This is a genomic window from Archangium sp., assembly GCF_057119385.1.
Genome location: NZ_DBNGVP010000120.1, coordinates 1 through 56,079 on the forward strand (window position 1 = coordinate 1; position 56,079 = coordinate 56,079).

The 56,079-nt window shown below is 68.9% G+C and carries 50 protein-coding genes and 1 pseudogene (1 of these 51 only partly in view); 24 read left to right on the forward strand and 27 right to left on the reverse strand.

Features of this window, described 5'->3' with window-relative positions; genetic code table 11:
• Together AC16DP_RS29325 and AC16DP_RS29330 are read left to right on the forward strand one after the other, a co-directional pair.
• Positions 1-1,970 (forward strand): serine/threonine protein kinase (locus AC16DP_RS29325; protein ID WP_483956895.1); only part of this gene is annotated, 1,970 nt, incomplete at its 5' end.
• A gap of 62 nt (positions 1,971-2,032) precedes the next feature.
• Positions 2,033-2,977, forward strand: coding sequence for a DUF2381 family protein (locus AC16DP_RS29330; RefSeq protein ID WP_483956896.1), 945 nt, complete (start codon positions 2,033-2,035; stop codon positions 2,975-2,977).
• A gap of 272 nt (positions 2,978-3,249) precedes the next feature.
• On the opposite strand, the gene AC16DP_RS29335 is transcribed toward AC16DP_RS29330, so the two are convergent.
• The 5 genes from AC16DP_RS29335 to AC16DP_RS29355 form a co-directional block, all read right to left on the reverse strand.
• Positions 3,250-3,699, reverse strand: coding sequence for a hypothetical protein (locus tag AC16DP_RS29335; RefSeq protein ID WP_329730577.1), 450 nt, complete (start codon positions 3,697-3,699; stop codon positions 3,250-3,252).
• Positions 3,696-4,331, reverse strand: coding sequence for a hypothetical protein (locus tag AC16DP_RS29340; RefSeq protein WP_414640749.1), 636 nt, complete (start codon positions 4,329-4,331; stop codon positions 3,696-3,698). Before AC16DP_RS29340 ends, AC16DP_RS29335 begins: the two co-directional genes overlap by 4 nt.
• 882 nt (positions 4,332-5,213) lie before the next feature.
• Positions 5,214-5,795: a DJ-1/PfpI family protein gene (locus tag AC16DP_RS29345; protein ID WP_329730576.1), complete on the reverse strand. Its 582-nt coding sequence runs from the start codon at positions 5,793-5,795 to the stop codon at positions 5,214-5,216.
• A gap of 60 nt (positions 5,796-5,855) precedes the next feature.
• A complete protein-coding gene (locus AC16DP_RS29350) occupies positions 5,856-7,553 on the reverse strand; it encodes an isovaleryl-CoA dehydrogenase (protein ID WP_329730575.1) in 1,698 nt (565 codons plus the stop codon).
• Positions 7,554-7,589: 36 nt separating this feature from the next.
• Complete coding sequence (locus AC16DP_RS29355) at positions 7,590-8,246, reverse strand: LysM peptidoglycan-binding domain-containing protein (RefSeq protein WP_329730574.1); 657 nt, start codon at positions 8,244-8,246, stop codon at positions 7,590-7,592.
• A 120-nt stretch (positions 8,247-8,366) separates the two neighbouring features.
• On the opposite strand from AC16DP_RS29355, the gene AC16DP_RS29360 reads away from it, so the two are divergent.
• From AC16DP_RS29360 to AC16DP_RS29375, 4 genes are all read left to right on the forward strand, one after another.
• Entirely contained in the window at positions 8,367-9,968 is a 1,602-nt protein-coding gene (locus tag AC16DP_RS29360; RefSeq protein WP_329730573.1) for a hypothetical protein, read from the forward strand.
• The gene (locus AC16DP_RS29365) at positions 9,965-11,965 is read left to right on the forward strand and encodes a phospholipase D-like domain-containing protein (RefSeq protein ID WP_329730572.1); all 2,001 of its coding nucleotides are present in this window, start codon (positions 9,965-9,967) and stop codon (positions 11,963-11,965) included. Before AC16DP_RS29360 ends, AC16DP_RS29365 begins: the two co-directional genes overlap by 4 nt.
• Positions 11,962-15,552, forward strand: a complete 3,591-nt coding sequence (locus AC16DP_RS29370; RefSeq protein WP_329730571.1) for a DEAD/DEAH box helicase family protein — start codon at positions 11,962-11,964, stop codon at positions 15,550-15,552. Before AC16DP_RS29365 ends, AC16DP_RS29370 begins: the two co-directional genes overlap by 4 nt.
• A gap of 64 nt (positions 15,553-15,616) precedes the next feature.
• Positions 15,617-15,940: a hypothetical protein gene (locus AC16DP_RS29375; protein ID WP_329730570.1), complete on the forward strand. Its 324-nt coding sequence runs from the start codon at positions 15,617-15,619 to the stop codon at positions 15,938-15,940.
• Positions 15,941-16,209: 269 nt separating this feature from the next.
• Here the strand turns inward: AC16DP_RS29375 and AC16DP_RS29380 are convergent, their stop codons facing one another.
• The 6 genes from AC16DP_RS29380 to AC16DP_RS29405 all read right to left on the reverse strand — a co-directional run bounded on the left by AC16DP_RS29380 (position 16,210) and on the right by AC16DP_RS29405 (position 24,541).
• On the reverse strand, positions 16,210-17,316 hold the full coding sequence (locus AC16DP_RS29380; protein ID WP_329730569.1) for a ferritin-like domain-containing protein: 1,107 nt from the start codon (positions 17,314-17,316) through the stop codon (positions 16,210-16,212).
• Between the two features lie 36 nt (positions 17,317-17,352).
• Positions 17,353-19,332: a hypothetical protein gene (locus AC16DP_RS29385; RefSeq protein WP_329730568.1), complete on the reverse strand. Its 1,980-nt coding sequence runs from the start codon at positions 19,330-19,332 to the stop codon at positions 17,353-17,355.
• Positions 19,333-19,505: 173 nt separating this feature from the next.
• A complete protein-coding gene (locus AC16DP_RS29390; protein ID WP_329730567.1) occupies positions 19,506-20,429 on the reverse strand; it encodes a hypothetical protein in 924 nt (307 codons plus the stop codon).
• Positions 20,429-21,406: an esterase/lipase family protein gene (locus tag AC16DP_RS29395; protein WP_329730566.1), complete on the reverse strand. Its 978-nt coding sequence runs from the start codon at positions 21,404-21,406 to the stop codon at positions 20,429-20,431. Before AC16DP_RS29395 ends, AC16DP_RS29390 begins: the two co-directional genes overlap by 1 nt.
• A gap of 112 nt (positions 21,407-21,518) precedes the next feature.
• Entirely contained in the window at positions 21,519-22,853 is a 1,335-nt protein-coding gene (locus tag AC16DP_RS29400; protein WP_329730565.1) for a DUF1552 domain-containing protein, read from the reverse strand.
• Positions 22,850-24,541: a DUF1592 domain-containing protein gene (locus tag AC16DP_RS29405; protein WP_329730564.1), complete on the reverse strand. Its 1,692-nt coding sequence runs from the start codon at positions 24,539-24,541 to the stop codon at positions 22,850-22,852. Before AC16DP_RS29405 ends, AC16DP_RS29400 begins: the two co-directional genes overlap by 4 nt.
• A gap of 217 nt (positions 24,542-24,758) precedes the next feature.
• On the opposite strand from AC16DP_RS29405, the gene AC16DP_RS29410 reads away from it, so the two are divergent.
• Together AC16DP_RS29410 and AC16DP_RS29415 are read left to right on the forward strand one after the other, a co-directional pair.
• Complete coding sequence (locus tag AC16DP_RS29410) at positions 24,759-25,571, forward strand: hypothetical protein (protein ID WP_329730563.1); 813 nt, start codon at positions 24,759-24,761, stop codon at positions 25,569-25,571.
• An 80-nt stretch (positions 25,572-25,651) separates the two neighbouring features.
• Positions 25,652-26,479 carry a type VI immunity family protein gene (locus AC16DP_RS29415; protein WP_329730562.1) on the forward strand — a complete coding sequence of 276 codons (828 nt, stop codon included), beginning with the start codon at positions 25,652-25,654 and terminating at the stop codon, positions 26,477-26,479.
• A 14-nt stretch (positions 26,480-26,493) separates the two neighbouring features.
• On the opposite strand, the gene AC16DP_RS29420 is transcribed toward AC16DP_RS29415, so the two are convergent.
• Positions 26,494-27,849, reverse strand: a complete 1,356-nt coding sequence (locus AC16DP_RS29420; protein ID WP_329730561.1) for a hypothetical protein — start codon at positions 27,847-27,849, stop codon at positions 26,494-26,496.
• Positions 27,850-28,104: 255 nt separating this feature from the next.
• On the opposite strand from AC16DP_RS29420, the gene AC16DP_RS29425 reads away from it, so the two are divergent.
• The 5 genes and pseudogenes from AC16DP_RS29425 to AC16DP_RS29445 form a co-directional block, all read left to right on the forward strand.
• Positions 28,105-28,932, forward strand: a complete 828-nt coding sequence (locus AC16DP_RS29425) for a CheR family methyltransferase (protein ID WP_329730560.1) — start codon at positions 28,105-28,107, stop codon at positions 28,930-28,932.
• A gap of 100 nt (positions 28,933-29,032) precedes the next feature.
• Positions 29,033-29,926, forward strand: coding sequence for a hypothetical protein (locus tag AC16DP_RS29430; RefSeq protein ID WP_329730559.1), 894 nt, complete (start codon positions 29,033-29,035; stop codon positions 29,924-29,926).
• Positions 29,926-30,309 carry a hypothetical protein gene (locus tag AC16DP_RS29435; protein ID WP_329730558.1) on the forward strand — a complete coding sequence of 128 codons (384 nt, stop codon included), beginning with the start codon at positions 29,926-29,928 and terminating at the stop codon, positions 30,307-30,309. The genes AC16DP_RS29430 and AC16DP_RS29435 overlap by 1 nt, the downstream gene beginning before the upstream one ends.
• A 15-nt stretch (positions 30,310-30,324) precedes the next feature.
• Positions 30,325-30,891, forward strand: a complete 567-nt coding sequence (locus tag AC16DP_RS29440; RefSeq protein WP_329730557.1) for a hypothetical protein — start codon at positions 30,325-30,327, stop codon at positions 30,889-30,891.
• 292 nt (positions 30,892-31,183) lie between these two features.
• A pseudogene (locus AC16DP_RS29445) lies at positions 31,184-31,723 on the forward strand (S1 family peptidase); the annotation flags it as partial.
• 492 nt (positions 31,724-32,215) lie between these two features.
• Here AC16DP_RS29445 and AC16DP_RS29450 read toward each other — a convergent pair.
• From AC16DP_RS29450 to AC16DP_RS29465, 4 genes are all read right to left on the reverse strand, one after another.
• Positions 32,216-32,719, reverse strand: coding sequence for a hypothetical protein (locus AC16DP_RS29450; RefSeq protein ID WP_329730582.1), 504 nt, complete (start codon positions 32,717-32,719; stop codon positions 32,216-32,218).
• A gap of 99 nt (positions 32,720-32,818) precedes the next feature.
• Positions 32,819-33,097 (reverse strand): hypothetical protein, encoded by a 279-nt coding sequence (locus tag AC16DP_RS29455; RefSeq protein ID WP_329730556.1) that lies wholly within the window; start codon positions 33,095-33,097, stop codon positions 32,819-32,821.
• An 88-nt stretch (positions 33,098-33,185) separates the two neighbouring features.
• Positions 33,186-33,854, reverse strand: a complete 669-nt coding sequence (locus AC16DP_RS29460; RefSeq protein ID WP_329730555.1) for an RDD family protein — start codon at positions 33,852-33,854, stop codon at positions 33,186-33,188.
• A gap of 221 nt (positions 33,855-34,075) precedes the next feature.
• Complete coding sequence (locus AC16DP_RS29465) at positions 34,076-34,594, reverse strand: hypothetical protein (RefSeq protein ID WP_329730554.1); 519 nt, start codon at positions 34,592-34,594, stop codon at positions 34,076-34,078.
• A 199-nt stretch (positions 34,595-34,793) separates the two neighbouring features.
• On the opposite strand from AC16DP_RS29465, the gene AC16DP_RS29470 reads away from it, so the two are divergent.
• Positions 34,794-35,249: a DUF2267 domain-containing protein gene (locus AC16DP_RS29470; RefSeq protein WP_329730553.1), complete on the forward strand. Its 456-nt coding sequence runs from the start codon at positions 34,794-34,796 to the stop codon at positions 35,247-35,249.
• A gap of 78 nt (positions 35,250-35,327) precedes the next feature.
• On the opposite strand, the gene AC16DP_RS29475 is transcribed toward AC16DP_RS29470, so the two are convergent.
• Positions 35,328-36,827: an HAD-IG family 5'-nucleotidase gene (locus AC16DP_RS29475; protein ID WP_329730552.1), complete on the reverse strand. Its 1,500-nt coding sequence runs from the start codon at positions 36,825-36,827 to the stop codon at positions 35,328-35,330.
• 113 nt (positions 36,828-36,940) lie between these two features.
• Here AC16DP_RS29475 and AC16DP_RS29480 point away from each other — a divergent pair, with 113 nt between their 5' ends.
• Positions 36,941-37,624, forward strand: coding sequence for an START domain-containing protein (locus AC16DP_RS29480; protein ID WP_329730551.1), 684 nt, complete (start codon positions 36,941-36,943; stop codon positions 37,622-37,624).
• Positions 37,625-37,658: 34 nt separating this feature from the next.
• Here AC16DP_RS29480 and AC16DP_RS29485 read toward each other — a convergent pair whose 3' ends face one another.
• Positions 37,659-38,471 (reverse strand): YwiC-like family protein, encoded by an 813-nt coding sequence (locus tag AC16DP_RS29485; RefSeq protein ID WP_329730550.1) that lies wholly within the window; start codon positions 38,469-38,471, stop codon positions 37,659-37,661.
• 250 nt (positions 38,472-38,721) lie between these two features.
• Here AC16DP_RS29485 and AC16DP_RS29490 point away from each other — a divergent pair, with 250 nt between their 5' ends.
• The 3 genes from AC16DP_RS29490 to AC16DP_RS29500 all read left to right on the forward strand — a co-directional run bounded on the left by AC16DP_RS29490 (position 38,722) and on the right by AC16DP_RS29500 (position 41,963).
• The gene (locus AC16DP_RS29490; RefSeq protein ID WP_329730549.1) at positions 38,722-39,063 is read left to right on the forward strand and encodes a TraR/DksA family transcriptional regulator; all 342 of its coding nucleotides are present in this window, start codon (positions 38,722-38,724) and stop codon (positions 39,061-39,063) included.
• A gap of 216 nt (positions 39,064-39,279) precedes the next feature.
• Positions 39,280-40,113, forward strand: coding sequence for a DUF2381 family protein (locus AC16DP_RS29495; RefSeq protein ID WP_329730548.1), 834 nt, complete (start codon positions 39,280-39,282; stop codon positions 40,111-40,113).
• Positions 40,110-41,963 carry a serine/threonine protein kinase gene (locus AC16DP_RS29500; protein WP_329730547.1) on the forward strand — a complete coding sequence of 618 codons (1,854 nt, stop codon included), beginning with the start codon at positions 40,110-40,112 and terminating at the stop codon, positions 41,961-41,963. Before AC16DP_RS29495 ends, AC16DP_RS29500 begins: the two co-directional genes overlap by 4 nt.
• Before the next feature lie 3 nt (positions 41,964-41,966).
• On the opposite strand, the gene AC16DP_RS29505 is transcribed toward AC16DP_RS29500, so the two are convergent.
• Both AC16DP_RS29505 and AC16DP_RS29510 read right to left on the reverse strand, forming a co-directional pair.
• Complete coding sequence (locus tag AC16DP_RS29505; RefSeq protein ID WP_329730546.1) at positions 41,967-42,767, reverse strand: type VI immunity family protein; 801 nt, start codon at positions 42,765-42,767, stop codon at positions 41,967-41,969.
• Between the two features lie 62 nt (positions 42,768-42,829).
• Positions 42,830-43,621, reverse strand: coding sequence for a hypothetical protein (locus AC16DP_RS29510; protein WP_329730545.1), 792 nt, complete (start codon positions 43,619-43,621; stop codon positions 42,830-42,832).
• Between the two features lie 198 nt (positions 43,622-43,819).
• On the opposite strand from AC16DP_RS29510, the gene sitA5 reads away from it, so the two are divergent.
• The 4 genes from sitA5 to AC16DP_RS29530 all read left to right on the forward strand — a co-directional run bounded on the left by sitA5 (position 43,820) and on the right by AC16DP_RS29530 (position 48,333).
• Complete coding sequence (sitA5, locus tag AC16DP_RS29515) at positions 43,820-45,187, forward strand: SitA5 family polymorphic toxin (protein WP_483956897.1); 1,368 nt, start codon at positions 43,820-43,822, stop codon at positions 45,185-45,187.
• A gap of 35 nt (positions 45,188-45,222) precedes the next feature.
• A complete protein-coding gene (locus AC16DP_RS29520; RefSeq protein ID WP_329730543.1) occupies positions 45,223-45,681 on the forward strand; it encodes a SitI3 family protein in 459 nt (152 codons plus the stop codon).
• 170 nt (positions 45,682-45,851) lie between these two features.
• Positions 45,852-46,841, forward strand: a complete 990-nt coding sequence (gene map / locus AC16DP_RS29525; protein WP_414640748.1) for a type I methionyl aminopeptidase — start codon at positions 45,852-45,854, stop codon at positions 46,839-46,841.
• Positions 46,842-46,923: 82 nt separating this feature from the next.
• Positions 46,924-48,333, forward strand: coding sequence for a hypothetical protein (locus AC16DP_RS29530; protein ID WP_329730542.1), 1,410 nt, complete (start codon positions 46,924-46,926; stop codon positions 48,331-48,333).
• A gap of 5 nt (positions 48,334-48,338) precedes the next feature.
• On the opposite strand, the gene AC16DP_RS29535 is transcribed toward AC16DP_RS29530, so the two are convergent.
• From AC16DP_RS29535 to AC16DP_RS29550, 4 genes are all read right to left on the reverse strand, one after another.
• Positions 48,339-49,451, reverse strand: a complete 1,113-nt coding sequence (locus tag AC16DP_RS29535) for an MBL fold metallo-hydrolase (protein WP_329730541.1) — start codon at positions 49,449-49,451, stop codon at positions 48,339-48,341.
• Positions 49,452-49,543: 92 nt separating this feature from the next.
• Entirely contained in the window at positions 49,544-50,002 is a 459-nt protein-coding gene (locus AC16DP_RS29540; protein ID WP_329730540.1) for an Imm26 family immunity protein, read from the reverse strand.
• Positions 50,003-50,067: 65 nt separating this feature from the next.
• Positions 50,068-50,709, reverse strand: a complete 642-nt coding sequence (locus AC16DP_RS29545) for an energy transducer TonB (RefSeq protein WP_329730539.1) — start codon at positions 50,707-50,709, stop codon at positions 50,068-50,070.
• A 265-nt stretch (positions 50,710-50,974) separates the two neighbouring features.
• Positions 50,975-52,687 (reverse strand): metallophosphoesterase, encoded by a 1,713-nt coding sequence (locus AC16DP_RS29550; protein WP_329730580.1) that lies wholly within the window; start codon positions 52,685-52,687, stop codon positions 50,975-50,977.
• 286 nt (positions 52,688-52,973) lie between these two features.
• Here AC16DP_RS29550 and AC16DP_RS29555 point away from each other — a divergent pair, with 286 nt between their 5' ends.
• Positions 52,974-53,408, forward strand: coding sequence for an acyl-CoA thioesterase (locus AC16DP_RS29555; protein WP_329730538.1), 435 nt, complete (start codon positions 52,974-52,976; stop codon positions 53,406-53,408).
• Positions 53,409-53,412: 4 nt separating this feature from the next.
• Here the strand turns inward: AC16DP_RS29555 and AC16DP_RS29560 are convergent, their stop codons facing one another.
• The 3 genes from AC16DP_RS29560 to AC16DP_RS29570 form a co-directional block, all read right to left on the reverse strand.
• The gene (locus tag AC16DP_RS29560) at positions 53,413-53,652 is read right to left on the reverse strand and encodes a hypothetical protein (RefSeq protein WP_329730537.1); all 240 of its coding nucleotides are present in this window, start codon (positions 53,650-53,652) and stop codon (positions 53,413-53,415) included.
• Positions 53,653-54,344: 692 nt separating this feature from the next.
• Positions 54,345-54,611, reverse strand: a complete 267-nt coding sequence (locus AC16DP_RS29565) for a hypothetical protein (RefSeq protein WP_329730536.1) — start codon at positions 54,609-54,611, stop codon at positions 54,345-54,347.
• 37 nt (positions 54,612-54,648) lie between these two features.
• Positions 54,649-55,704: a hypothetical protein gene (locus AC16DP_RS29570; protein WP_329730535.1), complete on the reverse strand. Its 1,056-nt coding sequence runs from the start codon at positions 55,702-55,704 to the stop codon at positions 54,649-54,651.
• Between the two features lie 108 nt (positions 55,705-55,812).
• Here AC16DP_RS29570 and AC16DP_RS29575 point away from each other — a divergent pair, with 108 nt between their 5' ends.
• Positions 55,813-56,079, forward strand: partial view of an Mpo1-like protein gene (locus AC16DP_RS29575; protein ID WP_329730534.1) — the 5' portion only. It continues 141 nt past the right edge of the window; 267 of the gene's 408 nt are visible here — the first part of the coding sequence; it begins with the start codon at positions 55,813-55,815; the stop codon falls past the right edge of the window.

Genomic DNA, 56,079 nt, shown 5'->3' on the forward strand with positions numbered 1-56,079 from the left:
TTCTCTTGGTTTTCACGCTGGACGGCAGGGGCAAGCGTGAGATCGGCATTCTCATTCACCTGGAGAATCCCGGTGTCGTCCGCTACGTGGGCTCGGACTTCTGGCCCGACCCGGCTAACGGCCATCCCTATATCGTGATGGAATTCGTGCCGGGCGACACGCTCTTTGCGTTTGCCTACGGCCAGAATCCATCGGCGCGGAAAGCGACGCGCATCGTTTTGGAAGTGGCGGTGACGCTCGGGGAGGTACACGCGGCGGGCGTGTTTCACCGGGACGTGAAGCCGGAGAACATCCTCATTCGGGAAGGGAGCGAGAAGCCGATCTTGATTGATTTCGGGATTGGTTCTCTTGCTGGTGCCCCGACTGTCACCGGCTCGCAGCTCCCGCCCGGGACAGAGGAATTCCGCTCCCCTGAGCAGATCCGGTTCCATCGCGCCAATCCAGACGGCACGGATCAATACGAGTACGGGCCCGCCGACGAGATGTGGGCGTTGGGCGTGGCCTATTACTGGCTGCTGACGGATGAGCTGCCTTTTGGCGAGCGCACGGATGAAGGTGGGCTGGATGGACTGCGCGAGCGCATCTTGACGCACAGGCCGGATGCGCCTCACGTCGTCAATCCGCGCGTGCCGCTGGCAGCCTCGCTGCTGTGCATGAGGATGCTTGCTGAGCGACCGGAGGAGCGTTTCCCGGTGGTTGCGACGCTGTGCGCGGCTTTGAATGAGTCCCTGTCCACCGCGGAGAGCGACGCCACCTGGGATGTGCCGCTCGGGGACCCGGACGATCCGCAGCTCACCACCACGGCCGAGGACCCGGAACGGCAAGAGGCGAGCGAGCAGCGGCGTGCGTTTCTAAGGCTGAGGAAGCAACGCCCCCGGCGCGGGCGTCCCCTGCCGAGAAGGGACCGGGTATTCCTCCTGCCCGAGCAGATGGCAGCCCCACGGGTCCCGCCAGCAGCCGCACACCCGGACGAGTTTCCCAAGGTGGACGCTCCGGGCGTGGCCGCGCCCGCTGGGGGGCACGAGCCGCCCGTTCCGAGCGCCCCGGTGCCGCCAGCTCGCGAACTCGAGCCCGCCACCGCCACTCACCAACCCCGTCGCACCGCGTGGCGCCTGGGGCTCGCTGGGGCCGCGCTGCTGGTGGCCGTCGTTGCCCTGTCCGTGGGCGCGAACCTGGGGGGGCCTGGCTCTACAGGTCGCACCAGCGAGGCAGGGCTGGAGGTGCCGCTACCGTCCACGTCCCCCGCCACCAGCGCAACCGATGCAGGCGTGCGCGGTCGTGAAGTGGCGCCCGATGCAAAGGCGCTGGAATCTTTCCCCGGAGGAGACGCGACACCCGTTGGGGCCCAACTTCCCGCGTCTACCGCTAACGCCATGCTTCGCACGTCCGCTCAGACGCCCAAGAACGAAACGCCGAAACCGCAGACGCAAGGTGCGGGGTTCCGCTTCCCGGTGAAGCCCGCAGCCGTGGCGGTCTGTGCGCTGCTCGATGGGGGATGCACCGCGCCCGCTTCCCAGGTGCGCCCCGAGCCCCCCTCGATTACGTGCCCCCAGGGATGGCAGCAGACCCACGAGCGATATCGCGTTAGCTGGGGCGGCTGGGGCACGGTGAACGGGTACACGGGGGAGCCCGGAGAGGCGGCCAGGGTGAAGGATGGCCCCGCTACCCTCCAAGTAGGTATCGTCGGGAGCGTTGGGAGTTTGCCTCACGGCACCCTGCTTCTGGGAAGGTTGCAGCTTGGGGACGACCGCCTTTACGGCGCCTTCACCGAGGCAAAGATTCCAGGCGTGGGGACGCTCCCCGTGTGTTTGGCTGTTGGCCTGGACGAAAAAATGCCCTTCAAGGACGAGCACGGCAAACGGTTCTTTTGCCCCCCTGGCTTGGGCACTTGCCTTACTCCTGGAAGCAAGCCCGGCACTGCCAAGACACCCTCGCGCATTCCTCTCGCTCGGCCCACCGGGCAGCCCTGATTATTGCCGTGCCCTTTGGAGGTTGAGTTTCCGTGCTGCCTTCGTCTCCTGGTGCCCTCCTGGTGATTGCCCTCCTCTCTGGTGCCGCGCAAGCCGCAGAACCGCCACCCGTCCCCCGCTGCGCCGCGACAGCTCGCTTTGACTTGGCCACAGGCGCCCCGGAGGGAGCGCCGGACGTGTGCGCGAGCGCGGACGAGACGACGACCTTCGTTTTTGACTCCCGCGTCGCTGTGGGGGCGGTGGAGTTTCAGCGAGGGGAACGCCTCGCGCATTGGGCACTCGGGCAAGACGGGCTGAGTCTCTACGCCACTCCCAGGGCGGACTATCTGCCAGGGGAGCGGGTAAAGGCGACAGTGCGCTTCGCGGATGGCGCGGCACCAGCAAGCACGAGCTTTTGGCTCGTGGGCCATGCGGCAAAGGGGACACGCCGGGTGGAGGTGTTCCGGCAGCCGCGCCCGCCCGAGGTGCTCAAGAAAGAGCGTGACGAAGCACAGGCCGAAGCGCGCCAGTGCCAGGAGGACAAGGCGCGGCTGCTGGCCGCACGAGAGGGGCCGGGCGGGCTCATGGGGGCCGCATGGCTGGAGGTGGCTGGGAGCCTCGCGTCTCTGCCCCTTGACGGGGAGTTGAAGCAACATCCGGCCAACGCGCTCGGGTGGGATAGAGCCTGGAGCTACAGCTACACCCGCACGGGTGAGGCCCGACCGGCAAGCGTGGCAGTGCGGCTGCGCCTGTCCAACCCCGGCGCCGAGCCCTGGACGCTGGCGGGGGCGGTGCTGGTGGACTCGGCGGGGGAAGAAGTGGCGCTTGCCGCGTGGCAAGAAGCCCCCATCGCGGCGGGCGGCGCCGGTGCGGTCGTGGTGGGCACTGCGCGAGAGGCCGCGCAGCTCGGATGCCCCTGTACCCTCAAGCTATGGGAGCCCAGCGGACCGCGCACCGTCACCCTTGGGGACGTCACATTCCCGGCCGTCGATAAGGCTCGGCGCGACGATGGTGCCGCCACCCCATGATGCACTCGGGCATTGCATGGCCGTCAGGCGTTCGCGACAGGCAACGTTGCTCTACGGGACGCGCACCAACAGCACGAGGTCGGTGCGCACCACTCCCCCGCAGCGAGTGCCTTACCCGTTTCTCCTCGCGCGTGTCCATCAACCAACACCCATCTGTCACCAGGGAGATTCTGGCTTGTCATCCTCCTTTCAGGTCAGCCGCCTGTCCCTCTGTTGAATAAGGAGGGATCGCATTGACCGCTGTGAGGCGAAACCGGAAGTGGACACATCCCCTATGCGGTGAGAGTACAGACAAAACCTAGCAACTCGGCCCCCTCACAGCATCTACGGGCACACTCCCCATCACCGCTCTCCACTGCTGTTTCACCCAAGCCAGCCAGTCGGTCAGCCAAGCGGCCTGCCTCATCCACCGCGAGGCCACCATCCACCGAGAGCAAGTGAACCAGAGATTCCCGATTCGCGTTGGGTCTCAGGCCAGTGAAATAGAGCTTCGGTCCCTTCACAGTTGCATAGAGTCCGATACCTGCACCGAGTTCTCGCACCCGTTTCGCGACCATTTCATTGGAGACCTCGACCATCTCCACTGGCCGATCAACAATAGAATCCACGATCCGCTTGGAAGCACCAAGCGATAGCTTGAGTTCACGACGAAGAAGATGAACGAGATCCACCGAGCGCGGATCGTCCTTCCAGCCAGAGAATACGAGTTGAATGGGGCTCATTTCACACGGACTCGAATTGGGCGAGGCGTGTGACCGGGGCGCGCTCCGGTCGTTCGCGTCGCACCTAGAATGATGACTTCGCTTGCACCACGTGATCGCCCGAACTCACGGATAATCTCACCCATTTCCTTCAAACCGCTTGTTCCGGCTCCCTGACCCTGAATGTGGGCCTGATCAAGCGTGATCGTCCCCTCATCGATTCCGACGTTGCCCATGATTCGAATTTCACCATTCTCGCCTTCTGCAACAATCTCAATCACCCCCTCCTCTTCCGTGACCTCAGTAATCCTCGGTCCAATCTTCGCATCTTGCTGAGCCTTGGTGTTCTCATTGAACAGCGACGTGAACGATAACGATTCCGTTTCAGGCACGGGTCGCGTTTCAGGCACGGGCCTTACCTGGGGACGACCCCTCTTCTCCGCGTAGGTATCCAACGCCTCTTTGATGGCGAAGCCCACCACCACCACGCCCGCGACGATCACCGCCCCCACGATGATCTCCGGTGCCGCCAGCACGCAGACCCCGAGCCCCATTGCAGCGGCACCGGCGGAGGCCACCGCGCATCGCCCCGTGGTGTCGTGGAACTCGATCCGGTCATGGTCGAGCGCATGAAAGCACCGCTCCGCCAGCACGGGCCAGGGCTCGGAGGCTTCGCGGACGGCGCAATGCCCCCCGTCCGTCCAGGGCAGCGTCGCCGCGCGCTGGAGGTTGGCGAGCCTCGGATCCCGGGCCGCTGGCTCTCTTGGGGTGGGCGGTGTCGTTGTACAGGCTGAGAGAAAGAGCAGAAGTGCGAAGCACGCTCGGAGACGCATAGTAGGGTCTTCCATTCGGTCTAGGACCCAGCAGGTCCTGGCGGGGCCGCTCGGAGTATGGAAGCGCGCCCCGACATTCACGAGCGCACGCGAGGGGAGCGGCAGGGGGCCAGGGTGCAGCAGCCGCAGTTCGGGCCATGGTGAGCACCAACGCAGCGCGCAGTTCGAGCACGGTGCAGGGCCCCACAGCGCGAGCTTGCACGCCCCAGCCTCCCCCGGGCCGGTGGGACGGTGAGGCGCGAACATGGGACGCGCTAGAGGGCACCAGAGGGGCGGCTGCTGCGGCTCGGGTCTGGAGGAAGGGATGAGCAGGGCAACCTCTGCTCGGTCCTCTGGATGGCCTCCAGGGCGCTAGCCGTGCCAGTGTGCGCGCGCTCGCGGACAGTGCCGGAACAGGGAACGCTTGCCCGTGGTTGGAGCGGGAGCGAACTGCCCGTTCAGGACGGCCAGGGGAGCGGCGAGCCACACAGCCCGGGATGTCTAGCGGCGGGAGGTGGGCAGCCCCCGCCATGTTGCACGTATGTCGCAGGAGCGTGCGGAATGGACCGGAACGGGGCGGGACAGGAGGGGACGCGGCGGGATATCGACTCCCAAGCATTCCGGGCGGTTGCGAGGTAAGGGCGCGATTCTGCTGGGAGTTTCGCAACGCCCGGCGCGGGTTCGATTCCCACCGCCTCCACGTCCCCAGGAGGGCGAAGTGGCTCAGTGCTGGATGCGCGTGCCCAGCACCTGGAGGAAGCCGGCGATCCACTTGGGGTGCGCGGGCCAGGCGGGCGCGGTGACGAGGTTGCCGTCCACCACCGCGTCATCCACCGGCACCTGCACGTAGGTGCCCCTGGCCAGCGTCACCTCGGGGCCGCAGGCGGGGTAGGCCGTGCAGCGCTTGCCCTCGAGCACGCCCGCCGCCGCGAGCACCTGCAACCCGTGGCAGACGGCGGCGATGGGCTTCTTCGCCTCGGCGAAGTGGCGGACCACCTGGAGCACCTTCGGGTTGAGCCGCAGGTACTCCGGCGCCCGGCCGCCCGGAATCACCAGGCCGTCGTACTGCGAGGCCTCCACCTCCGCGAACGTGGCGTTGACGGCGAAGTTGTGGCCCGGCTTCTCGCTGTACGTCTGGGCGCCGTCGAAGTCGTGCACGGCGGTGCGCACCGTGTCTCCCGCCTTCTTGTCCGGACAGACGGCGTGGACCGTGTGCCCCACCGCCTGCAGGGCCTGGAACGGCACCATCACCTCGTAGTCCTCGACGTAGTCGCCCACCAGCATCAGCAGCTTCTTGCCCGCCATATGGTTTCCTCCGGGTTGAAGACCCGGGAGGAAATAGTACTGCGGGCCCGGGCTCGCGGACTACTCGCCGGCGAAGGCGCGCTGGATGAGGGCGTGGAACGGAGCGTGGCCCGGCAGCGTGCCGAACGTCTGTCCATGGGCACCGGCCAGCCGCGACTCGCAGAAGGTGTCCGAGACCTGCGTATTGCCGGCGCGGATGAGCAGGGAGGACTGCAGCGCCAGGGCGAGGCGCTCGACGATGAAGCGCGAGCGCGACTCGAGCGTGCCCAGGTCATCGAACTGCTTCGCCAGGCTCGCGGCCTCGGCGTCGAGCGCCGGATGCCCACCCCGGGCGGCGAGGATCTCCTCGAACAGGGCGTCGCGGCTGGCCGGCTCGCGGGTGACGGCGCGCAGCATGTCGAGGCACTGGATGTTGCCGCTGCCTTCCCAGATGGAGTTGAGCGGGGCCTGCCGGTACAGCCGCGCGAGGTTCGACTCCTCCACGTAGCCCGAGCCGCCGAGGCACTCCTGGGCCTCGTTGATGAAGGCGGGCGCGCGCTTGCACACCCAGTACTTGCCGATGGCCGTGGCGATGCGCCCGAAGGCCGCTTCCCTGGCGTCGCGGTGGCTCGCATCCACGGACCGGGCCACGCGCGCGGTGAGCACGGTGTGCGCCTCGGACTCGAGCGCCAGGTCCGCGAGCACGTTCATCATCAGTGGCTGCTCGATGAGCCGCTTGCTGAAGGCCTTGCGGTACCGGGCATGGTGGATGGCCTGCACGAGCGCCTGCCGCATCTGCCCGCTTGAGCCGATCATGCAGTCCTGGCGCGTGAGGGCCACCATCTCGAGGATGGTGGAGACGCCGCGGCCCTCCTCGCCCACCATCCAGGCGGTGGCGCCGTGGAACTCGACCTCGGAGCTGGCGTTGCTCCAGTCACCGAGCTTGTCCTTGAGGCGCTGGACGCGGATGGCATTGCGCTCGCCGTCCGGCGTGAAGCGAGGCAGCAGGAAGCACGACAACCCGCCCTCGGCCTGGGCGAGCACGAGGAACGCGTCGCTCATGGGCGCGGAGAAGAACCACTTGTGGCCCACGAGCGCATAGGGCTGTCCGGGCCCGCGGCTTCCGAGCGGATGGGCCCGCGTGGTGTTGGTGCGCACGTCCGAGCCGCCCTGCTTCTCGGTCATGCCCATGCCGAGCGTGACGCCCCGCTTCTGTGCCGCGGGGATGAAGCGCGGGTCATAGCTGGGCGAGCTCACGCGGGGCAGCCATTCGCGGGCGAGCTCGGGCTGGCGGCGCAGCGTGGGCACGCTGGCGTAGGTCATCGTCAGGGGGCAGCTCGTGCCCTGATCGGCCTGGTTGTGCAGGTAGAACAGCGCCATGCGGGCCACGTGGGCACCGGGCTTGTCCTCGTGGCGCCAGGCGAAGTTGGGCACGCCATGGGCCACGGCCTGCTCCATGAGGCGGTGGTAGGCGGGGTGGAACTCCACCTCGTCCAGGCGGTTGCCGTACCGGTCGAACGGGCGGAACCTCGGCTTGTTCTCGTTGGCGGTGAAGCCGAGCTGCATCAGCTCGCCTCCCACGAGGGGGCCGTACTTCGCGATGTCCGCCTCCGCCCAGCCGCCCCCCTCCCGGGTCACGGCTTCACGCAACACCGTGTCGGTGGCCCAGGCGTCGTACGTGAGCGGCGGGGCCTGATTCGTGACCTGGTGCGTGAGGAAGCCATCGGCGATGGAGCGGGGGTCGTTCCCCCTCGAAACGACAACGCCCCCGGGGGACAATCCCGGAGGCGGCGGTGCTCCACGGTGGGGCGGGAGTCACATCGTCGGCATGAAGATCTTCAGCCCGCTGCGGCCACCGGCGCCGAGCGTGTTGCGCTCGATGAAGTCACTCACCGAGGAGCGGCCGTCACCGGTGGTGATGGCCGTGTGGCCGTAGATGCTGCCCAGGCGCGACGAGGTCTTCTCCCAGGTGAGCACAAGGCCGGGAATCTTCAGCGCCTGCTCGAGCGACATGTTGACCTGCTTGAACTTGTCGCGGGGCAGGTTGTTGTCGATCTGGTTGCCGTTGCCCCAGACCTTGAAGCCGAAGGCGTTCTGGATGGCCTTGCTCACGCCGGTGGCGCACAGGCCCTGGCTGTTGTACCCGCCGATGCTCATCGCCGCCGCGCGGCCCGCGCTCGCGAGCTTGCGCATCGCGGGCGTCACCTGGCCCGGGCTCGCGGTGCCGTGGCTTCCCTGGACCTGTCCGCCGCCGCTCGTACCGCCGGTGTGGCCGCCGCCGCGCGGCCCGTGACCCCGGGTGGGCTGGAAGCTGTCGTTCCGGGCGTGGCCGGGGATGCGCAGCGTCTTTCCCGCGTAGATGAGGTTCGGGTTGGAGATGTTGTTGACGCGTGCCAACTCCGAGACGCTGGTCTTGAAACGGGAGGCGAGAGCCGAGAGGGTGTCGCCCTGGCGGATGCGGTAGTTGGACATGCGGATCTCCTGGACTGATTGTCGCGAGGTCCGTCCAGGAGTTGCGTCCGGATCTTCCACCCGGAAATCCTCAATGAATTCAGCGAGATGGGGCGTGACACGGGGATGGGTCGGGGGCGGATGCGACGTACCAGGCGCCCTTCTGCGCCGACGCGGCTCGGCACGTACACGCCGAGCCGCAACGGGCTGAACACCTTCGCCGTGACGTACACCCTGCCGGAGGGCCGAGTGCAGGCCGTGCGCGCCAACTTCCGCTTCGTGGACTCCAGCAACACCAACAGCGCCCCGTTCATCTGCAGCAGCGGCAACTACGACGACCACGCTGCTCGTACGGGGTTCCCCTTGCTTGTCAGCACCGAGGCATTCAGGGCGAAATTCTCCCAATACTGCCCAGGGGGGCGCTTCTTCATGTTTCTCACCCAGCTCGACCCACGAGCCGAGATCAAGGGCTCGCGGGATCCGCTCGGCCTGCAGGCCATCTGGTCTCACTTCGGCCGCGAAGTGGTCGGTAACCTCACAACGGTGACGCAGTCGCTGCGTGACTTCAGGACGCTGTTGTTCGGCTTCCACTTCGTCGAGCAGGCCATCGCGATGGGCAAGCGCCGGGAAGAAGAGCGCTGCGCGATGTTCCTCCAGTTCGAGCAGCTCGCGGCCTACAGCCTCTACGCCTCAGGTGTCATCGAGGATGGGGGTGCACCCATGCGCGGCATCAACCGCGTACGCGCGCGGCTCGATGCGAGCGATCGGGTCCATATCTCCGCGGAGCGCGAGCACCAGATCCTCGGTAACCAGAAGATCTACGGACTCTGGGGTCTCTACAGCTCCGCCGCGCGTGAATCCGGTTGGACTGAACCGGCCGAGCAACGACTCAACGACACCACGGCCCAACTCGCGGAGCGCATCTGGTGGCACGTGCTGAAGTCCCAGGCCCGCCGGATGGCAGAGGAGGTCCTCCACTTCCTGGGCAGGAACGCGCCCTTCGAGCCTCGGGGCCGCCATGCTCCGCTGGCTCGCGCGCTCTCTCGCGTTCTGACCCAACCCCTGGAGGGGGAGTTCCAGCGGTTCTTCGAGGACACGCTGGTGTGCAACCGTTTCGGACCCTCCTCCGAAAGAGGGCTCCAGGAGCAACTCTGGTCCCTCATCGAGCAGGCGAACGGCCGGAGTAGCCGCGCCTGGATACGAGGCTTCGATTTCACGGAGTTGCGAAAGCTCCTTGAGCTTTCCACCCAGGACTCCGCACTTCACATGTCACTCCACCACATCGAACGGGTGGAGCTCGTGCTCGCCGCCGTGGGCAGCCTCTTCCAGTACCTGCTCGCGAAGAATGGCCAACGCACGGACAACGTCGCGAAGGACGTCCGTCAGCGGTGGGGTTCCCGGCTCGCGCACCTCCTTCCGAGCAATCTGCGTGAGATCGAGGGTTTTCTGGCGGAGGCGGTGGGGCAGGAGTCCGCTGGCCGCGTCGTGGCCATGCAAGCGACGCTCGCCTCGGGTGAATACAAGGAGTTCTTCGTCGTCGCGGCCGAGCACAACGCCCAGGTGATGAAGGATCGCGGTGGCGCGCCCTGGCTCTCCGTGGAAGGAAACCGGCTCCGGGTTCGTATCAAGTCGGAGGTCTCCTGGCTGCCCGAACCCGATGAGCTGCCCGAACTCTGGGTGAACTCCTACTTCCTCAACAGTCTCAAGCGGGTGGGCGCCCAGGTCACCGGGAGGGCGGCATGAGCGCTCCCACTTCTGTTCTCAGCGATGTCTTCGGTGAGCACGTCCGCAAACGGCGGGTCGTCACGGGCGTCTTCACGACTTTCGCCTTCGACCCGAAGTTCTTCGAGGAGGAGGTCGTTCCGATCCTCTTCGATCGGACGCTTCCCACCGGTTCGGAGGCCCGCCTCGTGATGCTCGAGGATTCGGTCCGCGATACCCGCCTCGCCGTGTACTACGACCGCCAGGCGCTCCAACACCAGGGCTCTGCGAAGCTCGACATCCGCCGCATTCCCAGTTCACGCACGACGGGCTGCTTCCATCCGAAGCTCGTGCTGCTGTTGCTCGAAGAGGAGGGAGCCCGCTCGCTCCTTGTCGCCACCCTCTCCGCGAATCTCACCCGCTCGGGCTGGTGGCAGAACGTCGAGGCCGGGCATGTGGAGGTCATCGAGCAGGGGTCGCCTTGCTCCTTCCGTGCCGATCTCTTCCTGGCCCTACGACTCATCCGCGAGGCCGCGCCCGCCACCGAGCGGCATGCCGAGCTGGATGAAATCCACAAGTTCCTCCGCTACCAGGTCCCGGACGAGGAGCGCCGCACCCGGCGGATGGGTCCTCGCCTGTTCGTGGGGCAGAAGTCCCTGCCCGAGTTCCTTTGCGAGGCACTGCCCGTTTCTCCCGAGGGCTACAACCTGGAGATTCTCTCGCCCTACTTCGATGAGCAGGGAGCTCCGGCCCTGCGCGCCCTCGTCAAGGAGTTGAAGCCCCGGCAGGCGCGTGTCTTCCTGCCGCGCAAGGAAGACGGTACGGTCCGCTGCAGGAAGTCCTTCTTCGGTGCGGCGTCCGAGTTGAGCAATATGAGTTGGAGCACCCTTCCGTCCGACCTCCTGAGGCGAAGGGGCGAGGACGGAGAGCCCGCCTCTCGCTTCGTGCATGCCAAGGTGTACCGTCTCTGGAGCCAGAGCGAGGCCCGCCAGTTCATTCTCGTGGGCTCGGCAAACCTCACGCAGCAGGCCCACAGCCACTCGAACGCGGGCAATCTCGAAGCTTCCTTCCTCATTGAGGAGAAGGTGGAAGGCCGTCTCCAGTGGTGGCTGGAGTTGCCCGAGGGGCCCGCCCCGAAGCGTTTCCTCGACGATGTCGCCGAGGATGAGGCCGAGGAGGATGAGTCGCTTCAAGAGCTCGTGCTTCCCCTGGCGCTGGAGTTCTCATGGCTCACGCGGCTCGCCCGCGTCTGCTGGGAAGGTTCCGGGCCGTCACCCGACATCCTGCTCTCCCTCAACGGGGTGCCCTTTCACCCGCTCTCCGCGCTGCCTGCTCGCACCTGGGTGGAACTGCCCGCGGACATCGGGGCCCGGTTGCGCGAGCACCTGCTCTCCAGTTCCTTCGTCCATGCCTCGAAGGACGGGCGCACCTGCATCCTGCTCGTCCAGGAGGAGGGGATGGAGAACAAGCCATCGCTCCTGCACAACCTCTCGGTGGAGGACATCCTGCGCTACTGGTCGTTCTTCACGGATGAGCAGAAGTCCACCTTCCTGGAGGAAAAACTGCGGGCCACGAATGCCGCGCGTGAGCCGGCGAAGCAGGGCCGTGGGCCCGAGGCACCGAGCCTCTTCGACCGCTTCGCGGGCATCTTCCACGCCTTCCACCAGTTCGAAGCCCGCATGACGGATGCCCTCTCTCACGGGCGTGAGCATGAAGCAGTGACCCGGCTCTTCGGCGCGCGCCACGACTCGCTCGGTACCCTCGTGGAGCGTCTCCGGGAGGACAAGGCCTTCGACTCCATCCACCGCTACGTCATCTTCCTCACCGCACGACAGATGTTGCAAACCCTGGCTTCAAGCTTCCCGGACTTCTTCACCACGAATCGGGAGCGGCACCGGCAGCTGGAAGCCCTGCTCACGCCACTCGCGCAGCTTCGTGACACCCTCCAGCTCGGGGGGACGCCAGAGGAGAACGCCGCGTTCCTCGAATGGTTCGAGCGCGCCTTCCTCGCCCGGGCCCGTGAGGAGGTGGTGGCATGAAACCCATTCAGCCCCTCTCCCTGGAGAGCGCCCGGAAGCTCATCGACTTCAAGAGCCAGAATGTCTCGACCTCCGCTTCCATCGCGGAGACCCAGCTGGAGGGGGCCGTTGCCCTTCACAACATCCTCGCCCGGGAAGGTGTCGCCTACCTCGCCGACGAAGTGGGCATGGGCAAGACGTACGTGGCTCTGGGCGTGGTGGGCCTGCTGCGCCTCTTCCACCCGGAGCTGCGCATCCTCGTGGTGGCACCCACCACCAACATCCAACAGAAGTGGCAAAAGGAGCTGAAGAACTTCACCCGGAGCAATTGGCTCCATCGGGATCAGCGCATCCGGAGCGTGGAGGATCTCCCCTGCCGGCCCTACGCGAGCTGCGAGAGCCTGCTTGATTGGGGTCAGAAAGCCGCGGCGCGCCCGGAACAGGACTTCTTCGTTCGTCTCACCAGCTTCAGCCTTCCCCTCGGTGAGCAGGGACAGTCCTGGGAGGATCGCCGGGAGCGGCTCCGGAAGATCGCGCCCCACTTCCAGCCCGAGCTCTTCGATTTGCGCGGAGGCGGCGACAAGCAGCGCTTCAAGCGCGCCTTCGCCCAGACGCTGAACGGGTTGCTCCCGCATTACGACCTGGTCATCGTGGACGAGGCACACAACCTCAAGCACGGCAAGGATTCCCATTCCTCACGCAACCTCCTGCTGTCGCTGGCTCTTGGCAGCTACCCCCAGGAGCAGCTGGAAGGCGCCTCGCCGTATTACGGGCGCCGGTTCGATCGCGTGCTGTTCCTCTCCGCCACTCCCTTCGAGAGCGACTACCGCGAGCTATGGAGGCAGCTCGACCTGTTTGGTTTCGGGGATCGCGCTCGCGCCTTGATGGAGGAGGGGCTCTCGGATTCCGAGCGGGAGACCGTCGCGGCGCGCTTCCTCATCCGCCGTCTGACCGGTCTGCGCATCGCGGACAGCCAGCACACCAAGAACATGTACCGTCGCGAGTGGCGTAAAGGAGGATGCGAGAGCCCGGACCAGCCGCTCGACATCCCCACGGCGAAGCAGCGCCTCGTCGTCGCACTGGTGCAGAAGAAGGTGGCCGAGGTACTCAATCAATCGCGTTTCGGCGCGTCCTTCCAGATGGGCATGCTCTCCTCCTTCGAGAGCTTCTGGAAGACGGCGAAGCGCAAGGTGACTCCCGACGCCGAGGACACCAGCGCCTTCGATGGGAGCGAGCAGGCGCAGAACGCCACCGAGCGGGAGGGCATCGACACGCCCTCCGTCGACAAGCTCGCCGAGTCCTACCGGCGGCGCTTCGGGGAAGCGCTGCCACACCCGAAGATGGACGCCGTCGTCCGCAGCCTCGCCCACTGCTTCCCGTCAGGGGACAAGGCGCTCGTTTTCGTGCGCCGTGTGGCGAGTGTTCCGGAGATGCGCGGCAAACTTTGTCGCGACTACGATCGATGGCTCCTGGGAGAACTGCGCCGGAAGCTCGTGCCGGTGCTGCACGACGAGCTTGAGCAGGCCTTCCGGGGTTATGAGCAGGAGCGCACGCAAGCCCGGCAGTCCGACCGTATCGAGATGGATGGCCTGCCCACGGATACGCACCAGGAGGACGTTGCGGCAGACGATGTGGGTGGGAACGACACCTTCTTTTCGTGGTTCTTCCGAGGCGAAGGGCCGCGCAACCATCTCTCTGGCGCTTCGTTCCGGAAGAACCGGCTGATGAACGCGGGCGCCTCGTACTCCATTCTCTTCGAGGACAACTCGGTCATGGAGTTGCTCGGTACACGCGGCCCGGTCGTCGAAGCGCTCGCCCAGTCCTTGTGGCAGCCGGTGGAATGGGTTCGCACGGAATCACGTGCCCTGGCCTACGCCGCCTATCGTCGAGCGACTGGCCGGCAGACGAAGGGGTACCCGAGGCTCAAGGTGTTTCATGCCTATCAGGAGGCCGCGCTCCAACTTCTCGTGCGCTCTCCTCATGCCTCGACGCCTCGTGAGCTCTCCGCACGCGCGGATCTCATCCGGCGTGAAATGTTCAAGGGCTCGGATCTCGTGGCCGCGGCTCAAGTGCCCTCGGACTTCCCACCTCCGGATGAGCAGCTCGATACGCGCACCTTCTTCACCGAGCTACGCACGCGCTCGGTGCTCCGCGAGGAGCTATGGCCTACCTCCCGCGCGAACGGCTTCCCCGAGCAGTATCGGGAACAGGAGCAGCGGCGCCAGCTCCTTTCCTGCGTGGTTCGGCTGGGCCATGCGTCCATCGACCTGTGGGTGCTCGCCGTCAACAGGCTGGGGACGATGCGCCTGGGCCGTCAGGGCCGCGAGACGGGAGAGCGCGTGGACACCTATATTGAGGAGCTGTTGAACCTCCTCGAGGCGCAGCGGCTCCAGCCAGGGCTGAATGCCTGGCGCGAGCTGCACGAGGTGGCGCGTAATCATGAGCTCATCCTGTCCACGAATTTCCCGGAGGCACGGCAGGCGAGCATCCCGGAGCTGGCGCGTGTCTTCTCGCGAGCCCTGAGTGCACAGACCCCTGTCGGGGGCATGCATGGCGGAGTGAACAAGACACTCGTCACGCAGTTCCGCATGCCAGGTTATCCCCTCGTCCTCATCACCACCGAGGTGCTGCAAGAGGGAGAGGACCTCCACACCTTCTGCTCGCGAATCATCCACTACGGTATCAGTTGGACGCCGTCCGCCATGGAGCAGCGGACGGGTCGCATCGATCGCATCAATTCCCAGGTACACCGGCGGCTCGATGGTCGGCAGGCTCCCGCGGAACCCGGAGAGTTGTTGCAGGTGCAGTACCCCTATTTGGCGGAGACCGTGGAGGTCCTCCAGGTCGAACGTGTCTTCGAGCGCCTCAATCGTTTCCTCCGGATGACCCATCGCATCGCGGTGACACGTGATCTGGATTCCCAGCTTCACACCCGCGATGAGTTCGTCCGCACGCGTCGGGACATCGAGCCCATCACCGAGCGCTTGGTGACGGCGTTCCCCGTCAAGCCGGAGCTGCTCCAAGGGACGCGCGTCGTCCCGGAGGAACTGTTGGAGCACGGGGCGCGGCTGCTCACGCATCTCGACGCGCTCTGCACCGCACTGGAGCGGGAGAACCGCGTCCTCTGGCATTCGCGTGAACCGGGCCGGGCGGACCGTCATCTCACGACCTACGTGGCGGATGGCACGATGCTTCGCGCTGATGACCCGCGCTCCCAGGATGGGACGCGCGTCCGGCAACAGCCGGTGGTTCTGTCCCTACGACCCGCCTCGGTGGCGGGCTTCACCATGCTCCGGGCCGTGAGCCCCGTGGGTTGCGTCGAGCTCGATGGCGCCAGACGTCTCGAACTCGCGCGCAGCCAGGGGCGGTTCCCAGGTGTACGGCTGTGCGAGGTCTCAACGGGCGACGTGGATACCTACACACTGACGGCGGAGGCTGACCTGCTCTTCGACCCCACGTGGACGGAGGCCGAGGAACTGTTCGCCCTCATGTGCAACGTCAGCCTCGCGGCGGACGCAGCGGAGCGGATGCTGCTCGAGGAACAGGACGCGCCTTATTCGCAGTTCCAGGATGATCTTGGCCGGGAGGTCCGCCGTGCCTCGAATTAAGAAGCTCCTCCAGGCAAGCCGTTCCGACCCCGGTGCTGGCCCCACGCTCGAGTGGAGCGCCCACATGGTCACGGTGGTCTTCCCGAGTGGCCGCAAGCAGGTGGTGCGCTATCAACTCGACGAGACGCACGCGCACTTCACCTCCACTGTGCTCGGAACGGTCCTCGCACGGAACTTCGGCGTAGAGGAACTCGCGAAACGGGCCCTCCAACGCAACAGACGGGTGGAACTCGCCGGATTCAGGCTTGGGACGGATGACCGCCTCGAAGCATGGTGCAGTCTGCCGCTGGCAACACTCAGCCCGACCGAGGCACGTTTTGCTATCCGGACGCTCGCCTATGAAGCGCACATGCTCGCGGAGGAACTCCAACGGGAAGTCTCGGGCTGACGAGACATGTCGATTTTTCTCGAACGTTTCGACCGGGATTATGTCGGTTTCGTCGTAAGGACAGAGGCATTACTTCGTCCTCTGCCGGCCCGAACAGCTCGGGACGGGATGAACCGACAGCCGTGAACACTGTGGATGGTGGAAGTCTCACATGCGCCAGAACCGCCAGCCAGGCACCGGGCAGTTCGCCTCGCACCGCACGCCAGGGCTGGTGCTTTCGCTCTGCTCGGACGCATCGCCCCTCCTTGCCCGGGAGGGGCGGCCGGGGCTCAGAGGTTGACCGGGGCGTACTCGAAGGTGGGGGCGGCGAACAGGTCCGTGTCGGGAATGGGCGTCGAGACCAGGCTGGCCGCCACCAGCTTCAATTCGTACATGAGGCCGATCGCGGGCCGGAGCCGGGTGTCGGATTTGCTCTGGGGGTCGGCCTCGCTGTTGAAGGCCTTGTGCAGGGCCCGCAGCAGGCTGGTGTAGCCGTAATTGAACTGCTCGGCGAGGTAGCGCGCCCTGCTGCCCGCCGGGTAGTCCACCGTCTTGGCATTGGCATACAGGTTCCAGATACCGGCGGGGTTGAGCTCCACCGGAGCACCGGAATAGGACCAGCCGGTGGGCTCGGACGGGTCGGCCACCAGCATGCGCCCGTAGACGATCTGCGCCAGACGGTAGAAGTGGGCCAGCCCCTTGTCGGGCTCCCTGGGGGACTGGGTCGTGCCCTCGCCCTGCTCCACGATGAGGTTCAACCCCCTCCGGGCGTCTTCCAGGTTCCGGATGGGGAAGAGCTGGTCGGCGGGGAACCAGGTGTTGTCCACCACCTGCCGCCCCGGCTTGCCCGTGAGGAGCTTCTGCCCCTCGGCCTCGAGCTCCTCCATCTTCTGGATGATGGCCGCGTAGAACTCGCCGATGGTGGCGAACTCCGGCTGCGGCTGCTCCTCCCGCCGCAGGGCGTCGAACATGGCCAGCTTCGGCTGCTTCACGGGGAAGTTGAGCTTCGTCTCCGGCTCCTCGATGACCATGAAGGTGTTGAAGACGAGGCCTCGTGTCAGCTTCTCCAGTCCCACCGTCAGCCCCTCGTGGATGCCCATGGGCAGGGGGCCCGGGAACACCGGGATGAAGCCCGGTTTGTCGATCTGCGGAGAACCCCCGATGGCGTTGAGCACATTGGCGGCGATCACCATGTGCAACATCTCCTGGATGACCACGGTCAGGAGAATCTGGGAGGCCGCGGCGTTGTAGCCCGGTTTGATGGAGTAGAGCGCCGTCAGGTACGCGGGAATCGTGGCGTGCTCCAGCTCGATGGCCGCCTGGAGTTGAGCGCGCAGCCCCTGGACGTCACGCGTCTCTTGAATCTGGTCGACTACTTCGCGCCGGATCTTGAGCATGGGTCTTCCTCTTTCGGACGTGTCGTCAGTGGTGGGTCACTTCTTGCGCTCGGTGCTGCCCAGGGCGCGGTTGAAGCCCTTGGCGAAATGCGTCTTGCTGCTGGAGGTGTCCACGGTGTCGGCGGTGGTGGCGGCCCGAGTCTCCGGAGCCGCCGGGGAGGGCGCCGCCGCGGTGCGCGCCGGAGGCACTACGCCCAGGGGGTGCTCCTCCTGCTGCGACAGCTGCTTCAGCCACTGGATGATCATCCGCTGCTTCGGCTTGGACAGATCCCTCGTCACCGGCATGTAGTTGGGGTTGTGGATGTCCAGGGAGAAGGCGAGCTCGAGCAGGTTGGCGTGCCGCTTCACGGACTCCAGGTCGGACAGCTTCACCAACCGGTTGCTCATGATGGGATAGAGGTTGCCGTATTGGACGAAGATGGGCTGGATGTGCTTCTCCCAGGTGGGCCGGGCCGGTGCCTTGAAGGCATCCCGCACGTGCAGCACGATGTAGTCGTAGGGCGAGCGCGCCGTGTTGCCCTGGCCGGGGAGCCGGTAGTCGATGAGGTAGATCTGCCCGTCGATGTACTTGCGCGGGTTCTTGGGGTCGCTCGTGGTGATGCGGATCTCGACCTTGCCGTCCTTCTTCGAGGTCTGGGGCGGCTCGGGCAGTTGCACCGCCTCCATCGGTACGCCGATGTCCGGGATGGGCGCCTTGGGGGCATTGGGATCACCAGGCGAGCCGCCGCCCTGATTGGGAATCCTGCCCAGCTGCGCCAGTTGGATTGTGGCCTTGTGCGGGGCGCCGTACCGGGTGGCGTAGATGGTCACCCGGGTCTCGCCCGCGCCGTCGATGCGGTGCACCGCCGGCTCCGCGCACGTGAACAGCCCGTCGGCGCTCTCGCGGATGGCGACCACGCCGTGACCCAGGTCGAGCCCCGTGTTGCCCGGGTTGGGGGTGGCATTGACCACCAGCGCCAGCGGTAGCTCCCTGGCCCGTTCCAGCTGCTCGGGCGTGAGCGTGGCGGCGAAGACACCTCCGCTGGTGTGCAGCCAGCGCGGGTCCCGGTAGGGAATCTCGGCCACCACGTCGAACGTCTTGGGAGTGACCGGGGTGTTCTCCTGGATGGCCGCGTCGCGCAGGATGCCCACGCTCAAGCGGCCCATGTCACTGGAGGTGCCGGTGCCGTCGGTGATGGGCAGCGCGTTGGACAGATCCAGGAAGAGCGTGCGGGAGGCGGCGTCCACCTGCCCGCTGAAGTAGGTGATGCCCGTCCAGGAGATGGGCAGGTTGCTGCCGTCGGGCGCGGTGACATTGCTCGCGGGCGTGAAGCGCCGGCCCAGCACGAAGGACGAGGGCTCTCCTGGCAGGTACGGCCCGAGGGTGCCCACGACGGTTCCGAGCGTGAAGCGCGGGTGGCTCGCCTTGCCCTGGTAGCCGAAGGTCGCCATGCGGATGGAGAGCCGCTTTCCCGTCGTCGCCGCCTGGAGCTGGCGCAGGAAGGGGCTGGAGCGCAGCCCGTCCTTGTCCCACGTCACCTCTTCCAACACGGATTGGAACGAGGACGAGGCGGCCATGTCATTGGCCTGGCCCTGGGTGCGCATGAACCACAGGTCCCGGAAGGCATGGGGCTGGTAGCGGCCGCCGAAGAAGGCGGGCACCTTGCCATCCGTCAGCCGCACCTCCAGTCCCCACGGCGCGGAGGCCAGCTGCCACTGCGGATCGATGTCGACGAGCTTTCCGCTCGTCCGCTCGGTCGAGCCGCCGATCAACATCCCGATGACGGGGTCGCGCTTCGGGTCATCCGTGAAGGAGCCGTCCTCATACCAGACGCCCGTCACCCGGCAGTCCAACAGCCGGAAGGCCCCCGAGCCGGTGGGATTCCACCAGCCGTTCAGGCCGGATTTCGACTGGAACTCCTGGAAGGACGGCTCGAAGGTCGCGTTGTCGAAATGGCGGACGTCGTTGTTGACGGTCGAGACGTCCGCCTGGAAGGTCCCGGAAAACACCAGCCGGACCCTGTGTAGGAAGCTCATGTCTGCTCCTCGGTGAACCCTTGGACGCGCACTGCTTCCCGGGCCGGGTCGCGGTGCGCTGGAAATGTCTTTCAGCTCCACGAACGCGACAGCCCGAGAACATGGCTCGGACAAGGCGTGAAGCTAGAAAGAGGCATTCCGTGCTGTCAAGGATTCACCGGCGAGCGGCTTGCTCACTTCACCAGCGGCACGCCCAGGTCCTGGAGCACCTTGAAGTCGAACACCAGCATCCCGCCCCAGGAGAAGGCGCCGCCGTTGGCGAGATCGAACTGGGCGAAGGGCATCACCGAGAGGATGTCGAGGAAGCCCACGCGGGGCCCCACGCCGAGCTGGAGCGGACGGTTCCCGGCGCCCTCCACGCGCTTGGACCAGAAGAGGTGCGCTCCGGCGCCGAACTTGAAATGCCGGGCCCACGAGCGCGCGTAGGGCGCCCAGTCCATCGGCCGGAAGTCGAGCGCCGCGTAGGGGCCCAGGTGCTCGGCCGCGAAGAGGTTCACCGAATCGCCATACACTCCGGCGGACCAGTACCAGGCGGGCACCTTCAACGCCGTGCCCTTCTCGTCGAAGCGCCACTCGCCGAGCGAGCCCCCGAGGTGCAGCCCGAGCCCCGTCGAGCCGACCCAGCTCCCCTGGTACCGGTACCCCAGGGCCAGCGGGCGGATGAAGAACTGCAACCGGCGGCCGAGCGGGTTGGGATCCTTCCACTCCGAGTGGGCTGTCTTCTCGGGGCACGGGGCCTGCTCGCCGCGCTCGTCCCGGGGATTGGGCAGACGGCAGGTGTCGCACTCGTCCCCCACGCCATCGTCATCCGCGTCCGCGTGCTCGCCGTTCTTCGCCGGGACGAGCGGGCAGAGGTCGCACGCGTCTCCCGCTCCATCCCCGTCGCTGTCCTCCTGGCCGGGGTTCACCTCGAGTGGGCAGTTGTCCGCGCACGCCTCCATCTGCCCGGGATGGCACGCGGGTGCCTCCGTCTGGCCTGGAGGCAGGTCCGGGACACCATCCCCGTCACTGTCGGCGGCGGCCGGTGGAGTCTGCGCGGCGGCCGGAGCCAGCGCGAGCAGGAGGATGGCGGTCAGGGTGAGCGGAGCGGAGCGCATCAGAGGCAGAGTCCGAAGACGTTGGCGTCACCGCACAGCAGCGAGTGCTCGGCGGCGGGAATGCGGCGGATGGTGGCCTCGTCCTGCACCCACGAGGGCAGCCGGTCGCGGGTGAACTGGTCCGGGACGAGCGTGTCGCCCTCCACGGTGATGGCCTCCGCCGTGCTGGGGAAGTGGGGGAGCCGGAACACCGTCTTCAGGTTGTTGCCCTGGACGATGCGGATGAAGTCGAGCTTGCGCAGGGGCTCGAAGTAGCCGGTCGAGGTGGCCCGGTACAGCGCTCGCGCCCGCTCGAGCATTCCCCTGTCGATGTGTTGGGAGAGGTCCTCGGGCGCACCGGGCGCGGGCAGCAGCCCGGCGTTCATCCACGTGGCGTCGAGGAGCAGCTCGGGCCGGTTGGAGTTGTCCCGCGTGACGCTCCAGCGCGGCAGCATCTGGTAGATGGCGGGCCAGGTGCGCACCACCTCCTTCGGGATGGAGCTCTTGAAGAAGGTCCCCTCCAGCAGGGCCACCAGGGCATTCACCGTTCCGAAGAAGGGGACGCCCACGAAACACACGCCCTGGACGAGCCGTGCCATCTCCTCGGCGCCGAGGCGCAGGGCCGCCGCCAGGACGACGAGCCCTCCCTGCGAGTGCGCCACCAGCCGCCAACGGTCACCGCGTGGGGCCTCGGCCTGGAGGAGCTCGGCGAGGCGCTTGCCGCTGTAGCGGATGTCGAGCCGCCAGTCGTAATCGAAGAAGTCCCACTTGGGGAACGCGTGCGCGAAGGGCTCGTAGGCGAGCGTCATGTGCCCGCGGGCGACGAGCGTGTTGCCGAGCGGCTCGAGGGCGTCGGGATCCACCCCGTGCTTGCACCGGAGGAGCTGCGCGGCACCGGCCTGGGTGAGCAGCTCGAAGATGGTGGCGGCCCGTGCTCCCGCGGAGCTCTCGTAGAGCACTCCCCCCGTGCCTGGGATGACCATCTGGCGGCGTGGCATCTGGCTTCCCCCCTGCTGCTCGGGGAAGCCAACACCCAACCCGCGCGGGGGGCCAGTGCCATGCGCCCGCAACGGCCATCACCTGACAGAGCGCGGCCGGGATGTTCAGCGCTCACTCCTTCAATCGGGCGAGGGGGCCCGTGCCGTCATCTCCGAAGCGGCTCACCTCCACGCCCACCGAGTGCAGCAGGGAGATGAACAGGTTGGCGATGGGCTCTCCGCCGTAGCGCACGTGCCGTCCGGGCGTCACCGCGCCCCCGCCGCGCCCCGCGAGCACCACCGGCATGTCCGTGTGCCCGTGCGAGTTGCCGTCCGCCACCTCGCTGCCGAAGTACACCAGGGAGTTGTCCAGCAGCGTCGCATTTCCCTCCTGGACCGACTTCATCCGCTGCAGCAGGTAGCTGAACTGCTCCATCTCCCAGCGGTCGATCTTCGCGAGCGCCGCGTGGTTCTCCGGCTGGTGCTGGTGGTGCGAGTACGTGTGGTGGCCGCTCGTCAGCCCGAGGAAGTCATACACCCGGTCGCTGCGCGCATTGCCGAGCATGAAGGTCGCCACCCGCGTCAGGTCGCACTGGAAGGCGAGCACCATCAGGTCGCACATCACCTTCGTCTTCTCGCGCACGTCCTCCGTCCGCTCGGGCCTGGGGCCCTTCGAGCACGTGGGGCCCTGCTGGTCGAGCGCCGCCACGCGCAGCTCCAGCTCGCGCACGCTGGTGAAGTACTCGTCCAGCTTGCGCCGGTCCCTCGTCCCCAGCCGCTGCTGGAGTGCCCGCGCGTCCTCGTTCACGAAGTCCAGGATGCTCTGCTCGTAGGCCTTGCGCTTCTCGATTTGCGCCCGCGTCGCGTCCGGGTCGAAGCCCGAGAAGAGCCGGTCGAACACGGCCCGCGGGTTCGTCTCCTTGGCGCGGGGGCTGGTGGGCCCCGCCCAGGAGATGTTGCGCGCGTAGGCGCAGCTGAAGTGGGCGTCGCAGGCGCCCGTTCCGTCGCCTCCGTCGTTGCCCAGCTCCAGCGAGGGCAGGCGCGTGTACGGCCGCAGGGCCCTGGCGGCGAGCTGATCCATGGAGACGCCCGCGCGGATGCCGTCCTGGCTGTCCGTCTTGACCACCTTCACGCAGGAGAGGAAGGCGCCCGTGCCCGCCGCGTGGTGGCCGAACTCGTCCGGCCGTCCCGGCTCGTGTGACAGGCCGGAGAGCACCAGCACGTCGTTCTTCACCGGCGCCAGCGGTTGCAGCGTGGGGGACAGCGTCCAGTTGCGCCCGCTCCCGCCCGGCGTGAAGTTCGGCATGAAGAGGCCGCAGGGCACGTAGAAGACGGCCAGCCGGCGCGGGGTGGCTCCGGGTTGCGCCGCCCGGGCCACGGGAGGCTCCATCTGCTCCAGCACGGGCAGGGCCATCAGCGCCCCCAGGCCCCGCAGGAGCGTCCGCCGTGACAGCTTGGGGTTCTTCATCGTGAGCCCTCCTCGTTCGTGCCCTCCGCCTCCCCGCGGCGGTGGGTGAAGGCCTCGCTCTGGATGAGGGAGAGGATGAGATCCGACAGCTTGCTCCCGTGCGCTCCGGCCTTGCTCGCGACGTCCTCCAGCGTGCAGGCGTCCGCGCTCGTGGGCCCGCGCCCCAGCCCGTAGGCGAGCAGGTGCCGGGCGATGCAGTGCTCCAGCTCCGGGTCCGACTCGAGGAGGGCGCGCAGCTCCACCCCATCCTTGAAGTGGAGGCCTCCGGGCAGCTCGCCGCTCGGGTCCACGGGGGCGCCGCTCACTTCTTCCTTCTGCCGCCACGCGCCCACCGGGTTGAAGTTCTCCAGCCCGTAGCCGATGGGGTCCATCATGCTGTGGCAGCCCGAGCACGACGGGTCGCTGCTGTGCTGGGCCATGCGCTGCTTGATGCCCATGCGCGGGTCCACCGGCGGCGGCAGGCCCTCCACGTTGGGCGGAGGAGGCGGTGGGGCCTTGCACAGGAGTTGCTCGAGCACCCAGAGGCCGCGCTTCACCGGAGAGGTGCGGTCCGGGTGCGAGGTGACGGCGAGGATGGAGCCCTGTCCCAGCAGGCCCGCGCGCTCCGGGTGCTCGGAGAGGCTCACCCGCGTCATCTGGCGGGTGCCCGGAGGGGGCAGGCTGTAGTGCCGGGCGAGCCGGTCGTCCACGTAGGTGAAGTCCGCGTCCAGCAGGTTTCGCACCGGGTGCTCACCGAGGAGGAACTCGCGGAAGACGAGCCGCGTCTCCTGGCGCATGGCCTCGCGCAGCGAGTCGTCGAAGGGGTAGAGGAGCGGGTCCGGGTGGAACGAGTCGAGCGCGCGCGTGTACAGCCATTGCCCGGCGAAGTTGTCCACCAGGGCCTCGGCCTTCGGGTCCGCGAGCATGCGGTGCACCTGGCGCTCCAGCTCGCCGGGGTCGTGCAGCGTCCCCGCGTCCGCCGCGGCCAGGAGGGCCTCGTCCGGCAGGGTGCTCCACAGGAAGTAGGAGAGGCGGCTGGCGAGCTCGTGGTCGTTGAGCGGGTGTGGCGCCGGGGAGGCCGGGTCCGGGTCCAGCTCGACGCGGTAGAGGAAGTGCGGAGAGAGGAGCACCGCGCGCAGGGCCAGCTTCATGCCCGCGTCGAAGCCATCGCCCCGCGCACGGGCGAGCGGGAGGAAGGCGAGGAGCCGGTCCACCTCGGCCGGGGTGACGGGCCGGCGCCAGGCGCGGCGGGCGAAGCGCTCCAGGATGAGGCGCGCGCAGGGCCGCGGGTCCGCCGGGTCGGGCGAGCAGGTACGCATCCGGGGCCAGGCGGCCTCCACGAGCTTCTCCGCCGCGGCCGAGTACTTCTCCATCAGCAGCGGCCCCAGGCTGAGCACGTCCGCGTTGTTGTCGAAGCCGTAGCCGTGGTCGTCGGCGGGGAAGTCACGCGCCGGGCGGGTGGTGTCTCCCAGCAGGTCGCGGACGGTGTTGTCGTACTCGGCGCGGTTGAGCCGGTGCAGCGTGACGCGGCCGGGATCCCTCGGGCCCTGGCAGGCCGGATTGCCGGACTCGGGGGGCTCCGTCTGGGGTTGCGTGGGGGGTAATACCTTCGCTTTCGGCAGCTCGTTGCTCGGGCAGCCGGCGAGCAGGAGCACACAGGCCGAGCCCGCCAGCACCTTCCGCCAGCCGTGTGGAGACTGCTTGGACACGTCGGACCTCCTCAATCGGGAAGGTCCTGAGCAATTTCCTCACCAGCCCCTCCATTCGTGCTGGAGGGATGGGGGGGTGTCGGAAACTCATCGGGGCCGTGGGTAGGACATGGGACGACGAGGGAAGCGGCGTGTCCCACGTGGCCGCCGCGCGCGTCACCGTGGGGCGCGTGCGTTCACGGCTCGCGGCATGATGGGCTCCTCGAAAGGAGAGGACATGCCGCACCGTTTCGTACGCCGTTGGGGAGGGCTGCTCGTGGGCTGCTGGCTGCTTGGGGCCTGTGCGAGCACGCACGGCCGTGGAGCCCCGAGTCAGTATGCGCTCGATTCACTGCGGGCCAGTTGCCTGAAGAACCCGCTCTACTGCGCCACCGTGAGTGGACGGGAGGTGGCCACCGGGCCGGTGCAGACGGTGGGGGCGGCCGTGGCGTCCGCCGCTGCGGTGGGCCACGCGCTGACTCCCGAGATGAAGACCTCCCTCAAGGAGGAGATGGAGAAGTGCGCGGACAAGGCGCGCACGGAGGTGTTGTCGCGCCTCAAGGGGACCTTCGCGGGGTTGGTTCCCAAGGCGGCCGAGTGCAGGGCCATGACGGTGGATGCACAGGGCCGGAGTGTGACGTGGGCCATCCGATTGGGACTGGAGATGCACGAGGTGGCCCTGGCATGCGCACAGGCGAAGCTGGGTGAGCTGCGCCTGAAGTTCAGCCTCAAGCCGCGCTACCGGTTCAACCAGGAGACGAAGGAGAAGTCCCTCATCACCCCCGAGGAGAAAGCGGAGTTGCTGCGGCAGGGGGGTGAGCAATTGAAGGGGACGCTGGAGCCGGATGTAGTCATCCACACGGGGGACCCGCTCCTGGTGCTGGTTGTCTACGACTTCAAGTTCCGCTGTGTGGGCTTCGAGAAGGAGCCCGAGTGGAGGAGATACCCCGAGGGACACCGTTACGCAGGTCAACTCCAGGGCGATATATACCGGGACGCATTTGGACCCGAGGTCCACCTGATTGGTCCTCGGAAAGGAATGTTCTGGTGAGCGAGCGTTACCCGACAATCCGCCTCCGCACGAAATCCAGAGGCTATTGGATACACGAGGGCTTGCGGCTGGACTTCTACATGCGTCGGCCGCACACGCAGATGGCTCGGGCGGTGATGCGCTCGATGGACACCTATCTGAACGCTGTGGGCGCGGAGCATTTCGCCTTCTACGTGGACGATGAGGGCGATTGCCAGGAGCTCGATGCGGAGGGCTGGGCGTTCATCCGGCGCCATCTGCTGGAAGATCCCTGGCCTCGCGTCATCCTGATGGAAGGCTGTACGGTGGGGCCGGAGCAGTACCGCTTCGAGTACCAGGGCAGGCGGATTGACGATCCCAAGTGGCGAGGCTCGGACAAGTACGCGTGCGCGGCCTCGTTCTGGCTGCCCACGGAGTACCTGGAGGAGCACGGCCCAGAGTGCGTGCGCGCGCTGGCGCTGGACCTGGCGGCCCCCTTGCCCTTCTGTTCCGGCAACGGAGGCCTGGCCTTCCTGGGCCCGAATGACGCCGTGGGTGTGACAGAGGAGATTCGCGAGCGGTGCTTCCGCTACCCGGGCATGGACATCCCCGCTGTGGAGTCCTTCTCGTACAACATCGGCACGCGGGTGCGCGGCCCCTCGTGGCTGACCTTCCTGGGCCAGCCGGTGTTGGGCGAGCTGGGCGGCGTGGAGGCCCTGCGTGCGCGGCTGCACTCGCCGGGAACCACGGTGCAGGACCTGGACGGAGGACGGGCGGTGGTGACGCTCGGAGAATGGCCGGATTCGGGTGACACCGAGCAGGGCCGCACGTTGCCCGCCTACCGTGAGCTGGCGCGCGTGCTGGAGCCCTGGCACTACGAAGGGCCCGAGTACGACAAGGACTTCACTCCAGAAGAGCGGCGCCGCTGGGAGCGCCGGTTCCTCGACTGACCTCCGCTCCGCCCTCAGCGCGCCAACTGGACGAGGAAGGTGCTGGCGCCCGGCGCGGGGCTCAGCGGGCCGGTGCCGAAGTCCACCGGCGCCCGGAAGGTGCCCACGAGGGCGCTCTCTCCCTGGCGCGACACGGACAGGTCCACCGGCAGCGCCTGGGCGGACGGGTACGTGTGGCTCCACTGCAGCTGCCCCGTGGGGCGATGGAGCCGCAGCGCGTAGACGTTGGTCGCGCCCGGATAGCCCTCCAGCGTGCCCAGGCCCAGGCCGAAGTCCTCGCCTCCCGTGTAGCGGCCGGCCACCACCACGCCCGAGCCCTGATCCATCTCCACCAGGCCCCACGTGCTGCCCAGCAGCGAGCCCCAGCGCGCGGCTCCCTCCCGGTCATACGCGAGCGCGAAGCCCCGGCTCGTGGGCGCGTCGAGCTCCCGGCCCCCGAAGACGAGCTTCCCCGTGAAATAGCCAGACACCACCACCAGGCCCCCGTGGGCCGCCACGCTCATGGCCACGCCCGTGACGCCCTCGAGCGGCCGCGTCCAGGACGGCGTGCCCTCGGCGGACACCCGCGACAGGGAGGGCACCAGGAGCGGGGAGGGCGGGACGAAGCGGCCGCCGGCCAGGTACAGGTCTCCCGCGTCATCCTGCGCGAGGTCCATGGACACGCCGCGCGCGGAGTCGACGTACACCCAGCGCAGCGTGCCCTGGGCGTCGTACTGGACGAGGTAGGGATTGCTGGCGCCGGTGACGGGGCCGTGGCCGAAGTCCACCCGGCCCGTCAGGGTGCCCCCAGTGGTGATGTGGCCCCGCGTGTTGACGGCCAGCTCCGTGGCGGGGGTGGGCAGGGGGCGGGACCACATCGGTGCTCCGTTCCCATCCATCCGCGCCAGGAAGGCCCCGGGTGGCAGCACGCGTCCGCCGAGCTCCAGCCCTCCGCTCTGCACGCCCGTGAGGAGCACCGTGTCATAGGGCTCGACGGCGAGGGCCAGTCCCCGCACGAATGGGGTGCCCGTGCCCGCGGGCGCGGTGAGCAGCCGCGTCCACAACAGCTTGCCCTGCAGCGAGTATTTGGAGAGCACCAGGGCGGAGGCGCCCGCGGACAGGCCCCCTCCGGAGTCCACGGGGGTGCGGTGGTTGCCCAGGGTGAGGACGTTGCCCCGCGAGTCGTGGACGGCGGCCACGGGCGCGTCCGTCTCCGCCGCGCTGTGCACCGTGTGCACCCACTGCGTCTCGCCTCCGACGGCCCGGCGCGGGTGCTCCTGGCCCTCGGGGTCCTCCGTCCTCCACCCCTCGCCGGCTCCGCAGCCCGCGAGCACGGCCATCGTCAGCAAGAGGATGGATCGCGGGTCGGCTCGCTTCAGGGTTCCGGCCATGACTGCCTCCTGCCGGTCTTCGCCGGCGCTCTCGGGCCAAGGTGGGGGTTGCCCGCCCAGGTCTCAACGGTGAGGACGGCCGAGCGTTCGAGCCTCTTGTCCAAGAGGACATCTCGCCCGTCTGGCCTTCAACAACCCTGGCCGCCACACCGCTTCCAGTTTTCGAGAAGCCGCGCGCCGTGCCGTCGCGCCATGTATGGGTTGCGGAGCGCCGGTGATGAAATGGCGGGAGCCGCGGGGCGCGGGAGGTGCCGTGTGACGGATGCCGAGTGTCTGGAATTGCTCCGGTGGGCCGCGTTGCACTTGCAACTGCGCTACGAGGGCTTCCGCCGCGTGCGCGGGCAGGTGTGCAAGCGCGTGGGCCGGCGGATGAAGGCGCTGGGGGTGCCGGGGCTCGCCGCCTACCTCGCGCGGCTGGAGGCGGACCCGGCCGAGCGGGCCGTGCTGGATGCGCTGTGCCGCGTCACCATCTCGCGCTTCTACCGGGACCCGGGCGTCTTCGAGGCGCTGCGGGAACCGTTGCTGCCCCGGATATTGGAGGCCGCACGGTCCCGGGGCGAGTCCGTCTTCCGGGTGTGGAGCGCGGGGTGTGCCTCGGGGGAGGAGCCGTACACGGTGGCCGTCCTCTTCCGGCTGGGGTTGCGGCCGCGCTTCCCGGACTTCCGCCTGGAGCTGGTGGCCACGGACGCGGACGCCTCGCTGCTGGAGCGGGCCCGCCGGGGTTGCTACCGGCGCGCCACGCTGCGCGAGCTGCCCTCCGGGTGGGTGGAGCAGGCCTTCACCTCCGAGGGCGGGGAGCTGTGTCTGCGGCCCGAGTACCGCGAGGGGCTGGAGTTCCGTTGCCAGGACCTGCGCCAGGGCATGCCCGAGGGCCCCTTCCACCTGGTGCTGTGCCGCAACGTGGCCTTCACCTACTTCGCCCGGCCCGTGCAGCGCGAGGTGCTGGCGCGGCTGGTGGAGCGGCTGGTGCCCGGCGGGGTGCTCGCGATTGGCGCCCACGAGTCCCTTCCCGAGGAGGCCCAGGGCCTCGTGCGCGCCGCGGGGGCGCTGCCCCTCTTCCACCCCACCGGCCCGCGCCCTTGACGCGTCCCGACTTGATGGAAGTGAACAAATCCGTTAATCGCGAGAGTCTCTCATTTTCTGCGGATCCGGTAAGCCCCGGTGCGGGAAGGATGCGAGCCTCATGCGTAAAGTGTTGGGAGCAGTCGCGGCGGTGATGCTGTTGGGCTGTGGTGGCGGCACGCGCCCGGAGGAGCCGGCGCAGGCGGCGGACGGCCTGGAGCTGAAGCAGGAGTCGGGTGGGGTGACCGGCCGCTTCACGCAGGCGGGCACCGAGGCCCTCTTCTCCGCGAAGCAGGTGGAGGAGGGCGTGTACCGGATTGAAGTGCGGCAGAACGGCATGACGCTGACGGGCCTGGTGGACACGGTGAATGGCGTGTCGGACCTGGACGGCTTTGGCGCGGAGACGGGCCAGGACACGCAGATGCTGGACGGGGACCGCGAGGTGCTGTCGGGCCTGTACGCGGCGCTCAACGCGCAGCTGCCCACGGGTGACGCGGCGGCGCCCGAGGCCATGTCCCTGCGGCGCGCGGTGAGCCTCTGGTCCCAGCACCCCACCACGGTGGAGCTGCAGCGCACGGTGATGGGCGAGCAGGGCCGTGGCTACACCATGCTGTGCAGCTACGCGAAGTGCAACGGCACCTGGACGGGCAGCTGCGGCGGTTACTACAACTGGTACTCGTACGCGAAGCACGACTGCCAGCACGGCGGCTTCGACTACACGGGCAACCAGCAGATCGCCCAGCTCGGTGACCACTTCTCGTGCAGCGGCGACGAGTACTACATGAGCGGTGGCTCGTGGGTGTGCGGCGAGCCGGACCACTGGAGCCGCCCGAAGGTGATTGGCATCTGCTTCGGCCGCTGCGGTGGTGGCTGCGGTGGCGACACCCAGTACACGCTGGACGCGACCAACCACGACGGCTGCGTGCGCAACGGCCACGCGCTGGCGAGCGCCTACTGCGACGACCAGTTCGCCTCGGCCAGCGACGACGAGCTGTTCGCGCCGAACTGCTACTGATGATGCGCCAGGTGAACGAGAGGGCGGTGCTGGGCGCCGTGTTGCTGGGCCTGGTGGCCGCTCTCGGTTGTCACTCGGAGTCCCGGAAGACCGAGGCCGCGCGGGCCACGGTGCAGCGCTTCTTCGAGGCGCTGCCCTCGAGGGACTGCGCGGTGCTCGGCCCCCTGCTGAGCGGCAAGGCGGGCGAGGACTGCCGCCAGACGGTGGACGAGATGAACGAGCACGGCCTCTCGCTGGTGGAGGTGCTGGACGCCCGGGTGGACGGACGGGACTCGAACGCGGTGGTGGTGCGGGCGCGGGTGGCGCGGGACGGCCAGGTCCGCGAGCAACCGATGCTGCTGCGCGTGGAGAAGCACCCGGAGGGCTGGAAGCTGAGCCTGTGAGAGAATGGACGAGCGATGAACAACCGGTCCCGTTTCCTTCTACCTCTCGGCGCGGCCCTGCTGTTGGGGGCCGCGGTGGTGGTGCACTTCCTGTTGAGCGGGCCGGTGGCCTCGGCCCCGGCCGGGACGTCGCCTGCTCCGACGGGGTCTCCCGCCGCCGGGTCCACGGCCGTGTCCACGCCTGGGGCGGTGCGGACGCAGCGGGCCGGGCCGGCGAAGTCCGAGCCGGACGTGGTGGCGTCGGAGGGGCGGAGCGCGACGGTGGTGCCGCTGGGTCCTGGGGATGTTGTGCCGGAGCCGGAGGTGGAGAACGCGCCGCCGCAGCGGAACGACCCGATCGAGCCGGAGAAGCCGCAGACGGCGGAGTGGAAGCACGGGAAGCTGGTGCGCATCTCGGAGCTGATGGCGCGGAACGTGGAGCGGCTGGAGGAGGAGAGGGCGGCGGCGGAGGCGAACGGGGACAAGGAGGAGGCGAAGCGTCTGGCGGTGCAGCTGTCGCGTCATCGGGCGAGGCTGGAGATGCTGAACAAGCAGACGGCGGCGCTGGCGGGGCAGGCGAGCCAGGAGCGCGCGGCGCAGTAAGCCGAGCATGAAGCCGTGAGCCGCGAGTGATGCGGAGCGCGGCGAGTGAAGCCGTGAGCACCGCTCCGGACACATCCCCTCTCCCTTCGGGAGAGGGACGGGGTGAGGGTATCGGATGAACCCGGGTTGCGAGCACCCTCTCCCTCTGGGAGAGGGCTGGGGTGAGGGTCTGCGCAGGACCCGAGTGGTTCTGTGCCTCGCGCTGTGGATGCTCGGAGCCTGTGTCCCGACGCCGCCCCCGCCCACGACCCGAGCGGACGCAGTGGTCTCGGGGACCGAGGCCCCGGATGACATGGCGGTGGTGGCACTGTTGGCGAGGCGTGCGCGCTGTACGGGAGAACCACTCACACTGCTGTGCACGGGAGCGCTGATCGCGCCAGACGTGGTGCTGACGGCGGCGCACTGCCTGGAGATCTTCGGGACGGACGGAGCCTACGAGGTCTTCCTCGGGGCGAAGCTGCTGCCCGAGCCCGAGCCGGGAGGCCGCTTCGTCCGGGTCGGGCAGGCGGTACGCCACCCGGGCTACGAGCGAACGAGCCACGCCAACGACGCGGCGCTGCTGCGCCTGGCGAAGCCCGTGGACGAATCCCCGCTCCTCCTGCCCGAGCCCGGGACGTCTCCGTTGGAGCCGGGCCAGTCCGCGCGGGTGGTGGGCTTTGGAGACACGAAGAACGCGAGTGCCCCCGCGGGCCAGCGCCGCCAGGGAACACTGCTCCTGACGAAGGTCGAGGCGGGCGGCTTCCGAGCGGGGCCCGCGCCGTCCATGAGCTGCGTGGGAGACAGCGGAGGGCCGGTGCTGGTGCGAGACGCGGAGGGGCGCGAGCGCCTCGTGGGCGTCACCGCGAGTGGAGACGTGGCCTGCCGCGAGGAGGCCTTCAACGTCCGGGTGGACGCGCTGCTCGAGGACTTCATCCAACCCTTTCTCGCGAGGCACCCGGAGCCGTGGGGACCGGAACTACCCCTCGAGTCCCTCTGTGCCGCCACCTGTACGAGCTCCGAGGAGTGCCCTGCGGGGCTCGCGTGCGAGACGGTGGCGGAGGGAGGAGCGGCGCGCTGCCTGCAGCCTGCGTTGCAGGAGGGCAACTACGGCGCCGTCTGTGCCGGGGATGCGCAATGCGGAGCGGGCAGCATCTGCGCGCGCCTGGAGCCGGAGGGCGAGGATGCGTGCCGCTGCTTCACGCCGTGTGCTCCGGCACCGCTCCCCGAGGAGGCGAGCGGTTGCACGGGAGCGCCGGGCGCGAGCCCCTGGCCCTGGGGGCTGAGTGCGTGGCTGCTGCTCGCCACGCGCTCGCGCCGGGGAGGCCCGTCAGGAGGGGCCGGGGGCTCAGCCGCCGTGGAGGGGCAGGCGCTTGCGCGGGCCGCCGCTGTGGGTGATGTCCATTTCGCTCGGGGCCTTCTTGCGGCCCTGCACGGGCGAGCCGCGCTTGGCGCGCGTCTCCTGGCGCTGCTTGGCCTCGTTGCGGGGATTCTTCGGACGCTCCTCGCGGCGGTAGGCGGCGGCGGACTCGGTGGCGACCGTCTTGCGGTGCGGGCCGTGGCGGTACTGGGCGGCGGCCTCGTCCGGAATCGTCCGGCGGCGCGAGGTGGTGCTGCCCGTCTCGGGCAGGGGCAGCTTGAGGCTCTGGGCCGTCTTGCCCTCGCCGGGCGGACGGCGCCGGCTGACGGAGCGCTCGGTCGTCTTCGTGCGGCCGACGATGCCACCGCTCTTCTTGAGGGCGTGGGCGCTCTTGCCGGCGGGGACGTCACCGATGTCCGAGGCCTTCACCGTCAGGGTGGTGCCCTTGGCCTTGGCGCGTCTGGCACGTGACTGCTGGGTCTTCTCTGGCATGGGTTCTCCCCCCACATGGAGGTAGGGATGGCCGGCCGAACGGCCAGGGGAGGCCGGTCCATCACTGGGGTGTCTGGGTTGTCGGTGGATGCGAGAGCGCTACAGGGCGTTCCCGCGCTTCGTCTTGCGCCGGGTGACGGTCCTCTTGCCGGGCCGCACTTCGGTGGTGGCGGGTCCGAGCCCCACCGGCTCCGTCATGGCGGGGCCGGGGGTGGCCTTGCGCAGCAGCTTCTGCCGGCGAAGGGCCGCGGCCTGGTCGCGCGGCACCGTCTTCTTGCCCCGGCTGACGCCTGGGGCCTGCCGGTTGGGCAACGACTCGTCGACGCTCGTCACCCGCCTCTTGTTCTTGACGCCTGCTTCCCGGGTCCTGACTGCCATAGAGTGGCCTCCTGCATCGGAGGTAAGGACGCCCGGGCGGGTTTTCCATCCCCCCGCTGGCTTCTGCCCATGACGGGCGCCCGCTGGCTCAGCGCCCCATCTCGGCCGCGGCCCGCGGGCAGTCCTTCACGATGGCCTGGGCCTGCGCGTCCCCGTCCTCCGCCTCGCTCAGCGCGCGCGACACCGAGGTGGAGCACTTGAAGGCCGAGGGCGGCGTCTTCGCGTTGCAGCATTTCCACCCGTCCAGCTTCTTCAGGTAGCCGAGCGCCTCGCGCTTCGTGGGCATCACCGCGAACCACACCGAGGCGAACACCATCACCAGCCAGAAGCCCTGCCAGCCCAGGCCGCGCTGCCACTTCTTGGAGAACGGGGGCACGGCCTCCGGCTGCACCTTCTGGAGGCGATCGCCGTAGCGCCGCTGCACGAAGGGCGAGATGACCAGGTCCACCGGGACGAGCACGGCCCGCACGAGGCCGCGCACCGGGCCCGGCGCGCTCCCATCCGTCACCAGCCGCAGGCCCAGGACGCCTCGCCACAGCGTCCACCCGCTCAGCCCACCCGCCAGCGACATGACGAGCCACGTCACCACGCCCGCCACCACGAGCGCCCGGGGCGTCCGGTCCACGTCCAGCGCCCGCAGCGCCCCCCAACCCAGCAACGCCGAGGTGGCCAGGTCCAGAAGGTCCGCGAACCACAGCCGCCACAGGTAGTGGGTGTCGGCCGGTTCGAACTCCGAGGAGAACAGCGCGTCGCTCATTCGCACCCAGCATAGTCCGCGAATCGCGCCCGTCTCGGATTTGTTGCGCGCAGGGGCTCACCCGCCGTCGCGCTCGAACCGCCATGGTGCTCTCCCTCCTCCGCAAGGAGAGGAATGGGCCCGGCGGACGGCACCGTCATCTCAGCGGGGCGCGGATCAGGGCGCTGATCGGCCGCTCGCGGGACGGGAGGGAGACTCGGGAAGGGGCTCAGGAAAGGGGCTCAGGAAGTGCGGCGCGTGCCCTTCGAGAGCTCGTCGATGGAGAACAGCAGACCCTCGCGGGGCGCGGGAGCCGCGGCCGGGCGGGCGGCGGAGCGCTTGGACCTGGTGGGCTTCTCGTTGGCCGTCTCCACCAGGGTGGCCTTCACGGCGCGGCCCGAGAGGTTGGGCAGGGCCTTGAGGGGCGGCAGGTGCACCTTGCGGCAGTTGCGGCACCAGGACTGGGGCCGGCGCTCGCCGCGGATGATGCGCGTGCCGAAGTCCTGCTCGGTGGGGCCGATGTGGCCGCAGCGGGGGCAGCGCGACAGCGCCGTCTTGCCCACCTCCTTCGCCAGCTGCCGCCCGTGCTCCACCACCAGCGCCAGCGCCGCGACGAACCCCAGCTTCTTGGGCGGCGCCGCCGGCTTGCGAGCCCGCTTCTTCCGCCCGCTTCCGCTCTGGACAGGCATCAGGTCCGCCCCGTCGAGAAGGTTGCCCTGCTCAAGGACTCGCAACGCGCCGTTGGTGGTCGAGTGGCTCACGGCTCTACTCATACTAGGGGGGTCTGACACGGCCTGCTGATCGGCCAGGTCGCCCGGCCGCTCCCCTGCCTCCCGGCCCTCCCCGAGCCAGTCCGTCCCCTCTGCCCGGGTCCCCGGAAGCTCCTTCCTGATCGGCCGCTCTCGCCAGCCCCCCACCCGTGCCCACCTTCCAGGAAACGACACTCCAGAGGAGAGCGACATGGCCGATACGCCCACCGGCGGACCCATGAGCCGCAGTGAGAAGCGACACGAATCCCACCTCGGCCGCAGCTATGCCGCCTTCATCAAGCACCTGGCCGAGGTCGGCAAGTTGGAGGCGGGGGTGGTGGAATGTGCGGCGGTGTCGGTCATCAACGCGTTGCTGCACCGCATCCAGCCGGAGGAGGCGAGGGACCTGGAGGCGCAGCTGCCGCGCAAGCTGCTGGAGTTCCTGCCCAGGGAGGATGGGCAGAAGCCGGCGCGGAAGTATGGCCGGACGCGGGACGACTTCCTGCGGGTGGTGGCGGAGGACCTGAGCAAGGACGTCTCCGAGGTGGAGACGATCGTCCGCGCCGTGTTCCTGGGCCTGCGCGAGCACATCTCGGAGGGCGAGGCCCACGACGTGGAGAGCAACCTGCCGCCGGATCTGCAGGACCTCTGGCGGCGCACGCAGTAGCGAAGGGCACCTGCCGGCCGCGCGGCGGACCAACGGGTCCGACCATCAGACCCGTTGCTCCCGGTCGCGGCCGGACCCTCAGGGCGTGCCCGTGTCGCCTCCCGCGGAGGTGGCCGGGGGGAAGACGGGCGTGCCGCCCGGCGTGGTCGGGTCGTGCGGGAGGCTGCCGCGCGGGCTGCGCAGGTAGACGAAGGGCGTGGCGAAGAGGAAGTTGCTCACCCGCGACGTGTAGATGTCCGCGTAGCGCTCCACCTGGCGCGCCAGGTGGCTCTTGTCGTTGCCCGCCCGCGTCAGCAGACCCCAGATGGGGTTGGACAGCTCGCTGGCGGCGCGCGCCATGGGACCCAGCTCCGCGTCGAGCGCCTCCAGTTGCAGGCGCAGCTCGGCGGCGCGCGCGTGGAGCTGCTCGTCCGGGGGCGAGGGCTCGCGCGGGCCGTAGCCCATCCGCCGCCGCTGCAACTCCAGCCGCACCTGGCAGGCCTCGGCCTCCATCCGCTCCTTGTGCTGCATGCGCTCGGCGAGCCGCGCCTCGGTGGCCCGGAAGGCGCTGATGGCGCGGATCTCATCCTCGAGCTCGCGGATGACGAGCGCGGTGCGCCAGCGCAGCACGTTCTTGGTGACGTGCACGTCGCCGAACATGTGGTCGCCCACATAGAGGATCTCATCCCCGCTCATGCCCAGCGAGCGCTCCACCTCCGTGGCGCTGCCGCCGAAGTACGGCACTCCCGGCTTGAGCGGCCCCGAGTGCGGGCGCAGCAGCCCCTCCTGTCCCTGCGCCGTCACCACCTCGAAGAGCGAGGAGCGCGTGGTGAAGAACTCGGGCTTGCGCGCGCTGACGATGACCACGTCGAACAGCTCGCGCCACGTCATCCCCCTGAGGAACGGATCGAACGCCGCGTGCATCATGGGCAGCGTGTAGGCCCACTCGCTGTTGGTGATGAGCAGCAGCTTCTTGCCCGCGTTCTTCTGGTCGAGCAGCGCCAGGGCCGTGTCCGGCTCGGCCAGCACGTAGCGGCCCGGGTCGGCGATGATCTCCGCCTTGAGCGCGCCCTCCATGTGCGTGGCATCCAGGCTGCGGCGCACGTGCTCGTAGACGTCCGTGTAGCCCATGGGGCCGGGGAGCTTGCCGGCATCCAGCAGGTCCACCACCTGGCAGTACAGACACGCCTCGGAAAGTGAGAACAAGGTATTGAGAAAAACCCAGCGCCGCTCGGACAGGTCGATGATGGTGCGGGCGTACTCGTTGCGCTGGGCCTCGAAGTCCATGGGCCGGGTGCCGTGCAGCGCCTTCTTCACGAAGCCGAAGCGGTTGGCCTTGAGGAGGTTGCCCTTCTCGGTGTCGATGATGAGGCCGCGCATGGCCAGCATCGGATCGAACGTGAGGTGGCCCACGGGCCAGCCTTGCGCCACGAGCCGATCGCGCATGTGCTCGTAGGCCCTTTGTTCCCACGCCTCCACTTTGTAATGGATGAGCGTGTAATCCATGTCATAGCCGATGGCTTTGATGGCCCTCATGTTGAGGGTGCGATTACAGAAGAGCCCGCGCTCGGGTGGGGGGGCTGTCAGGTTCCCGGTCATATGCCTACGTTCGTGCCCTGGCCGGTGCCAAAAGTCGATACTTCTGGCGGTGTGGGCGTTGGTGGAGGGCGGGGAGCTGGCCAGGACCCGCCGCTCAGTGAGGGGAGTCGAACATGCGGGGTCTGCCTGGGCTCGCGGTGCTGGTGGTGGCGTTGGTGGCGGGGGGGGCGGGGGCCGAGGACGGGTGGGAGCAGGTCGCCGACGGCGAGGTGACCATCCGGGTCCGCGAACGGGCGGACATTCCCGGCTGCCGGGAAGTCTGGGCGGAAGGCGTGATGGATGCCGGGGTGCAGGACGTCCAGTCGGTGCTCCGGGACCATGAGAGCTTCCGGCAGTGGATGCCCTATGTGACGGAGTCGCGGGTGCTGTCGACGGGGCCCGAGGGAACGCGCGTCACGTACACGAAGCTGGAGCTGCCCGTCATCTCCAACCGGGACTACGTGGTGCGCGTGGTGGACGAGCAGCTGCTGGAGGAGGATGGGACGGGCACGTTCCGCCAGACGTGGGCCGCGGACAACCAGGCGCTGCCGGAACAGAAGGGCGTGGTGCGGCTGCGGCGCAACGAGGGCAGCTGGGTCATCACCCCGCGCGGCGAGGGCAAGGCGCACTTCGTCTACCGCTTCACGGTGGAGACCGGGGGCTCCATCCCCGGCTTCCTGGCGGGGTTCGGCCAGAAGGACGCGGTGATGGACACGGTGCACGCGGTGGAGAAGCGGGCGCGCAAGCTGGCCTCGGCGCGTGTCGCGGCGAGTCAGACGGCGACGGGCGGCACGGGCGGCTCTCCCCGGCCCTTGTAGGGAATCAGGACGTCGGACTCAGGACAGAGGCGCCTCAGGACAGCCCCACCCCGAGCAGCACGAGGGTGAGGGTGCCGGCCACGCCCAGCGTCCAGCCGATGGCGTGCAGCTTGCGGGGAGAGGGCAGGGCCACGCACAGGCCGAGCGCCACGAGGCCCACGGGCAGCAACGCCAGGACGCGCAGGGGGGGGAGCCCGGAGGCGAGCGCCCAGAGGACCGCGGTGGCGAGGACGGCGGCCACCAGGGCCGAGCCCGTGCACCGCAGCCGCTCGCGGTGCGCGTGGGGCCGGTGGCTGGCGATGACGGTGCGCACGGCCAGGGTGGCCAGCCCGAAGGACAGTCCGTAGGTGCCCCAGAGCGTCAGCGCGGTGGAGGCGGGCAGGCCTCCGGCCATGGCGACGGGCACCGCCCAGGCGCTGAGCGCGAGCGCGGCGAGCACCTCGCCCGAGAGGGTGCGCTCCTGCCGGTTCCAGGCGAGCAGGAGCACCTCGCCGCCGAGGATGAGGGGCAGCATGAGGTAGGGCCGGGCCTCGGCGGGCAGGGACAGGGCGCCGAGCACGAAGGCCAGTGCACCGAAGGCTCCCACCAGCAGACCCCACGTCCGGGCGCGGGCTCCCTCCCGCTCGCCGCGGCGCGCGCCCCGGTGGCCGAGCAGCAACAGCAACGGCTCATGGGCGAGCAGGCAGGCGAGCGCGGCCCCGGACAGCCAGAGGGCGCCCGCGGGCGCGCCGGAGACGAAGAGGGCGGTGGCCAGGGGCAGGCCGAGCTGGAACCAGACACCGTGCTCACGGGGGAGGAGTCCCTGGAGGAGCGAGCCCGGGGTGGGGTGGGTGGAGAGAGAAGCCATCGCGTGTCCTCGATCGGGCGGGGAGCCGGGTGAAGTCGCCCACACCCGGAGCAAGGTGTGTTCCAGCGGGCGATCGGGAGGAGTGGGGAGCCCGCCTGCGCAAGGGGTGCACAGGAAGTGATTGGGGCCGCAAAGCTTGCGCGCGGAATCCGGGTTTGCGGGGACGGCGGCGGGAGGCACGGTTCCTGAAACGGGCAGGAACCACTGGCCGCCAGGTCGCTGGGGTGTGCCCGAGAAGTGGGGAAGCGCCATGGACACGTTGATGGACGAGGCACGGACCGCGTTGATGCAGCGACGGAGCAGCCTGCGAGGTCTGCTGCGGCTCAACCTGACAGAGGCCGTTGGGCAGCGGAGCGGGCGGGAGCCGGACCCGGTGGACGAGGCGGGCGAGGAGAGCGCGGAGGAGGTCCGGGCGCGGCTGTCGGAGCGGGAGGAGCGGGAGCTGAGGGACATCGACGACGCGCTGGTGCGCATCGAGCAGGGCCGGTTCGGGCACTGCGCGCGTTGCGGCGGGGCCATTGGCCGGCACCGGCTGCGGGCCGTCCCCGAGGCGCGGCACTGCATGGCGTGCAGCGAGCAGGTGGGCCGCTGAGCTCCGGCCCCGCTCGTCGCCGTCAGGGAGTCGTGGGCACTGTCGCCGTGGGAGCGGCGCCGGACATCCGGAAGCTCCGGGCATGACGTCAAACGCGGGCCGGGCTCCTTCGTTGGAAAGGCAGCGGACGCCATCTCCGGAGTCACCCCGGACGAGATGACCGCGCAAGTGGGTTTTCGCTTGCCTCGAAGGGCACTCGCCACGTAGGTTGTCCCAGTGCGCCCTGGAGCCTGGTTCCTCCTGTCCGTCCTGCTCTCCCTGCCGGCCACGGCCTCCACGCGGGCGGGAGGGCCAGTGCTCCAGCGGCGCACACTCGTCGTCCCCTCGCGGCCCGGGCAGGTGCCTCCGCCGGAGCTGTACGTGGCGGCTGGCGTGCCCACGCTCGTGTTGTTCGATGCACCGCCTCGGCCCGAGGACCCGGTGCTCGTGCGGGAGGAGGGGCGCATCCAGCTCGGCCGCATGGGGGATGGCTCGGTGCTGCTCGTGCCCACCGGGGACCTCGCCCCGGGCGAGCGGGTGCTCTTCACCGTGGCCACGCCAGCCGGCGCCGAGCCCCTGCGCTTCGTGCTCGTCACCCGGCCCGGCACGGTGGACGTGCGGGTGCGCGTGGTGCACGCCCAGGCTTCCGCCGATGAGGAGGGCGTGGAGCTCGTGGCCCGGAGCCTGCTCGACGCGCCGGACGCGCGCCCCGCGCTCGCCATTCCCCAGCAGGGGGTGCAGTACGAATCACGGGAATCGCGCGGACAGGTCTCCTCCGTGCTCTGGCTGGGGCGGCGCTTCTTCGTCACCGTGTCCGTGCGTGGCCGCCAGAAGGGTGCTCCCCCCTGGCGGCTGGTGCAGGCGCGGCTGCGGGTGACGCTCCCGGACGGTGTCCTGCTGGAGTGGCCCGCGCGGCTGCTCTCGGGGGCGGCGGGCCCGAAGCCCCAACGTCACATCGTGACCGGCCAGCTTCCGGACGGTGCCTCGGAGGTGGAGCTGGCGCTGGATGGCGAGGACGCGCCCGGGCCCTTCCGTCCGCTGGTCCAGCAAGAGGAGTCATCGCGGCCATGAGCACACCCCTGCACCCCCACCAGCTGCGCGAGGGCGAGATGGTCCGGGACTTCCGGATCGTCCGCTGGCTGGGCGCCGGGGGCTTCTCCTTCGCCTTCCTGGTGGAGCGCGGGGGCCAGCAGTACTTCATGAAGGTGGCGGCCCGGCCCGTGTCACGCAAGGACGCGGACCGGGTGGATGACTGGATGCGCCGCGAGGTGACCTCGCTGGAGCTGCTGCATCACACCCACCTGCTGCCGGTGCTCGAGTGGGGCCGGTGGCCCGAGGTGGAGACGGGCTACGGCTACTTCGTCACGCCCTATGTCCAGGGCAGCACGTTCCATGTCTGGCGTTGGCGTGAGCGTGCCTCGCTCTATCGGGCGGTGGGCCTGACGTGCGAGTACCTGGAGGCCCTGGAGACGCTGCATGTCCGCGGGGTGTGCCACCGCGATATCAAGGCGGACAACCTCCTGGTGCGCCAGGAGGATGGCAAGCCCTTCCTCATCGACTTCGGCTCGGTGCACCTGCCGTGGGCCCGCGCGCTCACGGAGGGGTTGGCACCGGGCACGCTCTACTGCCAGCCTCCCGAGGCCGTGGTCTTCCTGGTGTCCGAGGCGTTTGAGCCCGGCTCCCGTCTGGAGGCCCGGCCCGCGGCGGACCTGTATGCGGTGGGCCTGTTGCTCTACGAGACGCTCACCAACTGCCGTCCCTTCAGCACCCGGCTGTCGCTGGAGCAGCTGCTGATCGCCATCGGCACCGCGATGCCTCCGGATCCCCGGACGTTCGATCCCGGGCTCCCCGCGGGCCTGTGCACGCTCGTCATGCGGCTGCTGGCGAAGAATCCCGGGGAGCGCCCCGCGAGCGCCTGGGCCGTGCGCGAGGAGCTGCTGCGGATGCGGGACGAGGAGGGGCACACCGCCGTGTGGCAGGCTCCGGCCAGACTGCCCTCGGAGTGCCCGTGGGCGCACGAGGTGCCCGCGGGGATGGAGCTGCTGAGCGAGGTGGAGGAGGTGGCACCCGCACCCGAGCCGGCTGCCGTCGAGCCGGCTCCCGTCGAGCCGGCTCCCGTCGAGCCCGCTTCCGGCGCGGGCTCGCCATCCGGGGGGACGAGACGGCGCCGGGTGCTCAGCACTCTGGCGCTGCTGGTGGGGCTGCTCGGGGTAGGGTGGATGCTCTGGCGCGGGGTGCATTCCGCCCCGGCGCCCTCCGAGAAAGGAACGCACTCCGTGCCCTCCACTTTCCCCTCCGAGACTTCCAGTGACTCCTCCCCGGCGTGGGCGTCCTCGCGCGTGTGCCGGATGCTCGGGCTGCTGGGCCTGTCCGCCACGCAGCTCGCCGGGTGCGCCACCGTCCCCGCGCGGCCCGACCCCATCGGCTACCTGGAGCGGTGTCCTCCCGAGGCCCGTGCCACCCCCGTGCGGTTGGGCATCGAGCCCGATGAGCAGCCCTCCTTCCTGGAGACGGGGACTCCGGCCTCGGAACGCACCATCGAGGACGGTGGCGCGCTCAACCTCAAGCCGGGTCCCGTCACCGCCAGCATGCTCGGCTTGGTGGATGGCAAGGAGGTGTGGTTCAAGATCTCCGGCGAGGCGGTGACGCTGCCCCACCGGGTGTACATCCAGTTCGATCGCATCCACCCGCCGGAGGGCGAGCCGTTGCCCATCTGTGGCGTGGCCGTGGATGGCATCCACCAGTACGGCATCCCGACGTACGCGAAGCTGCCCATCGAGGGGAACGATGTGGACCCGGAGATGATCGACAAGAGCCCGGGGAGCGTGGTGCTCAATGATCCACGCTTCGAGACGGTGCTGCGGGGGCCGGAGGGCTACTTCATGCCCCGCATCAACTGGGCGCCGCCGGGCTGGCGCTGAGGCTCAGTCGAGGAAGCGGTGCTCCCAGCGGTGCATCTCCTCCTCGGAGAAATCCCTCCAGCGGTAGGGCGTGTGATGGCGCCAGGGCTCCAGCACGCGCGCCAGCTCGCGGTAGAGGGGGAGGTGCTGGGCCCGCTCGGTGTCACCGGCCTCGGGACAGGGGCCGAGCGTGACGACGGCCCGGTCTCCTTCCATCTCCTGGACGGTGATGTCCGGAGAGGAGAGGCGGGAGCGCAGTCCGGCCGCGCTCCCCAGCTCGCCGAGCACCGGCTGGCCCAGGAAGGTCAGCCAGTGCGCACCTCGCACGCGTGTGCCCAGCTCCTCGGTGGTCACACCCAGCTCGAGGGCATCCATCCCGGGGTAGCGCGAGGCCAGCGCCTTGAAGTCCGGGGGAAGGTACAGGAAGTGGAAGGCGAGCCCCGCGTGGCCGGAGTTGAAGGGCAGCTGGGTGCCCAGTTCCAAGGCAAGCTCGCGGACCCGTCCCGGGCCATGCTCATGGAGGTACTCCGTGGGAAGCCAGAAGGCCACTCCACAAACGAGGCCAGGAGCGTTGCCCTCGAGCCTTCTGCCCCGGTACTCGACACTGTACCCACTGACGGCATCGGGTCGTTCGTGCAGCCGGACGACGCCTCCACCAGACTCCCCCAGTTTGTCCTGGATGACCCGCCAGCCCTGATCGTCCAACTCCTGCCAGTCGCCTTCCGAGTCCACGTACCAGCCGAGTGCCTGGGGGCCCACCGCGCGCAGGTACTTTTCCAGGGCGCACCTGATACCTCGAGCCAGCTCTTCATGAGAGTGGCGCATGTAGAAACAGATATTCAAGCCATCGCGCAGCACGAGCGCACCATGCTCCGCGTGGATTCTGATTATCGGGTGATCGTCCATCGGATGATCTTCCATATGGGGGCAACGAGGTCAGGACCTACTCCGAGAATCTGGCGATAGGTATCTCCTTGAAGGGAGCCATTGGCGTACTCTCTCCAATCCGGAGGGTTGCTGATGGGGCAGGGGAACTTGAAGTCGTAGACAGCCAGGACTTCGAGCGGATTGCCTGTGTGGATGACCACGTCTGGCACGATCGTTCCTTTGAGTTCTTCGCCGCATCCCTGCTGAAGAAGGGTGCGCGCTTCCTCACGGCTGATCAGCTGCCTTTGCCCTGTCCGGGGGTCGTACCGGTAGCGTTGATCCAGGCTGAAGCGTCCCGGTATTCGTGCGTTCAGCTTTTGCTCCACGCACTGGCGGGCCAGGGCGTGCTTCTCGGTGCCCAGTTGCATGGCCCGGGTCACCTTCTTCCCACACGGGTCGGCTCCGGGCAGTTCTTCCCGGCATTGCTCGCGTGAAGGGCTCTGTCCGCCGAAGCGCTGACGGTTGACCTCGCCGTGGGCCCACTCGACGCACTCCACCAGGGCCTGCTCGATGCTGGAGCGTGTCTCGGGAGCCAGTACCCGGAGCGTGGCCGCCACGGAGGCCACTTCGGCACCACCGCGGATGGCGGTGGGCACCACGGTCTCCTCGCCGGCCACCAGGGCGCAATACTGGGGGTTCTGCTGGCAGGCGCTCGTGGCCGAGTCGACGGCGTAGCCCGCCGAGCCGCAGCCCATGAGCAGGGCGCTCAGGGCGAGCACCGCCCGTCGAAGCGAGGGGTTCCAACGGTGCATGAATCCGGTTCTCCTGGTGTTCATTTCCCAGCTTCTGGACGATGTCGTTCGTCGTCTGCATCGGCTCTCTCCGGGGAGTCCTTCGTATCCCACGCAGGCGGGTCCCCCAAGCGTCCGCGCGTGAAATGGTGCGGCCCGCCCGGCCGGTCCGCGCCCGTCCGTGGCGCTTCATGGCGGCGTACCTCATGCTCCCAACCCATGAGGCATGAGGAGGCGCACGTGTGCGCTCGATGGAGCAGGCTCGCGTTGTTGTTGCTCGTGCCCTGGGTGGCGGGCTGTGTGAGTGGGCCCAGGGTTCGTCTGGACACGGGCGAGGGCCCCCCCATCGTCTACACGCCCGCGGCCGCCGAGCCTCCGCCGGTGCAGGTTCGCCAGGAGGAGTTCGTCGCGGCCATGACGGACCTCGTGCTGCACACACCGCTGATGCTCTCCGTGCCACGGCGTGAAGGCCGGGTGGTGTTCGCCTCGTGGGGTGGGGAACGGGATGTGCTCCAGCAGATGTTGCGCAGGCAGTGTTCGTCCTCGGAGCCGGAGGAGGGATGCCTCGTGCTGCCGGAGAAGGCGCCGCCTCTGGCGTCGCTGGAGCGCATGCGGCTGGCACTCTCGTTCGCGATGGACAGCGTGTGGGAAGGAGCGAGCGTTCCCCTCGGAGAGCTCATCGACCCGGTGGCCTTCAAGGTCATGGTGTACACGGCGATGAGCACCTGGTTGCTGACGCTGATGATGCCCGAGCCGGTGACGAAGGGACTGGCGGCGGTGCTCACGGTGTACCTGGTGGCGTACCTGGGCCTGGGGCCGGTATGGGCCATGGTCGAGGCTGGGTGGCGGTTGTTGGAGGAGTCCGAGCGCGCCACGACGCTGGAGGAGGTGAAGCGGGCGGGCCAGCGTTTCGGCCGGGTGCTGGGAGAGAACGGCATGCGCGTGTTCCTCCTGCTGGCGACAGCGGCCATCGGGGGACAGACGGGCTTCGTGGGGAGGGGGCCAGGGTTGCCTGGATTCCGTCAGGCGGCCCTGGCTTCTCCGGCGCGCACAAGGGTGAGCCTGGAGGCGGCGGGGCAGGTGCGGACGGTGGTGCTGGGGTCCAGGGAGTGGGTGGTGGGACTGGCGCCCACGGCGGTGGCCTCCAGTGCCATGGGGCCTGGCGGTGGCGCTCCACTCAAGCAGGGCAGCCTCTCCGGGCGGCCCTCTCGGCCTGGCCCGAAAGCCGATGATGAAACCAGGAGGGGAATCACGCGTGAGAATGAATCCGCACGAGTGCTCGCGGACAACGGCTACCACGTGGATCAGAACCCCACTCCCAGACGCAATGGCAAGGAACCTGATTACAAGATCGACGGAGAGTACGCGGACTGCATGGCTCCCTCCACATCGAGCGCACGCAACATCGCCGGGCGCATCAAGAAGGAAAAGGTAGAGAGGGGACAAGCCGACAGGATCATCCTGAACCTCGATGACAGCACCGTGACGATCGATGCGATGAAGAAGCAACTATTGGATTGGCCCATTCCTGGCCTCAAACAGGTGATCGCCATCAAGGATGGTAAAGTCATCCTCCTGTTCCCTTGACGAGCCTGGACAGCACCATTCCGGGAGGCATGCACATGGGTCTCGACTACGTCCTCGATGTGTCAACGGACATGAAGCGGGCGCAGGCGCTCAGCCTGCTCGCCGAGCGCATTCCGGAACTCCAATGGAGTGAGGAGCATGGCTCCTTCTATGCTCCAGACATCATCATCACGGTGCTGGAACTGGGCAGGGAGGGGGACTCCATCATCGAGGAGAACTTTGGCTTCAGGCCTGGCCTGTCGGTGGGATTCCGCTATCCCTCCAACCGGGACTACGAGAACTTCGTCAAGATGATGCTGCGGGGCGCATTGCCCCTGTTGGAGCAGGGGCGTGACGGCGTCCTGCTCTTCAACGGGGAGATCATCGTCGTGCAGCGGATGGGGGGGCGGCTCGTCTTCAACGCGGACTACCGCCTTTACGACGACGAGCACTGGCTGAAGGCCCACGTCCCCGTGCCCTTCGAGCGCCGTTCCCTGCCCTCGCCGCTGCTTTGAGAGCCCCGCGGGGCTCCAGACGTGGTCCGCCTCCAGGGCCTCGCGAGTCCCAGGCAGGTGCGTGTCGTGGCCTGACGCGGTGTGTCCTGGCTGGCGGACCCAGGAGGCAGGCGGCCGAGAAGGCGTGCGCGGTCCGCCCCCAGCGGCTATAGGTCGAAGGTATGAACGACGTGTCCACTGTGCGGGTCGCACCCGCGGTGTTGCCCAAGCCGAACGACCCGTGCTGGTGCGGCAGTGGCAGCAAGTACAAGAAGTGCCACCGGGGCGCGGATACCGTGGAAGCGCGCAAGCGGGGGCCCGAGGCCTCCTCGCGGGGCATCCGGCCGGGCGTCATCAGCCCCATGCGCACGGTGCCTCCCCACATCCCCCGTCCGGATTACGCCGTGTCGGGGCGGCCCGCCCGCATCTTCCCTCCCTCCGAGGTGAAGAGCCCCGATGTCATCGCCCGCATGCGCCGCGCCTGCAAGGCCGCCGCCGAGGTGATGGCCGCCACGGCCGCCCACATCCGCCCGGGCATCACCACCGACGAGCTCGATGCCATCGCCCACGAGGAGTACGTGCGCCGCGGCGGCTACCCCAGCCCGCTCAACTACCACGGCTTCCCCAAGTCCATCTGCACCTCGGTCAACGAGGTCATCTGCCACGGCATCCCCGACAACCGGGCCCTCGAGGACGGCGACATCGTCAACCTCGACATCACCATCTACCTGGAGGGCGTGCACGGCGACACCAATGCCACCTTCCCCGTGGGCACGATCGACCCGGAGAGCGAGCGCCTCATCCGCGTCACGCGCGAGTGCCTCATGGCCGGCATCGAGGCGGTGAAGCCCGGTCTGCCCATCAACGTCATCGGCAAGGCCATCGAGGCGCATGCCACGAAGCACGGCATGGGCGTGGTGCGCGCCTACTGCGGCCATGGCATCGGCGAGCGCTTCCACACCGCGCTCCAGATTCCGCACCACTTCGATCCCCAGGCGAAAACCCTCATGGAGCCCGGGATGACGTTCACCATCGAGCCGATGATTACGCTCGGCCACTGGCAGCACCGGGTGTGGGACGATAACTGGACGGCGGTGACGGCGGACGGCAAGCGCACCGCGCAGTTCGAGCACACCCTGCTGGTGACGGACCAGGGCGCGGAGATCCTCACCCTGGCGTGATTCCTCTCGGCCCGCCGCGTACGTCCCGGCGCCGTGCATGGTAGAGGTGCCGTTCCTCCAGGACTCTCCCCCTGGAGGAACGTTGAAGAAGTGGCTCATCGGAGCAGTACTCGCGTGTGGAACCGTGCTGTCCACCCCGGAGGCCCGGGCCTTCGAGTCCGCGTCCGTGCGGGTGACCCTGCTGGCCAACGATGACGACCTGGAGTCCTCCGACTTCAGGACCGTCTCCCACCTGGGGCTGAGCCTGCGCTCGCCCGAGCTGGGCTCGGGGCTGCGGGCCGAGGCGGAGCTGTCCCTGTTGCTGTTCGCCAGCAACGCGGGTGCATTGACCTTCCGGGACAACGCCAGCTTCGTGCGGCTCGCCTGGCGTCCGGAGTCCTGGGGCGAGGCCGAGGGCCTGTCGCTCACCGTGCTTCCGATGTCCTCCACCCGGCTGCACCTGGGTTGGGAGCAGCCCGCCGCGTGGGGACGCTTCGTGTACACCAGCACGGGCAGCGGTTCCGGCGGCTCCGGTGTCCCGGGCGTGGAGGCGCGGCTCACGCGCGAGCAGTGGTACGCCTTCGCCGCCGCGAAGAGCGTGGTGGGCCTCCATCAGTTGACGCTCGAGGCCGAGCGGCTCGCGCTGGTGATGGCCGGAGCCGGGGTGGACGTGCTGCCGCCGTTGCGCCTGGAGGCGGCCGGGGCCTTCGTGCAGCACGGGACGATTCCGGCGATCGCCCTCCAGGGCCGTGAGGAGCGTGCGTCCACCCGGGCCGTCTCGGGCCGCGTCCTCTATCACCAGGGGGCTCCCATCGGTCCCAGCGTGGACTTCTCGCTCTACCGGCAGGACCCCGCGGTGTTCGAGACACTCTTCGCTCCGGAGGCGTACCCGGGTGGGGTCTCGGCGTCCGTGTCCCTGGAGGGCACCTACCTTCATCAAACGCTGATGGACCCGGACGTGTTCCGCAAGACGACCGGGCAGGGGGCGGAGGTGCTCGCGTTGCAGGCGAGGCTCAAGGTGGACTTCCTGCGCTTGCATGCCCTGGCGCTCCACCGCTCGGCCACGTTCATCTCCTCCGAGTCACCGGGGCTCCCGCCCTTCGTGGCCTTCGTCCGGGACACCCCGCTGCAATCCGAGCTGCTCCTGTCGGCGGGCGCGGACTACCACTTCTCCGGGCCGGGCCTCACTCCTGGTCTCGTGGTGAGGGCGGTGTGGCCCGCCACCTTCCACAACGACGAGGGCTCCCCGCTCGGGACCTCTGGGGTTGCCGTGCTGCGCGGGCCGGGGGATATCTCCATCCTGCCGGCCGGGCGTCAGCGCCAGCCCATCCTCTCGGCGAGGGCCACGCTGCGCTGGGACTTCGGGAGCGTCTTCTCCGCCATCGGCGAGGCGTTCTACGCCCATGACCCGAACCGCACCACGTTCGATGATGGCCCGACCGGCGTCCTCGAGCTGGTGCCGCTGCCCCCCTCCGCCGTGGGCTTCAACGCACTGCTTCAGGCGCGGTTCTGAGCGGGTCACCGCGGCTCGAGGGCGCGCTGGGCACCCTGGGCCGCCTCGCGCACAGCCTCGCCTGAGCGGACGGAGCGCCACCAGGGGTCGACGGCTTCCACCCGCGACGGCTCCACGGGGACGCCCAGCTTCGGCATCATCAGGTGCACCCGCTGCTCCTGCCCCAGCCGCACGAGCGTCTCGGCCGGATCATCCCACGCGTGGATGGCGAGGTTGAACGTGCCCCAGTGCACCGGCAGGAAAGCGCCGCCGCCGAGCAGCTTCAGTGCCTCGAGCGCGTTCTCCGGGCCGAGGTGGATGTCGCCCCACGCCGGGTGGAACGCACCCACCTCCAGCATCACCAGGTCGAACGGCCCGAGCCGCTGGCGGATCTCCCCGTACTCCGGCGTGAGCCCGGTGTCGCCGCTGAAGAAGACCTTGTGCTTCGGGCTCTCGATGACGAACGACGACCAGAGCGTGCGGTTGCGATCTCCCAGGCCCCGGCCGGAGAAGTGCTGCGAGGGCGCTGCGGTGATGCGCAGCTCGCCGCGGGGGAGCGTGGCGGACTCCCACCAGTCCAGCTCGGTGATGCGCTCGGGCGGCACGCCCCACGCCTCCAGGTGCGAGCCCACGCCCAGCGACGTGTAGAAGGGCACGTCCGTGCTGCGCGCCAGCTCGAGGAGGGTGGGGTAGTCGAGATGGTCGTAGTGGTCGTGCGAGACGATGACCGCGTCCAGCGGGGGCAGTTGCGAGAGCGACACCGGCACCGGGTGGAAGCGCTTGGGACCCGCGAAGGACCAGGGGGAGACGCGCTCGCCCCAGACGGGGTCGGTGAGCACGCGCAGCCCGTCCACCTCGAGCAGCACCGTCGAGTGTCCGAGCCAGGTGGCGCGCAGGCCCGTGTCCACCGGCCGGGCCCACGTGGCGAGCGGGCTCTCCAGGGGCAGGGGCGCGGGGGGCGTGCGTTGATTGCCGCCGAGGAAGAACTCGCCCAGGGTCGAGAACGCGGTGCCCGGCTTGAGCCCGGGGCCCACGCCCGCGGTGTTCCGGAAGAACCCGTCGAGGAAACGGGGCGAGGCGCGCATGCGCTCGAGACGGAGGCCGTGGGCCTTCCCACCGAAGACGGAACCCTGGGGCATGCGGCGGGTTTAACGCGGGGCCCGCCCGCGTGCCACCTCACCTCGCGTCGACGGAGTGAGCGGACAGGTGCTTCCCAGGTGGGCGGCCCGGGTCAATGCAGACGGACCTCGAGGTGCTCCACATCGGCATTGGGCCTTCCCAGGAAGGCATCCAGCAGGCGTCCCTCCACGGAATCCCGCTCCCAGACCGCCGCCCGCTCGAGACCCACACATTCCCGGGGCTCGGCGGCTCGCTCATTCCCCGCGGTGTCGAAGATGGTGCAGCGGTGGAAGTCTCCCAGGTCCTGCATGAATTGGACGACGGGCTCGGTCAGTGGCGCCTCGAGAGCCCTGTGCCCCAGGACTTCCCACTCGTTCAGGGCCAGGTGGCGGACGGCAATCCTGAAGAGGACGGGGCTGGAGGAGATCCTGTCCAGATCGGAGTCCGGAATCGTGGTCCTGTAGTCGTAGAAGGCCATGTACGGTGGCTCGAGCAGTCGCGCATAGCCGAAGGAGCCATCGGCGAGGGCGATCCTGAAGAAGGCTCCTGTCGTGTGCTTCCGCCTGCCCATCGCTCAATCTCCCGGCTCGGGCTCTTGAGCGTGGGCACACCCGTATGGAGATGCCGTCTGCCTCTTCACCCCGTGGGGATGCGCACCACGAAGGTGTAGTCCACGTCGAGCGGCTTGCCCTGGGACATGACGGGAGTGACCCGCCACGTGGACAGGGCCTCGAGCAGCTCCTTCTCCATGTAGGGCAGGCCATTGAGCAGCCGGCAGTTGGTCACCCGGCCCTCCCGCGTCACCACGCAGCGCACCAGCGCCGTGCCGCGCACGCGCTCGGCCCGGGCCTCGGGGGTGAGCCGCGGCTCCCTCCCGCTCACCCGCTGGGGTCGCGTCATCACCGAGGGCTCGAAGGCCACCGGTTCGCCCGCACCAGGCGCTTCCGGCTGGGGCCTCTTCAGCTCGGCCGTCCGCGCCGCCACGGGCGTCCTCGGCTCGGCCTTCGCTTCCACCTTCGCCTCCGTCTTCACTTCGGCGGCGGTGGGCCGGGGCGCGGCGCGCTTCTTCGGACGCGAGGCCTTGGCCACCGGGGCTGGAGCCGGCTTGGCCTCGGGCTTGGGGGCGGGCGCTGTTTCGGCGACGGGCTCCGGTGCGGGCAGCGCCGAGGTGGTTGCCCGTGAGGCCGTGGCGCACCCGGTACCACCCAGGGCGATGCACGCGGCCAGCAGGCAGAGGAGGGCAGGGCGAGGCTGCACGGAGAGGAACGAGCCAGTCATGCGGGAATTTTACACCAAAACGGGCCGGTGTGCTGTGAGATCAATCGGACGTTCCCGGAAATCCCGTGGAGCCGCTGTATGGGATTCAGAGGCCAGGTGGGTGTTATTGGAACCCCTGTTCCAACTCGCGACCGAGGATGGCCACGAGCGCGGGACGCGCAAGGCCTGGCAACGGCGGGAGATGGTGGTGGCGTTGCTGCACGCCAATGGTGATGCCTGTCAGGCATTGCACGCGGAGCCCTCTGGGATTGAGCGGCGCGCGTGCTCAGGCGCGCGGGCTTCGGGGCGTCACGCGGATGGGCGGCTCGATGAGCGCGGGCGGGGTGGCCCCGGGGTCATCCGGCTCATAGGCGGGCGCGTAGGGGCCGGCGTGCGTCTGCTTCCACTGGCGAGGCACGCGCTCGAGGCCCACGGGGAAGACGGTGAGCTGTCCGTCCTTGCCGATGCGCAGCCGCAGGAAGTTCTTGAAGTCGGGGATGGCGAGCGAAATGAAGGCCTCGTTGGAGTGGGCCTTGAAGCCGTTGACGCTCACCATCAGGTACAGGCCCATGATGAAGGGCCCGACGAGGAAGCCGCCCAGGAAGGTGAAGAATGCGCCCAGGAAGAACTTGGCCCACACGTGCTTCCACCCGGCGGCGCACAGGGTGGCCCCGGGCACGAGGAGGGTGTTGCCGGGGAGGATCTCCTGGCAGATGCCCAGGACGCTGGCGGTGAAGTACATGCCGCCCCAGGCCACGAGGAACGCGGCGGTGACGTGGGCCAGGCCGTGCAGTCCGCCGGCCAGCCAGCGCCAGCGCCCGAAGTCCTTGTCCGCGAAGCACACGAGCCCGCCGAGCGTGGACAGCCCGAGCACCAGGGACCAGGGCCGCGTCACCACCGAGGAGGCCACCGCGGAGAGCACCTGGGGCAGCTGCGTCAGCCCGTAGCTTCCAATCTCCGTGTACGTGGCCAGCGCGAGCAGCAGGTAGAGCGCGCCCGTCATCAGCCCGAAGAGCGGGCTGTGGCGGATGAGCATCAGGTTCTGCCGGGCCAGCTTCCGGGAGGTCTTCTGGTCCGGGAAGCTCTTCTTGAGCACGTACCCGTCGCGCAGCCGCCGCGCCGCCGGAGCGTGGGTGGGGTGGAGGAAGGCGCCGCCGCCGCCCGCGATGATTTTGTGCCGGCCCTCGGGGTCCTCGTGGCGCCGGTAGTGGTGCAGGTCTCCGGCGAGGAAGAGGCTGATGCGCCGGCCGAACACCTTCTCCTGGAGGTAGTCGAGGTTGTTCTCCAGGTAGCCGCGGCGCCGCCGGGCGGTGGCCATGACCCAGGCGGGCTCGGCGTTGCAGAGGATGATGCGATCCTCGGGCTTCATGTGCTCGGCGACCTGGCGGAAGTACTCCACCTGGGGCACGTCGATGTCGCTGTCGAGCTGCACGTCGGTGCCGACGAGCCACCAGCCCTGGGGCAGCTTGAGGGCGAAGTAGCTGCGGCTCTGCCGGGTGCGCCGGCCGGCCAGCCAGCGGTTGGCGCAGAACAGCCGCATGAAGGCGGACAGGCCGTCGTACCAGTCGTGGTTGCCGGGGATGGCGAACAGGTCCGGGCTGGGCTCCGGGGTGCGGCACAGGGCCTCCTCGTAGGGCTGCACGAGGCGCTCCTCGTAGGTGTCGCGGCTGGCGCCCGGGTACACCTGGTCGCCGCCGAACACGAGGATGCGGCCGCGCTCGAGCGGGTGGGCCTGGCCCGTGGGATCCTTCACCTCGAGGGAGGGCAGGGCGAGGAGCCGGGCCACGGCGTAGGTGGAGTTCCACCCGTCACCGGTGTCGGCCACGTAGTCCAGCCAGAAGTCCTGCCCGGGGGACTCCTCCGAGTAGTCGAAGTAGGGCGGTTGGGGACGCACCACGGCCTCGACGAGCCGGTGGTCCGCGCGAGCGCCGAAGACGGCGGCCACCAGCGCGTCCAGGCCGGTGCGGATGAGCATGGAGGGGTGGAGCCAGCGCACCATGTCCGCGTGCTGCTCGGGTTTCGTGGCGGTGCCGGAGTCCTCGGGAGTGCCGGCTTCGTGGAGGGTGAAGTCGTGGGAGGGCGCGTCGGGCGTCTCCGCGGGCTGCGGCTTCTTCGCGGTGGCGGGCTCGTGGGGGCTCACTGGAGGCGACGGTCCCCCAGCCCCGGGCCCGGGTCAACTCCCCGGCCCGCGACGTGATGGGGCAGATGGAGGGGGAGCCGAGCGGCCGGGCGGGCCGACGATTCCGGTTGCCCGGAGGGCACCGGGCGTGATGCATCACGGGGCCATGAACGAATTTCCCATCACCGTGCGCTTTCCCGTGCAGTGGGGCGAGATGGACGCATACGGCCACGTGAACAACGCGCGGTACTTCACCTGGTTCGAGGCGGCCCGGATCGCCTACATGGCGCGGGTGGGGCTGGTGAGCGCCGAGATGCAGAAGCCGGAGGGAGGAGTGGGTCCCATCGTCGCGGCGACGAACGCGGAGTTCCTGCGCCCCGTGGTGTTCCCGGCGGACCTGGTGGTGGGCGCGCGGGTGACGCGGTTGGGGAACACGAGCATCACCATGGAGTACGCGGTGGAGGACGCCAGCAGTGGGGTGCGGTATGCGCGCGGCGGCGCGGTGCTCGTCACGCTGCGCTACCCCACGTACGACAAGGTGCCCGTGCCGCCGGAGATTCGCGCCTCCATCGAGGCGCTCGAGGGCCGCATCTTCGAGTGAGGCCCTACGGCGAGGCGCTGGCGGTGGCGCGGGGAGTGGGCACGCACCTCCACGGCTCCTTGTCCGTCTTGCGGTGGCAGGTGAAGCCGGGCTCGCAGGACGAGGCGTCCCCGGGAGTGCAGGCCGGGTGGCACCGGTACTGGTGACAGACGGTGCCCTCGGGGCAGGGAGGCGCCCCCGCGCCGCAACCGGAGGTGCACTGCATCCACACCGCATCCACGGGCTGCGGTGAGGTTTGGAGCATGCAGAGCTGGTCCTGGGGGCAGGGGTTCTGCTGGCAATCCCGTCCGTACACCGTGGCGCAAACGGAGGCGTGCCTGCCTTCGCGACTGGAGTGGTCCAGGTCAACGCACCGCTGGCCGTCGGGACAGGCACGGCCCTCACAGGTGGGCAGGCAGGAGGGCCCGTTCGCTGGATCCGCCTGACAGAAGAATCCTTCGGGACAGGAGGAGGGAGCCTCTGGTTGACAGCGGCGGCCACATCGGGACTGGCAGAGCAGCTCCTTCTCGCAGGCGTAATCGCGGCTGGACGCATGCTCCGAACACATCTCGCCTTCTTTGCGCATGCCCGTGAGCGAGCAGACACGAAGGGGAGCTCCGTCCGAGGTGAGCTGGGTCCGGCAGACGAAGCCCTCCTGGCATTGCAGGTCCGTCACGCATCGGCTGTCCGTGCAGTAACGGCGCATCGTATGGCTGCTGAAGAAGCACCGGAGGGGGGACTCGCAGTCCCTATCCGAAACGCACGATTGCCCGTAGGTGAGCAGGGCTCGCCGCTGCTCGTTTGAGAGCATGGGGACAGGAGGCTTGCCTTGGGAGGGTGACTCATCCGCTCCCGTTCCGAATGCGGCGACATGGAACAGCCACGCCAGTGGCAACGCCAGAAGAAGGCCGAGCGTGGCGGCCAGGAGCGAATGCCATTTCATGGAACTCTCCGGTCTCACGGAGTGCCTGGAGGAGGCGTGGGGCGACACTCGGGAGGGCAGAGTTGCTGTGCCGCAGGATTGCTCGCCCTCTCGTAGAACGTTGCACAGGCATCTTCCCACTCCTGCTTGTCGAGCGCACAGTCCTTCATCGAGTAGTACTCGATCATGTCCCGCTCCAGGGCCTTGTCGATCGTTCCCTCCCTGCTCCAGGCATGAGGGCAGCCCACCGTCGAGATGAGCAGCAGGGGGGACAGCGTCAGCATCGCGACTCGACCGTTCATCCTGTCTCTCCCGTACGCGGGTGGAGGGCCTCGGATGCTACCCGCCGCGTTTCGCGTCCGCGGGGGCGTTGGGGTGGCGCTGCAGCAACTGGCGCAGCATGGGCTGCCGGCGGACGGCCTCCTGCTTGAGCAGGTGGACGATGAGGGCCGGCGGCGCCGCGCTCCAGCGCGCGATGTTCTGGATGAGCATGGGCGAGCGGTAGGTGCGCCCGCACAGCAGCGCCGCCGTCTTCCCGTCCACCGCCAGCCCCACCAGTGAGGCCAGCACCCGGCCCTCCGTGTGGAGGATCAGCTCCACCCGCTCCTCGGCCGGCGCGGTGTTGAAGCGCGTGCGCATCACCTCGCGCGCGGTGCGGCGGGTGCCCTCGGGCACGTCCCGGTCCATCGCCACCTTGTACTGCTCCATCAGCCGGCGCCCTCCCCACAGGCGCCGGAAGAGGCTCACGGGCAGCTGCGGGTTGCGCACCAGCCAGCGCCGCACCCCGGCGTCCGAGGCGAAGGACGCGCGGCCACACAGCGCCTCCAGTCCCACCGGGTTGTGGTGGTGCCTCGCGATGAGCCGCGCGTGCCCCAGCCCCACCCGCATGTTCTCCAGCACCGACTGGATGACCGCCGGCACCGGATCGAAGCAGAAGGCGGACAGCTCCGGATCCTCGGCCGACCGCGCCCGGCTCGCCCGCTCGTCCTCGGGGAGCGGATGCAACCGCCGCTCGAACAGCTGCCGCCAGTTGCCCGCGGCCACCTCGGCCGTGGCGTCCTCGGGCTCCTCCTCGTCCCCCGCGGGCTCCCGCTCCCCCTCCGCCGGGGGCTCCTCACCGCCGGCCGGGGGCGCCTCGGTCGCGGCTCCGGTGCTCGGGGCGGGCGTGGCGGGTGGTGGCGCAGGAGCGGGAGTAGGCGCGGGTAGTACGGCGCCGTGCTCGACGAGGCGCGCCAGGATGGCCTGGATGCGCTCGGGGGGAAAGCCGGTGAGGGCGGGCAGGTGCCGCACGGACGTGAAACCGTCCAGGCGCGAGAGGAGGAAACCCTCTTCCGGGGTGAGGGGGAGCTTCGAGACGGCGGCCGAGGGAATGGGCTTGGGCGTCCAGTCGTTCACGATCCGTCTCCCTGGAGTGGGTCAACCCTAGGCCGAATGACACCAGATCGCCAAAGAGACGTGGCAGAGGGTTGACGAATGGGGAGGCTCCGGAAGCACAATTCACCCATGACCGAGCGCATCCCGACCTACGCCGAGTTCTGGCCGTACTACTTGCGTGAGCACTCGCTGCCCATCACGCGCTGGCTGCACTTCCTGGGCACCTCGGTGGCGGTGTGCCTGGGCGTCACCGCGGGGCTGACGGGCAAGGCGTACCTGCTCCCGTTCGCGCTGGTGTCCGGCTACGGCTTCGCGTGGGTGAGCCACTTCACCCTCGAGCGCAACCGCCCGGCGACCTTCAAGTACCCGCTCTGGTCCCTCTTCTCCGACTTCCGC

What these genes read in the sequence shown, in the direction of transcription:
- AC16DP_RS29335 (WP_329730577.1), bottom strand. Translation starts at nt 3,699, where the DNA reads ATGAGCCCCATTCAACTCGTATTCTCTGGCTGGAAGGACGATCCGCGC.
- AC16DP_RS29345 (WP_329730576.1), bottom strand. Translation starts at nt 5,795, where the DNA reads ATGGCGGGCAAGAAGCTGCTGATGCTGGTGGGCGACTACGTCGAGGAC.
- AC16DP_RS29355 (WP_329730574.1), bottom strand. Translation starts at nt 8,246, where the DNA reads ATGTCCAACTACCGCATCCGCCAGGGCGACACCCTCTCGGCTCTCGCC.
- AC16DP_RS29360 (WP_329730573.1), top strand. Translation starts at nt 8,367, where the DNA reads ATGCGACGTACCAGGCGCCCTTCTGCGCCGACGCGGCTCGGCACGTAC.
- AC16DP_RS29365 (WP_329730572.1), top strand. Translation starts at nt 9,965, where the DNA reads ATGAGCGCTCCCACTTCTGTTCTCAGCGATGTCTTCGGTGAGCACGTC.
- AC16DP_RS29370 (WP_329730571.1), top strand. Translation starts at nt 11,962, where the DNA reads ATGAAACCCATTCAGCCCCTCTCCCTGGAGAGCGCCCGGAAGCTCATC.
- AC16DP_RS29375 (WP_329730570.1), top strand. Translation starts at nt 15,617, where the DNA reads ATGGTCACGGTGGTCTTCCCGAGTGGCCGCAAGCAGGTGGTGCGCTAT.
- AC16DP_RS29380 (WP_329730569.1), bottom strand. Translation starts at nt 17,316, where the DNA reads ATGCTCAAGATCCGGCGCGAAGTAGTCGACCAGATTCAAGAGACGCGT.
- AC16DP_RS29385 (WP_329730568.1), bottom strand. Translation starts at nt 19,332, where the DNA reads ATGAGCTTCCTACACAGGGTCCGGCTGGTGTTTTCCGGGACCTTCCAG.
- AC16DP_RS29390 (WP_329730567.1), bottom strand. Translation starts at nt 20,429, where the DNA reads ATGCGCTCCGCTCCGCTCACCCTGACCGCCATCCTCCTGCTCGCGCTG.
- AC16DP_RS29395 (WP_329730566.1), bottom strand. Translation starts at nt 21,406, where the DNA reads ATGCCACGCCGCCAGATGGTCATCCCAGGCACGGGGGGAGTGCTCTAC.
- AC16DP_RS29400 (WP_329730565.1), bottom strand. Translation starts at nt 22,853, where the DNA reads ATGAAGAACCCCAAGCTGTCACGGCGGACGCTCCTGCGGGGCCTGGGG.
- AC16DP_RS29410 (WP_329730563.1), top strand. Translation starts at nt 24,759, where the DNA reads ATGCCGCACCGTTTCGTACGCCGTTGGGGAGGGCTGCTCGTGGGCTGC.
- AC16DP_RS29415 (WP_329730562.1), top strand. Translation starts at nt 25,652, where the DNA reads ATGCGTCGGCCGCACACGCAGATGGCTCGGGCGGTGATGCGCTCGATG.
- AC16DP_RS29420 (WP_329730561.1), bottom strand. Translation starts at nt 27,849, where the DNA reads ATGGCCGGAACCCTGAAGCGAGCCGACCCGCGATCCATCCTCTTGCTG.
- AC16DP_RS29430 (WP_329730559.1), top strand. Translation starts at nt 29,033, where the DNA reads ATGCGTAAAGTGTTGGGAGCAGTCGCGGCGGTGATGCTGTTGGGCTGT.
- AC16DP_RS29435 (WP_329730558.1), top strand. Translation starts at nt 29,926, where the DNA reads ATGATGCGCCAGGTGAACGAGAGGGCGGTGCTGGGCGCCGTGTTGCTG.
- AC16DP_RS29440 (WP_329730557.1), top strand. Translation starts at nt 30,325, where the DNA reads ATGAACAACCGGTCCCGTTTCCTTCTACCTCTCGGCGCGGCCCTGCTG.
- AC16DP_RS29450 (WP_329730582.1), bottom strand. Translation starts at nt 32,719, where the DNA reads ATGCCAGAGAAGACCCAGCAGTCACGTGCCAGACGCGCCAAGGCCAAG.
- AC16DP_RS29455 (WP_329730556.1), bottom strand. Translation starts at nt 33,097, where the DNA reads ATGGCAGTCAGGACCCGGGAAGCAGGCGTCAAGAACAAGAGGCGGGTG.
- AC16DP_RS29460 (WP_329730555.1), bottom strand. Translation starts at nt 33,854, where the DNA reads ATGAGCGACGCGCTGTTCTCCTCGGAGTTCGAACCGGCCGACACCCAC.
- AC16DP_RS29470 (WP_329730553.1), top strand. Translation starts at nt 34,794, where the DNA reads ATGGCCGATACGCCCACCGGCGGACCCATGAGCCGCAGTGAGAAGCGA.
- AC16DP_RS29475 (WP_329730552.1), bottom strand. Translation starts at nt 36,827, where the DNA reads ATGACCGGGAACCTGACAGCCCCCCCACCCGAGCGCGGGCTCTTCTGT.
- AC16DP_RS29480 (WP_329730551.1), top strand. Translation starts at nt 36,941, where the DNA reads ATGCGGGGTCTGCCTGGGCTCGCGGTGCTGGTGGTGGCGTTGGTGGCG.
- AC16DP_RS29485 (WP_329730550.1), bottom strand. Translation starts at nt 38,471, where the DNA reads ATGGCTTCTCTCTCCACCCACCCCACCCCGGGCTCGCTCCTCCAGGGA.
- AC16DP_RS29490 (WP_329730549.1), top strand. Translation starts at nt 38,722, where the DNA reads ATGGACACGTTGATGGACGAGGCACGGACCGCGTTGATGCAGCGACGG.
- AC16DP_RS29500 (WP_329730547.1), top strand. Translation starts at nt 40,110, where the DNA reads ATGAGCACACCCCTGCACCCCCACCAGCTGCGCGAGGGCGAGATGGTC.
- AC16DP_RS29505 (WP_329730546.1), bottom strand. Translation starts at nt 42,767, where the DNA reads ATGCGCCACTCTCATGAAGAGCTGGCTCGAGGTATCAGGTGCGCCCTG.
- AC16DP_RS29510 (WP_329730545.1), bottom strand. Translation starts at nt 43,621, where the DNA reads ATGCACCGTTGGAACCCCTCGCTTCGACGGGCGGTGCTCGCCCTGAGC.
- sitA5 (WP_483956897.1), top strand. Translation starts at nt 43,820, where the DNA reads ATGAGGCATGAGGAGGCGCACGTGTGCGCTCGATGGAGCAGGCTCGCG.
- AC16DP_RS29520 (WP_329730543.1), top strand. Translation starts at nt 45,223, where the DNA reads ATGGGTCTCGACTACGTCCTCGATGTGTCAACGGACATGAAGCGGGCG.
- AC16DP_RS29535 (WP_329730541.1), bottom strand. Translation starts at nt 49,451, where the DNA reads ATGCCCCAGGGTTCCGTCTTCGGTGGGAAGGCCCACGGCCTCCGTCTC.
- AC16DP_RS29540 (WP_329730540.1), bottom strand. Translation starts at nt 50,002, where the DNA reads ATGGGCAGGCGGAAGCACACGACAGGAGCCTTCTTCAGGATCGCCCTC.
- AC16DP_RS29545 (WP_329730539.1), bottom strand. Translation starts at nt 50,709, where the DNA reads ATGACTGGCTCGTTCCTCTCCGTGCAGCCTCGCCCTGCCCTCCTCTGC.
- AC16DP_RS29550 (WP_329730580.1), bottom strand. Translation starts at nt 52,687, where the DNA reads ATGGTGCGCTGGCTCCACCCCTCCATGCTCATCCGCACCGGCCTGGAC.
- AC16DP_RS29555 (WP_329730538.1), top strand. Translation starts at nt 52,974, where the DNA reads ATGAACGAATTTCCCATCACCGTGCGCTTTCCCGTGCAGTGGGGCGAG.
- AC16DP_RS29560 (WP_329730537.1), bottom strand. Translation starts at nt 53,652, where the DNA reads ATGCTCCAAACCTCACCGCAGCCCGTGGATGCGGTGTGGATGCAGTGC.
- AC16DP_RS29565 (WP_329730536.1), bottom strand. Translation starts at nt 54,611, where the DNA reads ATGAACGGTCGAGTCGCGATGCTGACGCTGTCCCCCCTGCTGCTCATC.